Origin of the sequence: Propionivibrio sp. (assembly GCF_016790145.1) — a bacterium.
In the GTDB taxonomy this organism is placed as follows: Bacteria; Pseudomonadota; Gammaproteobacteria; order Burkholderiales; family Rhodocyclaceae; genus Propionivibrio.
The window spans coordinates 1-49723 of sequence record NZ_JAEUOI010000103.1 but is presented as its reverse complement, the minus strand read 5'-3'; the positions used below and the strand labels follow the sequence as shown (position 1 = coordinate 49723).

Genomic DNA, 49723 nt, shown 5'->3' with positions numbered 1-49723 from the left:
CCCCAGCCCCACGTGCCGTCACTCATGCTGAGCTTGCCGTCGGCGCCGAAGATGTTGTTTATTCCTGTCTCGTTCTTCAGGTATCCGTACATCGCATTGACGCTGGCGCCAAGCGAGAGCTTGTCAGTGACGCGCAAGGCGATCGAAGGCAGCAGCGAAGCACCGATCAGGGTCGCTTGCTGAACGTAGTAGCGACCGGCCCAGTTGTCGTTATAGTCGAGCACCGAACCGAAAGTGCTGGTCGCGGCCAGGCCGAGTTTCAAATCGGGCGAGACGCTGTAGCTGAGGAACAGTCCGCCGCCAGGAAACCAGCCGTTGTCGCCGATGACCTTACCGCTGCTGACATTGCCAAGTCTGGGCGAGCTGGCGCCGCTGTTGGAGAACTTCATGTCGCTGTAGAGCAACTGCGTGCCGAGCTGAACCTGGGTGCCGTCAAGTCGCACCATGCCCGCCGGATTGGTCAATACCGTGGTCGCATCCTGCGCGCGCGCGGCGTAGCCGGCGGCGGCGAGGCCGACGTCCTCGGTGCCGACTTCATAAACGATTATGCCACCGGCGATGGCGTTGCCGCTGGCAAGCGCGCCAAAAGAGAGGGCCATGGCGGCAAGCAAGGCATGGTTTGTTCGCGTGCTGGAGGGAAAAAGATTCATTGATACTCCTTTGCTCAACTTTCGTCGCCGGCCAGCAACCGACGAGGGTCGCTGTCCAACAAATTAAACAAATCGAATAACGGCTTCGGGCACGCTTCTCAGAAGCGTCCGATGAAAGTCGCGCCGAAGAGCGGCGCCGGGTCGAAGTCCTCCTCGCGCAGCTTGTTGCCGGACGAGGTTTCAACGCGCATCTTGCCGCCGGCCACGACGCCGCCATAGAGGTGCAGCGCCATCTGGTCGGTGAAGTTACGCGTCACGCGCAGAAACACCGGCACGCCGCTCTCCTGGCCGACGCCGTTACGCACCGGGCCGCTATCGCTCAGGCGAAAACGCAGGACCCGGTAGGAGGCGCCGACACCGGCCGTCCAGCCACCATCGAAGCGGTAGTCAAGTTCGAGGCCGGCCGGGCCGGTCGGGCCGCTGGCGAGGGGGTTGATCAGGCGCCAGCGGTCATTGAGGCGCCAATCGACGATCAGGAAAGGAAAGACGCTGGTCTTCTCGATCTGCGAGAACACGCCGACGCCAAGGCCGAGACGATTGCCATCCTCGAAGCGCCTGGTTCCGGAGACCGTGGCGCCCCACGTAAGCGAATCGCCGGTGTTCGCCCCATTTTCCTTGAACCAGTCTACCGAGGGCGAGACGCCAACGCTCCAGCCGTCTCCCACCGCAAACGAGAGCGGTACCGACACGCCGTAACGCTGAACAACGTCCCACGGCGCTACCCGGCCGAAAGCGCCCGTGTTGGAGAACGAATAGTCGAGGTAGTCGTAGGTGAGTGTGACCCCCGCACGATTGCCTCCGCCAAGGTCTTTGGAAACCCCACCGCGCAGGATCGCGCCGCCAACGCTGAAATCACCCCCATGGTCGAGGTCGGCGCTGCCCTGGTAGACCGGCGTGAGCGATACGAATCCTTGCCAGTTACTCGTTTCGTCACCGTGCACAGAACCCGCGACCAGCAACAGCGTGGCAAGCGCCATCAGGGTCGGAACGCGCCATAAATTTGAATTCATCAGGATCTCCTTCGCTATGTGTCAGACGGCCTGAATGATAACGTTGACCAGCGTGCAAGCGAGTCGAGATTCACGTCGTACCCGCATTGTCCAAATTATGCTGTTGCATCAATGCGACAATCCTGCAGGGCACATCGCCGCCGTCATTCCGGGCTTGACCAGGAATCAGTTCGTTGATCAAACTGTTCTATTTACATCTTTATCAGATAAACGACTCTGGATTCCGGCTTGCGCCGGAATGAGCGCGAAGCCCGGCCTCGGGCCACGGAGGACTGTTAGAACAAATTTACCCTGCAAATCCGGTTTGACTTCCCTCTGGGGAACCGGAACACTCAGCCACTTGAAGTACAATCCGCCGACCCAACCCCTTTCTTCTGCTCATGTACCGCAAACTTTCCAGGCAGCAGTCCAACCGGCTTGAGCAGCGCACGCTGCGATTGTCGCTGTTCACGATCATCGGCCTGGCGATCGCCGGCATTGGCTACGGTCTCTACATCGGCTCCGAGGCGGTCATGCTCGACGGCTTCTATGCGCTGACCAGCCTGGTCGGCTCAGGCCTCTATCTGCTGGCCGCGCGGGTCGTCGAGAAACCGGCCGACCGGCGCTTCCAGTATGGCTATGCGCACATCGAGCCGCTGGTCAACAGCTTCAACAATCTGATCCTGCTGGTCGTCCTGCTCTATGCCCTGTGCAACGGTCTCGAAGGCCTGCGCACCGGCGGCAATGAGGTGGACGCGCTCAGCGTGGTGCTCTACAGCCTGGTCAGCGCCGTCGTCTGCGCCCTCGTATGGATCTACGAGAAGCGCGTGGCGAAACGCACCTGCTCGCAACTGATCCGCAACGACGCGCGCGAGTGGATGATCAGTATGGGTTTCAGCCTCGTCACGCTGCTTGGTTTCGCCATGGTCTGGGTGTTGCCCGAACCCTATCGCGGCTGGTGGGCGCGCTACGCCGACAGCGCGGTACTGGCGCTGATGGCGCTATTGCTGATTCCGCTGCCGCTGAAGATCCTGCACAGCAACCTGCGCGAGGTGCTGCTCATTACCAGTCCCGACAACGAGATCGTGCAGCGCGTTGAAGAAGTGATGCAACAGATCCGGGCCGAACACGATATCGCCGAGTACAGCGCGCACATTGCCAAGACCGGGCGCATCCACTTCATCGAGATCAACTTGGTGGTCGGGCCCGACTTCAAGCCACGCGGCGTTCCCGAACTCGACGAGTTGCGCGCCCGAATCTGGGACGTGATCGGCCTGCCGCTCGAGCAGGCCTGGCTCAGCATCCTGTTTACCGCCGACCCGCGCTGGAGTTGAGGTAACACCGCTCGATACGTAGCAAAAGGTCCAGGGGCCAATGGCACTGGCTTGAACCCATCGACCGACTATTCGCCAAAGCTGGTCACACCGGCGTAGGTCGGTGTCCACAATGGCTTCCCCGCTAATGGATCCCGGCTTGCGCCAGGACGACGCGACTCCTCAGATGTCGAAGGCATAACAGAAATTTAACAACCACCAAAAATCTTCTATACAAATCATGCTATTAACGCGTGCTGGTGTTTCTGCCCCCAGTTTTGCTCGTAATATCATGATCAGCAGATCAGTTTTTTTGTTCCTCCCGGCGTCGGGTTGATGGTCAGCGCCTGATAGATTGCCATCAACGCGGATTCGGCCACCGTACTCTTGCGCACATGTATTGCGCGCCCGTCCTTGCGCCGCAGACTGCTTGTCACCCGAAGCTGAACCGAAAGCGTCTTTCTCAGGGTCGCCCAGGACTCATTGATCCCGGCCTTCTTCAGTTGTGTGCGCAGCACCTGCACGCACTGATACACCAGTACGGTGATAAACAGATGCCCATCCGAGCGACCCTCCTACTGATGAAATACCGGGAGCAAGCACAGTTCGCTCTTCAGGCTACGAAACACGTTCTCCAGATCGGTCAGCATCGTAAAAGTGCGCCACAGCCGCTCCTCATCCCATGTCATTTCCTTGTTACGCAAGCACACAGAGTTTCAGCATGGGGATTCGCTACGGGGCGACTTTTTGTTCACTGCGCCTGGTTAACCAACGGCAGGCAACGCATGATGAACTATTCGACGGGAGGGGGTGCGGAAAGCCGATCACTCGTTTCCAGTACCGGCACCCGGTAGGCTTCGGACGCCCAGGCGCCGAGATCAATCAGTTTGCAGCGCTCCGAACAGAACGGACGAAAGGGGTTGGCTACACTCCATTCCGACTCGCCGCCACATTGCGGGCAGCGCACGATGGTTAAACCCATTGACATCAAAGCGTGCAGAAGAGCATGTCAAATGCTACATCCGTCTCGGCTTGAGGCGATCGATGATCGTAGTCGGGACAGGTAAAACGGATATTCAGCGCATACTTGTTGGCGCTGATTTCCGGAACAAACGCCACCGGCTTGCTGAGTGAAACGCGCACCATCTGAGCATTGATTCCACCCAGCATCAACTGGAAAGAGCCGCCTTCGGCGACCTTATGCTCCATACGTCCGCTGCTGCGCAACAGCCTGAGAACGATAGCCAATCCGCTACGCAATGGCATGAATGGCCGGAGCCATGCGAGTAGCGCCTCGCGACGTGCATCGGGTGTCTGGTGCTGCCAGTAGTGGTAAGAGGGCAAATCGAATTCGCAAACACCGCCCGGGATGGCCGCACGACTCTTGATCCCCATCAGCCAGTCGTTATCACGGAGATACTGCCCAATCTTGCCGGTCATACCGAGCATCGCCGCTGAGGACTGTTCAATTTCGTAGAGTGCACCGGAAAGTGCCTCTTCGGATATCTCCGGATTATTGCGAAAGACCAGCAGGGACTGGCGTTGGCGTTCAAGCTCCTGAATCAGATCCATCTTGAGGTCGGCACGACCGGCGACCTCCAGAATCTCGAACAGTGCCAGCAGAACAACGTGATGTTCGCGCGGCCCCTCCTGCTCTACAAAGTAGATCGCCTTGTCGAACAAATCCTCAAGGCGTAACAGCGTGCGTATGCGCTCATTGAAAGGATATTCGTATGTAATCACGCCGCCGCCAGGTCAGAAAACGAAAAATTGAGATCATTCTGAGGCATTTGCAGCAAAATCTCAACGGTCTGCGTTAAGTATATTTGCATTATGTCGTGCGCCGGCAAGTTCAAGATAGCGCTGATGCAGGGTATCAATCCGTGCGCGCAGATTTTCCCGGCCTTGGGTATTCTCAAGAACGTCATCGGCGGCCGCCAGTCGTTCAGCCCGCGAAGCCTGTGTGGTCATGATCGCACGGACTTCTTCATCCGTGAGGCCGCTACGCGCCATGACGCGTGTAACCTGCACCCCCTCGTCGCAATCGACCACCAGAATCCGGTCAACCCGCTGCCGGTAGCCGCCAGACTCAAGGAGCAAGGGCACCACCAGCAGCACATAAGGCGCCCCGCTTGCAGAAAGGCAACGCGCCTCGCTCTCGCGGCGGATCATCGGATGCAGAATGGCCTGCAACCGTGATCTGGCCGATGGATCGGAAAAAACCAGGCGGCGCATCGCGGCACGATCCAGCCCCCCCTCTGCGCGCAATACGGAATGACCAAACACCTCAGCGATTTCTGGTATCGCTGCGCCCTGCGACCCAGTCAGTTCATGGGCGATGACGTCGGTATCGACGACCCGCGCACCGAGATCTGCAAAAATATCGGCCACCGTACTCTTGCCGCTGCCAATACCACCGGTCAGGCCAACGACGAAACTCATTGCGCCGTCTTCGCCTGATTGTTACAGGCTCCCGGCTTGCTTCCCGGGAGCGCTTCGGCAAGGGCCTGGCGCAGCGCTTCGGTCTGCGCTACCGGACCGTTAATTTCGAGCGAGTCCGACAGCGGTTTGAGATTGCGTTCGGCCACCCGGGCGGACTTGACGCCCTTGGCACGCAGGATTTCGAGATGCGCCGTGGCTGCCTCCCGGCTCGAAAACAAGCCCAGTGAAATGGCCCGGTTGTTCGGCCCGCTCTCCTGCACGACAAAGAACTCGGGAATGCCGAGTCTTTTCAGCTCGGCCGCTTTATTGTCGGTCTCCTGCTTGCTGGCTAATGGAGGAATAAAGACCCAGTAGCTCGCACTGCCCGCGATCTTGGTGCGCTCTGCCTTGAATGCCGGCCATTTTTCAGCCAGCAGACTTTCCAGGCGGACAATTTCCACAATCGGCAAATCGCTCAACAGGATGCAGGTCTGTACGGTCTTGTTTTCAACAGCCTTTGCCACACTGTCAGTCTTGATCTTTTCTGCCGGCGCTTCGTCGCGTGCAACAATGCGGATCTGATCGGCCAGCAGTTGCTGCTGCACACGCAGGGAATCAGGATTGGACGAGGAACCGAGATAGCCGTGCGTCCACGCCAGAAAGAACAGGTTGGCCAGTATCAACAGAAATACAAAGGCGCGCATATGACGGGTTTTCCTTTGCGTCAGCCGAACTTCGGCAAATGCTGCAGTGAGGCCTTGATCGCTTCTTCAGGATAGTCGAAGTCTTCCAGTTCACCCGAGAAATAACGGTCATAGGATGCCATGTCGAAATGGCCGTGGCCGGTCAGGTTGACGAGGATGGTCTTCGCCTCGCCGCTCTCCTTGCAGCGTAGCGCCTCGTCGATGGCGGCACGGATGGCATGGTTCGACTCCGGTGCCGGTATAATGCCTTCGGCATGGGCAAACCTGACGCCGGCTTCGAAGGTCGCCAGTTGCGGAACGGCCATCGCTTCAATCAGCCCTTCCTTGTAAAGCTGCGAGACGAGCGGCGAAGCGCCGTGATAGCGCAGACCGCCGGCATGGATTCCCGGCGGCATGAAGTCATGGCCGAGGGTGAACATCTTCATCAGCGGCGTGAAGCCGGACGCATCGCCAAAGTCGTAGGCATATTGGCCCTTGGTCAGCGACGGGCAGGACGAGGGCTCGACCGCCACCAACCGCACCGGCTTGCCATTGCGCCCGCCGGCCGCATTGTCGGCAATGAACGGAAAGGCGATACCGGCAAACGAGGAACCGCCACCGCAGGGCGCGAAGACGATGTCCGGCCAGTCGCCGGCGAGTTCAAACTGCTTTCTGGCTTCCAGCCCGATGATCGTCTGATGCAGGGCAACGTGATTGAGCACCGAGCCGAGCGCGTAGTTGGTGTCGGCGCGTGAAGCCGCCTCCTCGACCGCCTCGGAAATCGCCAGTCCGAGCGAACCCTTATTGTCCGGGTCCTTTTCCAGTGCAGCGCGTCCGGTCTGCGTCATCGCCGACGGACTGGCGAACACCTCGGCACCCCAGGTCTGCATCATCGAGCGGCGGTAAGGCTTCTGCTGGTAGCTGATCTTGACCATGTAGACGCGCACTTCAAGCCCGAACATCTGCCCGGCCAGCGCCATCGAACACCCCCATTGCCCGGCGCCGGTCTCGGTGGTAATGCGTTTGATCCCCGCCTGCTTGTTGTAATAGGCCTGCGCCACGGCGGTATTGGGCTTGTGCGAACCGGCCGGCGAAACGCCTTCATTCTTGTAATAGATTCGGGCTGGAGTACCGAGCATCTCTTCGAGCCGCGCGGCGCGCACCAGCGGCGAGGGGCGCCACAGGCGATAGATTTCGCGTACCGGCTGCGGAATCTGTATCCAGCGCTCGCTCGACATTTCCTGCTCGAGAATGGCCATCGGGAAGATCGCCCCCATCTGCTCCGGCGTCGCCGGTTTGCCGTCCGGCGCGAGCGGCGGCAAGGGCGGATTCGGCATGTCGGCCACCACGTTGTACCAATGCGTCGGAATTTCGGATTGGGGCAGGACGAAGCGAAGCGACTCCATTGAAGTTCCCTGAAACTTGTTATTGGTTGGAAAGCTGCAAGTATAGCCGGGGCCAGAGCGTCATGCAGCAAGCGTAGCTTGAGCGATTGCATTTGAATTGCACCGGAGCCCTGTAGGTCAGGTTAGAGCGCAAGGCATAACCCGGACACGCTGGCGAAACGTCGGGTTACGCTGTCGCTAACCCGACCTGCCAAGTCTGAAGCGGATAGCGCTGGGGCAGATCAAGTCGCGGGTGTTTTCGAGCACGTTCCGCGCTCGACCTCGCGTCTCTCCACCCGCTTCGGGGCGAAGGCGGCGATCAGTTGCCCGCAGGCGGCACGCGCGGCGATGCTGTTGTCCTGACTGAAGTTGCAGACGTAGAGGTCGAGCGTGACGGCGTTCAGTTCTGGCCAGGTATGCACTGCCAGATGCGATTCGGCGAGAATCACCGCGCCGGTGGCGCCGGCCGGTTCCGCGTCGCTACCGAACTGATGGAAGATCTGCCCGACCGGCGTCAGGCCGGGTGCCATGCACACCGCCAGACACAGTTCGCGCAGCGCGTCGACGCTGCGCAGCAGGCGTGGCTCGCAGCGACAGTCATGGAGTTCGGCGATGAGGTGCAGACCATTCATTTCAGTTGTTCTCAGCTTAGCGAAGTTACAAAGTTTTTGCCCATTCGGCGCAGCGTTCTTTCTGCCGCCAGTACCCCGCGATACTGCGCTTCCTCGAACAGCGAGAAGCCGCTGACGTCGGCGTGGGCAAAGCGCAGGCGCGCGCCATCGGCGGCAAACATCCGGCGTGCGTCACCCCAGATCAGCCCCGGTAGCGGGCGCGCCATGGCGTGCGCGTTGCGGAAGATATCGAGGCGCGTTGTCACCTGCCGGATGTCGGGATGCGGCCGTTCGAGTTCGGCAAGAATCTGCTCGGCCCAGGCCTCGCGTGAGGTGTCCTGCAAGGCCGCCCTGCCCTGTTGCGGTGACATGCCGGCCAGCGCACGGTAGTAGGTGAACACGGTGGCGCCCGGACGCATGCGCATCTGCTGGTGCGTAGCCACAACGTAGCCCAGACCGGGGCTGTCGTAAAGCACATTGTCCCAGGCCATTGCGCTGCCGGCTCTTTCCCCCGGAAAGCGCGAGAGCGTCAGGTTGGCGACCAGCCAGGGGGCGTGGGAATAGCGGCGGGCGGCGGCCTTCAGCGAGTCGTTCCCGACAAGGACATGAGGCACGAGAAAGAGCGGCGCCGCCCAGATCAGTTGCTCTGCGATCACGCGCAGTGTGCGCTGTTCTGCCGGCCGCCAAAGGTCGACGTGCATCTGCCCGTCCACTTCGGCAACGCGGAAAGCCAGCGTCCCGCCCAGCAGGCGATCACCGGCGCGTGCCTTGATGCCTTGCGCCAGGCCTTCCGCCAGCCAGCCATTGCCGCCCGGCGTGGTGAGCACGGTGTCGCTCGCCGCGTCCTGCGCTTCGCCGTTGCGGCAAGCAAAGTAGTGGATGCCGGCCCACGCCGATACTTCGGCGCTGCCCGTTCCGTAATCGTCGCGGCAGGCATAGTCGACGTACCAGTGCAGGTGTGGCGAATCCAGACCTTGCGCCAGCAGCCAGTCGCGTAGGGTGAGCCGGTCGAGCGCCAGCAGGTCGGGAGCGCGGCTGGAGAGTTCCATGGGCAGGGCAAAGGCGCGCTGTTGACCATCGCGTCGCTGCTTGAAGGCATCCATCAGGACATAAAAGCGCCGGTACTGTTCGCGCTCTGCAGCACTCACGCCGTTCTGCGGCAGGACGCCATCCTGCCACCAGCCGTTGCGGTACAAGCGCTCCTGCGGCATGGCGCAGAGGTAGCGTTCGTCATAGATCGGGCGTGCGGCACGCGCATCGCCGTGCAGGACGCCGAGTTCGGCCAGCAACTCGCGCACCGCAGTAGCCTCAAGCGTCGGCAATGGAAGGTAATGCGCGGCGAGCGGGTAAGCACTGACTTCGTTGCGGCCGGCCCGGGAATTTCCTCCCGGCCCGGCTTCCAGTTCGACCATCAGGAAATCATTGAAGCCCGCTTTGGCAAGTTTCCATCCGGCTGACAGTCCGCCGATGCCGGCACCGACAATGAGCACCGGAACGCGCCGGGTTTCAGACGCTGGCGGCAGATTGCTTTGGCGCAGACGGTGACCGGTTTCCAGTGCCGTGCCGAGCAGTTCGCCTGGCGGCAAGGGGATACTGGCCGGCGCGTCGCACCCGGTCAGCGACGCCAGACCGGCGGCGGCCAGCGAAGCGAGGAAATCGCGTCTATCCATTGCGTGGCATACAACTCGGTCGCAGGCCCGCGAAGCAAAATTGGCAGGGTGTGAAAAACCAGGACAAAACGCTCTCAACGCAGAGATCGCAGAGACGCAGAGAAGGGAAAGATTCTGTTACACCAACGATTTTCTCGGCGCGCTCTGCGTCTCTGCGTACTCTGCGTCGAAAGAGGTAGATTTTAAAATTCATAGTCGCCCTGGTTCAGCGGATGACCTGCCGCCACTCGCTTTCGAAGTAGCGCACCAGCACCTGGTTGTTGAGCCGGTTGACTTCGGCATCGACACGCGCCATGTCCTTGGGAAACTGGAACAGCGCCGGGGTGGCTTCAGGCGTCAGGAAGCGTGTTGCAACGGCATAGCTGGCGGGGGGCCGATAGGCACGGCGACCGGCCAGCACGAAGCCCCATTCGCCAAAAGACGGCACCAGCGCATGATAGGGCGTGGTAACGAAACCCACGCTCTCCAGTGTGCTGACGACGCACCAGAACGATTGCCGGGCGTAGAGCGGTGAGGTGGATTGGATGACGGCCAGCGCACCCGCCGTCAGGTGCTTTTCAAGCAGACGATAGAAGGCCGCGCTGTAGAGTTTGCCGATGGCGAAGTTGGAGGGGTCGGGGAAATCCACCACCACGAAGTCGAAAAGTTCCGCGTTGTCTTCCAGCCATTTCAGGGCGTCGGCGTTGATCACTTTGACCTTTGGCGAATGCAGCGCATCCTCGTTAAGCTTGCGTAGCGCAGCGGCCGTCGAGAAAAGCTGTGTCATCGCCGGGTCGAGGTCGACCAGCGTTATTGACTCGACCTGCGGATACTTCAAAATCTCGCGCACGGCCAGGCCGTCGCCACCACCGAGCACCAGCACGCGTCGCGCTACGGGCAGCGTAGACAAACCCGGATGCACCAAAGCCTCGTGGTAGCGGTATTCGTCGCGCGAACTGAATTGCAGGTTGTTGTTCAGAAACAGGCGCAGATCGTCCTTCCAGCGGGTAATCACGATGTGCTGGTAGGGCGAGGTTTCGTTGTACACGATCTCGTCGGCATAGAGGTGCGCCTCGGCCAGCGAGGTGAACTGGCCGGCAGCGGCAAAGCCGATAGCCAGTACGCCAAGCGAGACAAAGGCCTGCGTCTTCAGCCAGAAGGTATTGCGCAGTTGCTCGCGGAAAATCCACAGCGCCCATAGTGCTACCAACACGTTGAGCAGGCCGAAGAGCAGGCCGCTGCGTACCAGCCCGAGCTGTGGCACCAGCAGCAAGGGAAAGAGGATGGAGACGGCGAGCGCGCCAAGATAGTCGAAGGTGAGCACCTGCGAAACGAGATCTTTGAAGCTCAGGTCGCGCTTGAGAATACGCATGATGAGCGGTATTTCCAGCCCGACCAGCACACCGATGCCGAATACCGCGAGATACAGCGCCACCTGGAAAGGCGTCGTGAACCAGACGAAAATGAAGAAAAGCGCCGCCGCAGAAAACCCGCCGAGCACGCCGACCATCAGCTCGATCTGAACAAAACGTGCCACCAGATTGCGCTCGACATAGCGCGACAGCCACGAACCGATGCCCATGGCGAACAGGTAGGTGCCGATGACGGTGGAAAACTGGGTGATCGAATCGCCAAGCAGATAGCTCGACAGCGCACCGGCGATCAGCTCGTAAGCCAGGCCGCAGGAAGCGATGATGAAGACGGAAAAGAGGAGAGCCTGATTCATCCTTAAAACCGCAATATGGCGTGCTGCCAATATCGTAAGCCCTCATCCCCAGCCCTTCTCCCGCAGGGAGAAGGGTGCAAACCCCCTCTCCCTGCGGGAGAGGGATGGGGTGAGGGCCAAAAACTGGCCAACCTTGTTGTTGCGGCCAATTCGTCGCGCTTAACTAAGGTTTTCAGGTTCATTCAGGGATCTTCAATCGTTGTTTTTTATATGCCAATCAGATTTTTCTGGCACACCCACGGCACATAAAATGCTGGACTTACTTGTGATACGCCCGGCTTGAGCTCCCTGAAAGCCGCGAAGTCTGTGCGGCGGCACTTTGCTCGAAGAGGTTCCAGCCCTGATACTGGGCGTGGGTAAAGAAAGCCAGCGCAAGCAGCCCGATGACGAGGTTGGTCTTGATCATCTAATCGTCCCCATCGCTTCCCGAGTCACCAAAATCAATCTCGCTTTCATCACCCCCGCCGAGATCGCTTTCGTTCCAGCGTCGCGCTTCGAAGGCATTGCGCCGCCAGCGTGAATAGAGCGGGAAAACGACAAGAAAGATCATCAGGAGCACATAGTTGGACCAGGTCACCGGATTGCGTACGACTTCAATCGTATCGAACACGGCGGCCCGCCTGTCCTTGCCCAGTTCGTACTCGATGGTCAGGTAGTAGTTTCCGGGCGGGACGTCCCTGAAGGCGATGGCATCGTCCCTGGTTCCTTCCGACCAGCTTTCGCCATCATCGACACCCCGGTAATAGCTGACTTCCTGCGCGCCCTGATAGGCTTCTCCGGTTTTTTTCTCGACCAGTGTGGTGGTGATATCGACCCAGTTGTTATCGACGTCGGTGCTGTGACGCACGCGCAGCGTTCGCGCCCGGCTTTGCAGGGTAAATTCCTGCGTGGTCAGCGTCGCGTCCTCATTGTGCGGCGAAAGAACCACCTGCTGTTTGAGGACAAGATGCGAGGAGAATATGAAAACGAAAGCCAGTTGCACCAGCGTTGCCGCCAGCGCCAGCTTCCAGAACAGCCGGCATACACCGCGATGCCGTTCGCTCAGCGGGTTGGGCTGGTTGGCAAAGACGCCGATCCGTGCCGGCGGCGTAAAGCTGATCTTGAACGCGGCACACAGATCTTCCGGCTCCAGATACTCGCTCAGCGACCAACTGGCTTCCTTGTCAGTCACCTCGCGCGAGAGCATCAGCGGCGGACAGATGTAGTCCTCGACCAGGCACGATTCGCCAACGGCGACACGCCAGTAGAATTCGCCGACGACGTAGACGACTTCCGCCTTGCCAGAATTGAACAGCTTGAACTCACCGTCCTTGCGCTTGAATGAAGCCTGCCCGCGACTGACCGGCGGCGGACTGGACAGGGTACGTGCAAAGTTCCAGTGCCCCTGATATTCCGTCAGCCAGGCAAAGCCCTGTTCGGCGTTGAACAGCAGGTATTCGGACCACGCGAAGTCTATGCCACCCGATTGCGTACTGCGACGCAGGAAACCGATGGCTTCCCACTCGATGTCGTGCAGCTTGCCCTTGCTGCCGAGCGGCAACCACGGCTCGATGCGCATCGACTGCGCGGCGCGCGCCAGCAATTGCACGTTCTCGTTGTCGATGCCGATGATCGAGCCGCAACTGTCACAGGCGACGCTTTCAATGGCGCCGGAGTGCACACTGAGCGGCGACGCGCAATGCGGGCAGTTGAAAGCACGGGCCTTGACACTTGGCGTGCCGCCCGCCGTCGCCGCAGCGGAATCCTTGAGATGGCTGAGCTTGAGTTCGTCGAAGGTCACCGGATAGCCGACAAAAACCAGTGGCGGCGTTTCGCTGTAGTCGATGGTGACAAAGCGGTCGCTGCTTCTCAGGTCGGCGGTGTTGACGTCGTAGCCGGCCTCGACCCTGAACGGCAGTTCGCCCTGCCCGGAGATGCAGCGCGCCGATTCGAGATCGGTGACGGTAAAGGGGCGTCCGGCAACGCTGATCTGCATTTCCGGTGCCAGCGTTTCGAATGCCGGCAGTGTTTCAGTCACCGGCACCAGCGAACTGACCACGTATTCGCCTCCCGCCTCCGATAGCCACGCGCTGCGCGCGTCGTCGAAGAGGATGTGCCACTCGTTCCAGAGGCCCGACTCGTGCCTGAGCTGGATACGCCCGATGACGACAAAGTGCAGCCCGCGGTAGCTTCCCTCACTGCCGATCTGGATCAGCGTCGGGTCGTCCATCAGATCGGCCATGCGCCCGAGGTTTTTCAGATCCTCGCCATCACGCAGCAGAGTGCTGCGACAGAACTCGCACACGGCATAAACCGAGGCCGCCGAGCGGAAGCCGACCGGAGCGCCGCAGGAAGGACAGTTGGCGGTTTTCACGGAAGGCCGGAGTGGGTTGAAAAGCTGTCGTTTCAGCCCAGCTTGCCCAGCAACTCGGCTTTCTTGGTATCGAATTCGGCTTGCGAAAGGATGCCCTTGGCCACCAGTCCGTGCAACTTCTCCAGCGTAGAGACCACCTCATCGGCACTGACGGGTGGCGCAGCCGCAGTGGCCGGTGCAGGAGCAGGTGCGAAGGCCGCTGCGGCGGGTGCCGCGCCCGGCTGCATGGCTTGCGTCATGGCCTGCGCCATGCCTTGCCCGATGCTCAAGCCAGCGCCCAGACCGGCACCGATGCCAGCCAACCCGCCTTCGTTCTGCGCCGCCAGCGGAATGCTGTTAGCCACCTGATACTGGGTAAAGCGCCCCATGTCGCCGATCATGTTCATGCCGATCTTGGTATCGAGGATCTTCTGCAACTCTTCCGGCAACGAGACGTTCTGCACGACGAAACTGTCGAGTTCAAGGCCATAGCGCTCGAACACCGTTTTCATCTTCCATTTCAACGCTTCGCTCAGTGCTTCCTGATTGGCCGCCATGTCGATGAAAGGAACGCCCGAGTCGCCGAACAGGTCGGTCATGGTGCCGATCACCAGACTGCGCAACTGGCCGTCAAGATCGTCAACGCCGTACTGCTCGCGCGTTCCGGAGATTTCCTTGTAGAACCTGCCCGGATCGGTGAGCTTGTACGAATAGATGCCGAAGGCACGCATCCGCACCATGCCGAAGTCCTTGTCGCGGATAGTGATCGGATTCGGCGTTCCCCACTTGCGGTCGAGTTGCAGGCGGGTCGAGAAGAAATAGACGTCGGACTTGAAGGGCGAGGCGAACAGCTTGTCCCAGTTTTTCAGGTTGGTCAGGACCGGAAGCGTCTGGGTCGTCAGCTTGTGCAGTCCGGGGGCGAAGACGTCGGCCACTTGGCCTTCGTTGACGAACACCGCCATCTGCGAATCGCGCACCGTCAATTGGGCGCCGTTCTGGATTTCGAAGTCCTGCATCGGGTAGCGGTAGGCCAGTACGCCATCGCTTTCCTCTGTCCATTGAATGACGTCGATAAACTGTTTCTTGATGAAATCCATGAGTGCCATGTCGATCTCCCTAAAGGAATGCTACCGTATGAATTCTGAATACATCACTTGACACAAGAGAACACCGGGACTGTTTCTAGAACGCCAACTCACGGTGAGCCCCTTTTTCTATGTGTTCTTTGTACTCTCTGTGCTCTCCGTGTTTGAAGCCCTTGCAACAGCATCTGCCGGTCAATAAGTCATGCAGGCCGCATTGGTCAAGCCAACGGTAAGCGAAAGACCGGCAAGAAAGGTTGCCGGCGCCACTTTGCCGGCGGGAATATCCTGGGTCATATGCGGCAGTGCAAAGCGCGCCACCAGGTACGTCAGGATCTGTATGACGCCGGCAATCGCTCCCCAGGCGGCAAGATCGGCCAGCGTATCACTATGGGCAATGACGTTGGCAACCGGCATGGCAAACCCGATCAGGGCGCCGGAGAGGCTCACCGCCGCCGCCGTGTTGCCCTGCCGGATCAAGGCCATTTCGTCATACGGCGTGACGTTGACATAAACCAGATAAAATACGGCAAGCAAGGCCACGGCTACTGCGAAGTAGGACAAAAAAGCAGGCAGCAGGGACAACATTTTAGGCAACATGAGATTTCTCCAAATCGCTGCAACAGGATCCAGCACGCAAACGCCACCGGACTGATCCGGCCACACCATGTGCAAGATTACTGCGAAGTGCCAAAACGCACCAGACCATCGAGAATCAGATTCTCCACCTGTTGGCACGGTATGTTCAAGTGCGGTGCAATGCGCTGTGCGGCACCGCCGGTCAACAGGCAGATCGCCCCCGGCTGGTCAGCCAGAGCGCAGAACATGCGTTCGATGGCACCGATCTGGGCGTACAGACAGCCGCTGACAATGGCATCCATGGTCGTGCGCGGCGCAGAGCGAAACTCGCCTTCCGCCAGCGGTAGTTGCGCCGTGTTGCGCGCCAGCGACGCGCGCATCAGGTCAACCCCGGGCATGATCAGGCCGCCGAGGAAATCGCCGCCGGCATCGAGCCAGTCAACAGTGGTCGCCGTTCCCGCACAAACGACCAGGCAGGCACTGGTGGTCAGACCGTGGGCACCGATCAGTGCCGCCCAGCGGTCGGCTCCAAGTTGTTCGGGCTGCTCATAAGCATTGCGCACACCACAGACCCCGGCGCTGGAGCGCAGCCACAGCGGCTGAGCAAAGCGCGGTGCGAGCGCCGCACCGATCGCTTCTCCAACCGCCTCGCCGGCCACGTTGCAGGCGACAATGCGTGCGGCATCCGGCCACCCGGCGGCCAGCCCGGCTAGGCCTGCAGCTTCAGTGCTCGGCAGGGCGCCTTGCGCGAGCCAGGCCGTCCCGTCGTGGGCACCCCACTTGATGCGCGTGTTGCCGGCATCGATGGCGATGATCATGCCGCACGCAAGGAAAGGTCGCCGGACAGGCAGCGCTCGACGCCTGCTGCCGTCTGCACCAGCAAGGCACCGTCGATATCGGCACCGCGGCAGACGCCCTCCTTCTCCAGGCATCCGTCGCGCAGCACCTGTACCGGCTTGTCCTGCCAGGCATTCCGCGCCTGCCACTGATCACGCAGCACGGCAAAGCCCCCCTGCGTGAAGCGATCAAAAACATGAGCCAGTTCGATCAGGAGTTGTGCGAACAAGACATGGCGTTCCGGCAGCGGCGAGATGATTCCATCCAGTGCGGCAGGAGGGAGCGCAAAACCCTCGCAATCGACGGGGCTGTCGGGCAGGCGCAGATTGAGGCCGACGCCGATGACCGCGAGTGCGCCATCCCGAGCGCTCTGCAACTCGACAAGTATGCCGCCCAGCTTGGCGTTGTCATGCAGGATATCATTCGGCCACTTGAGCAGAATGCCCGCAGCACCACAGAAATCAAGCGCGTGCACCACGGCGACCCCGGCTGCCAGCGAGAGTCCGGCCAGCCGTTCGAGACCACCGTCGAAGCGCCAGAGTACGGAAAAAGTCAGGCTAGCTCCCGGCGCGGCGAGCCAGCGCCGCCCGCGACTGCCGCGTCCGGCGGTTTGCCGGTCGGCAACGATGACGCTGCCGACCGGCGCCCCCTGTGCGGCACGCTTGAGCAACAGGGTACTGGTCGATTCACACTCGGCGAGCGAATCGACATCGAAACGCCCGTTCGCATCCCCGAGCAGGGCGGACAGTCGAAGCGGGTCGATCAGCAGGGATGGAGGAGAGTCAGTCATTGCAACGGCATCTATCGAATGCCGCCATTATGGCCGATTATTCCGGCGCATGCTCCGCATCGTTGCTGCGCCCGGCGCCGAGGCCCAGTTCCTGGATCTTGCGCGTGATGGTGTTGCGGCCAATGCCCAGGGCCAGCGCCGCCTCGATCCGCCGCCCCCCGGTATGGGCCAGCGCACGGGTAATCAGGACACGCTCAAAACTGTTGGTCAGTTTATCGTGAACCTTGCCGTCATCGCCCGCCAGCAAGCGGTCAACCTCTTGTGCCAGCGCGCTCTCCCAGTCGACGCCCAAGGAAACCTGTGTCGAATCACGCAGTTCTGCAGGCAGATCGGCTAGATCAACCTGCTGCCCCGGCGCCATCACGGTAAGCCAGTGGCAGATGTTTTCCAGCTGACGCACGTTGCCCGGAAAATCAAGAGATGCCAGATGACTGAGCGCCGCATCGGAAAACCGCTTGGCCTCGACCCCCAGATCGTGCGCGCTCTTCTGAAGAAAATGACGCGCCAGGATCGGGATATCCTCACCGCGCTCGCGCAAGCTCGGCAAACGCAGGCGAATAACGTTGAGCCGATGAAACAGATCCTCGCGAAACAGGCCTTCCTTGACCCGCGTCTCAAGGTTTTGATGCGTGGCGGCGATGATGCGGACATTGGCCTTGATCGGTGAATGGCCGCCAACGCGATAGTAGTTACCGTCGGAAAGGACGCGCAGCAGGCGTGTCTGCAATTCGGGAGGCATGTCACCGATCTCGTCGAGGAAGAGCGTGCCCCCCTCAGCCTGCTCGAAACGACCGCGCCGCTGCGTAGCGGCGCCGGTAAAGGCACCGCGCTCATGGCCGAAAAGCTCGGATTCAAGCAGATCCCTGGGGATTGCTGCCGTATTGATGGCAATGAACGGCTTGTCGGAACGAAGACTGTGCCGATGCACGGCACGTGCCACCAGTTCCTTGCCCGAACCCGATTCGCCGGTGATCATCACCGTCGCGTTCGACTGACTCAGGCGACCTATGGCACGAAAGACTTCCTGCATGGCCGGTGCCTGACCGAGAATCTCTGGTACCAGACCGATCTCTGCCGACGCACCGACCTGGTGCGAGCTCTCGTCAATGGCGCGGCGAATCAACTCCATCGCCTGATCGACATCGAAGGGCTTGGGCATGTACTCGAAAGCGCCGCCCTGGAAGGCCGCGACCGCGCTGTCCAGATCCGAGTAAGCGGTCATGATGATGACCGGCAGGGAAGGAAAACGCTCCTTCACCTGTTTCAGCAGATCAAGGCCCGACTCGCCCGGCATGCGAATGTCCGATACCAGCACCTGCGGGGGCTCAACGCCCAGATCAAGCTGCGAAAGGGCTTCGCTGGCCGAGGCAAAACTCTTGAAGGGGATCTGCTCGCGGGCCAGGGTCTTTTCCAGTACCCAGCGAATCGACTTGTCGTCGTCGACGATCCAGACCGGTTTCATTGATTTTCCAGACTTCATGAATTGAATGAATACCCTTTAGCAAATAGCTTGCCATTATCAACCTATACAAGAAAGTAAAGTATGGGTAGCTGGCAGGTCGGGTTAGCGAAGCGTAAGCCGACGTTTCGCAATAAGTCGGCTACGCTTCGCAGGCAGTTGCCATCACCCGGCAATCAGCGGCATCCGGATCGTAAAGCAGGTGTACCCCGGGCGACTCTCGCACTCGACGGTTCCCTGATGCTGTTGAACAAAGCTCTGGGCCAGCGTCAGGCCGAGGCCGCTACCTCCCTGGCGACCGGAAACCAGCGGAAAAAACATGCGCTCACGAACATCGTCAGGTATGCCCGGGCCGTTGTCGATCACTTGCAATTCAAGTGCCAGACGGTAACGCCGCTTGGCCAGCGTGACCTGCCGGTCGACCCGGGTGCGCAGCGTGATCTGCCCTGTTGCGGGCACGCTGTCCGACTGCCCCTTGATGGCCTGCGCTGCATTGCGCGCGATATTGAGAACGGCCTGAATCAGTTGCTCGCGATCGCCCACCAACTCGGGCAAACTGGTATCGTAATCGCGGATCACCGTGAGCGTTTGCGGGAATTCAGCGGACAGCAGGCTGCGCACTCGTTCAAGTATTTCGTGAATATTGACCGGACCCGGCTGCATCGGCCGATGTGGCGAAAGCAACCGCTTCATCAATTCCTGCAGGCGGTCGGCTTCCTTGATGATGACCTGCGTATATTCGCGCAAGCCTGGGTTGTTGAGTTCATGTTCGAGCAACTGTGCCGCTCCGCGAATGCCACCCAGCGGGTTCTTTATTTCGTGCGCCAGATTGCGGATCAACTCGCGGCTGGCGAGTTGCTGTTCAAGCAGGCGCTCTTCGCGCGTTGCTTTCAACTGCTGATCGATCGGCCACAGCTCGACCAGTAAACGCGCCTCAAGAGTATCGGTCGGGCTGACCGTACAGTTCAGATGCAGGACCACGCCATCGCTACGTTCAAGTTTGATGCTCTGCCCGGTGTAGCTCCAGCCCAGCGTCAAGGTATTATCGAGCGCTTCCTGGAAGGCAAGGGGGCATTCAACGACACTTTCGAGGCGGCATCCGACAGCGGCTCTGCTGCTGATGGCGAGCAGATTCTCTGCGGCGGAATTCATGTAACGGATGGCAAAACTCTTGTCAAGCAGAATGACCGGCGAGGACAGCAGATCCAGCCCGCCAAAGGGGTTGGGCACAATATCAGGCATGCGCATCGGGCAGAAAAGTTGCTTGAGTCCGGATCAGCGGAGTTTGGAAATTTCTTTCTGGATGGCCTCGATATTGCGTTCGTGCAAGGCCACCTTGTCCCGGTAAGGCTGCAAACGCTCTTCAACCTTGCCGCCGCTGATACCGCCACCGCCTTTGTATTGCATGCGTTCTTCCGGCAACACGATGGCTTCCTGTTCGGCGAGATCCTTCTTCGCCTGTTCGAGATTCCTCTGCTCGGCCGTCAGTTCACTGTCGAGAATACGCCGACGATCGGTATCGCGCGCCTTCTGCGCATTCTCATCAACCTTCGGGAAAGTGGAGGGAGTCGGTGTTTTTGTCGCCCCTCTATTTGCAGGAACCGAAATCGGAGCACCCAGATCCATGGGGGTGCACTTGGCTCCCTTGGGGCCGGACTTCATGTTTGAAAACGATTTGTGTCCGCTTTCATCGACGCACTGATACATGGTATCCGCCTGTACCGGCAGCGCCGCCAGAAAGAGCAATACGACAGGGAAATAAAGCCTTTGGCAATTCATCGCGTTCCTATTCGTTGGTTGTAGCCAGCATTCCGGGGTCAATCACGTGTATCAGTGTATTGGATGCCCCAATGAATTACAAACGCAACACACCTGTTTTCGGTGCACAAAAAAAGGACGGGCAAGCCCGTCCTTTCCTGAATGCAGCACTAACGGAGTATCAGCAACTGTAGTAGAGGTCGAATTCGACCGGGTGAGTTGTCATGCGAACCTTGTTGACTTCGTCCATCTTCAGTTCGATGTAGGCATCGATCCAGTCGCTGGAGAATACACCGCCACGGGTCAGGAACTCGCGATCCTTGTCGAGTGCGGCCAGCGCTTCTTCGAGGCTGGCGCAAACGGTCGGGATCTTTGCATCCTCTTCCGGCGGCAGATCGTAGAGATTTTTGTCGGCAGCATCGCCGGGGTGAATCTTGTTCTGGATACCGTCCAGACCGGCCATCAGCAGCGCCGTGAAACACAGGTACGGGTTGGCGATCGGATCCGGGAAGCGGGTTTCGATACGCCGCGCCTTGTCTGAGGCCACGTGCGGGATGCGGATCGAAGCGGAACGGTTTTTCGCCGAGTACGCCAGCTTGACCGGAGCTTCATAGTGCGGAACCAGGCGCTTGTATGAATTGGTACCGGGGTTGGTGATGGCATTCAGCGCCTTGGCGTGCTTGATGATGCCGCCGATGTAGAAGAGCGCCATTTCGGACAGGCCGGCGTAGCCGTTGCCGGCGAACAGGTTCTTGCCGTCCTTCCAGATCGACTGGTGCACGTGCATTCCCGAACCGTTGTCGCCAACGATGGGCTTCGGCATGAAGGTCGCGGTCTTGCCATACTGGTGCGCAACGTTATGCACCACGTACTTGAGGATCTGCGTCCAGTCGGCGCGCTTGACCAATGTGCTGAACAGGGTACCGATTTCGCACTGACCGGCCGTGGCTACTTCGTGGTGATGAACTTCGACCGGCACTCCAAGCTGTTCGAGCGCCAGGCACATGGCGGAACGGATGTCGTGCAGGCTGTCGACCGGGGGAACCGGGAAGTAGCCGCCCTTGACTGTCGGACGGTGACCCGAGCCACCGCCGCTATCGCTCTTTTCACCGGAAGTCCACGCCGCTTCCTGAGAATAGATTTTCAGGCTGCAGCCGGACATGTCGACGCTCCAGTCGACCGAATCGAAAATGAAGAATTCGGGTTCGGGGCCGAAATAGGCGGTGTCGCCAATTCCGGAAGACTTCAGATAGGCTTCGGCGCGTTTGGCGATCGAGCGCGGGTCGCGGTCATAACCGCGGCCGTCAGCCGGATCGACGACGTCACAGGTCAGAACCAGAGTAGTTTCGTCGAAGAAGGGATCAATGTAGGCCGTCGAAGGGTCGGGCATCAACTGCATGTCGGAGGCTTGAATCCCCTTCCAGCCGGCAATTGAAGAACCGTCGAAAGCGTGGCCGTTCTCAAACTTGTCTTCGCTAAAAGCGCTGACCGGAACGGTGACATGCTGCTCCTTGCCACGGGTATCGGTAAAACGGAAGTCGACGAACTTGACGTCGTTTTCCTTGACCATCTTGATAACATCTTGCGGGCTTGCCATTGCAAAGTCTCCTCAGCGGGTGCCGGTGATTCCGGCGAAGATAGAAAAAAAAGGTGCGATGGCTATTAGCAGAAACCATGCCACTCCATGCACCACGAACCAGCAATTGTGACATAAGGTATTTTGGCTAATCCAGAGATTTTATATGCACTAAATTGGTGCAATTTGTTGGTTGATTGCACCATGTCAGCGCATATTCAAACACATCAAGGAACTGCATACGTGATGCAAGTGTTTTATACTTGAATCTCTTTATCCGGATAGCGCTACCGCCCATGGGAAAACTGACCGATCTCCTGAATCTCGCCCAGACGCGTGCTCGCGAACTCGGGTTACCCTATGCCGGCGCACTGACGCCAAAGGAGGCCTGCGAGATCTGGCAGTTGGCACCCGGCGCCCGGCTCGTCGACGTTCGCACCCGCGCCGAGTGGGACTGGGTTGGCCGCATTCCTGGCGCCGAGGAAATCGAATGGATGAGCTACCCGAGCAATCAGCCCAACAGTCATTTCCTCGCGCAATTGAAGAAGCAGGTTGACCCGGAAGCGCTGGTCATGTTTATCTGCCGCAGCGGCATGCGCTCGCACCAGGCGGCCTGTCTCGCAAGCCAGGCCGGCTACAGCGGGAGCTACAACGTGCTTGAGGGCTTTGAGGGCGACAAGGACGCCAGCGGGCAACGCGGCAAAACCGGCGGCTGGCGCCAGGCAGGCCTTCCGTGGACAAGCTGAAGTCTCTTAGTTGAAACCTATTCCTGCCCTGGCAGTCTTCTAAACCATTTACGGTCACGATTTGAGATCAAGCCATGCAAACCGCAACCATCGCCTTTGACCGATTCAACCAACTGCACGACGACGCCTGCCACGAACGAATTCGCGCTGCCCGCGCCAGGCTGGGCGACAGGGCCGTCCTGCTCGGCCACCACTATCAGCGCGCCGATGTCTATCAGTACGCCGACCTGACAGGCGATTCGCTAAAACTCTCGCGTCTGGCCTCGCAAGCCGACGCCGAATACATCGTCTTCTGCGGCGTGCACTTTATGGCCGAGGTCGCCGACATCATGTCGAAACCCCACCAGAAAGCCATTCTGCCCGACCTGGCGGCCGGGTGTTCGATGGCCGACATGGCCAATCTGGCCAAAGTCGAACGCTGCTGGCGCGAACTGAACGAGGTACTCAACGCCGAGGAAGCATTCACTCCGGTAACCTACATCAACTCGGCCGCCGACCTCAAGGCGTTCTGCGGCGAGCATGGCGGTATTGTCTGCACCTCGTCGAACGCCGGTACGATCGCCCAATGGGCCTTCGCGCAACGCCCGAAGATCCTGTTTTTCCCCGACCAGCATCTTGGCCGCTGGACAGGCTACACGATGGGCATCCCGCTCGACGAGATGATGGTCTGGGACCCTGACCTCGAACTCGGCGGCTTGACTGTGGAACAAATCCACAAAGCCCGGCTGCTGCTCTGGAAAGGCCACTGTGCGGTGCATCAGATGTTCCAGCCGGCGCACATCCTCAAGTTCCGCAACCAGCACCCGGACGGTCTGGTCATCGCGCACCCTGAGTGCAGCTTCGAGGTGTGCAAGCAGTCTGACTACGTCGGATCGACCGAACATATCGTCAAAACGATCAGGGAAGCTGCCCCGAACACGCGCTGGCTGGTCGGCACCGAACTGAACCTGGTCAACCGGCTGGCCGAAGAGGTCAAGCCCGAAGGCAAAATCGTCCAGTTCATGTCGCCAACCGTCTGCATGTGCTCGACGATGCAGCGCATCGACCCGCAGCATCTGGCATGGACACTGGAAAATCTGGCCGCAGGCAAGGTGGTCAACCAGATCAGCGTACCGCAACATGAAGCCGGGCTCGCCAGGCTGGCACTGGAGAGGATGCTCGCGGTATCGTGAGCGCCATGAAACGCACACAGCTCCACGTTGTCACCTACAACATCCACAAGGGATTCTCGCAGTTCAACCAGCACATGATGGTGCATGAACTGCGCGAACAGTTGCGTGCGCTGGGGCCGGACATCGTCTTCCTGCAGGAAGTCCAGGGAATGCATAGCCGCCATGCCAGGAGAATTGACAACTGGCCGGACGAGCCGCAGCAGGACTTTCTCGCCGAAGATGTCTGGCAGTCCACGGCCTATGGCAGCAACGTCATCTACGACCACGGACACCACGGCAATGCGATTCTGGCGCGCTTCCCGATCGAACATGCGCATAATCAGGATGTCACCCACCTGCGCTTCGAGCGGCGCGGCCTGTTGCACTGCGCGATCAAGGTACCGGGGCTGAAAAAGGCACTGCACTGTGTCTGCGTCCATCTCTCGCTGTTTGCCCGCTCGCGACGCCGGCAACTGGATGCGCTTTCTCGCTATCTGGAAGACATAGCCGAACCCGACTCCCCCCTGATCATTGCCGGCGACTTCAACGACTGGCGAAACGAAGCCGACGAATTGCTGGCGCAACGCCTCGGCCTCTCCGAAGCCTTTGGCGGCGCCTGCGGCAGCCTGGGCTCACCGGGACGCAGCTATCCGGCCAAGCGGCCCGTCCTGCGCCTGGATCGCATCTACGTGCGCGGCTTTTCGGTCATGAACGCCGAAATGCATTGCGGCGATCCGTGGTCGAAAATTTCCGATCACGCCGCGCTCTCGGCCCATCTGCGGCACAGTTCCGGTGGCCACGCACGCTAGGTTTCTGCCGGGCAACCGCTTGACGCTACTGAACAGCGGTGCCGAATTTTTTCCGGCGCTGCTCACCGCGATCGACGAAGCACGCCATGAAGTGCATCTTGAAAGCTATATCTTTGAGGATGACCGCACCGGCCGGGACGTTGCCGGCGCATTGATGGCGGCCGCACGGCGCGGCGTCGACGTACGCGTTCTGGTCGACGGTTTTGGCGCTCCGGCATTTTCCACAACGCTGATGCCCGCTCTGACCGACGCCGGCGTCATGGCGCTGGTCTATCGCCCCGAGTACGCTCGCTTCAAGCTGCGCCGCCACCGCCTGCGCCGCCTGCACCGCAAACTGGCGGTCATCGACGGCGAGATCGCCTTCGTCGGCGGAATCAATATCATCGACGACCTCAACACCGCTGACCAGTCGCCGGGGCGCTACGACTATGCGGTACGGGTTGAAGGCCCGGTGCTCCTGCCGATCCGGCAGACCATGCGCCGGCTCTGGGAAGTGCTCGTCTGGGTTAACTTCAAGCGTCGTTACCGCCTGGCGCCTGTCGAAAAAAGCACCACGGCGCCATGCGGAGAACAGCAGGCGGCTTTCCTCGTACGCGACAACATCAGGCATCGTCGGGATATTGAGCAAGCCTATCTGGCAGCGATTGCCGGCGCACGCGACAGCATCCTGATCGCCAACGCCTACTTCCTTCCCGGTCGACGCTTCCGGCGCGCACTGAACAAGGCAGCGCAGCGCGGAGTGCAGGTCAGCATCCTGCTCCAGGGGCGCATCGAGTACCGGCTACTGCATTACGCGACGCAGGCGCTCTATGACAAACTGCTGAAATCCGGGATACGCATTTTCGAATACCGGCACAGCTTCCTGCACGCCAAGGTGGCGGTCATCGACGAACAGTGGGCGACCGTCGGCTCGTCCAACATCGATCCCTTCAGCCTGTTGCTGTCGAGGGAAGCCAACCTCGTCGTCCTCGACGGAAAATTTGCCGAAGAATTACGCCGCAGCCTCGGCCAGGCCATGCAGGCCGGCGCCAGCGAACTGTCGCCACAGCACTGGCAACGATTGCCGTGGTATTCCCGCCTGCTCCGCTCGGCCAGCTACAACCTCCTGCGCATCGCCATCGGCTTCACCGGTTATGGCGGCAAGCACTGAGCGTCTGTGAAAAGATCATCACTGCCCGATTTCCATGCTCGTCACCCCGGCGCACTCAAGCAGTGTTTCCGCCGGGGCAAAAGCCGTGGTCCAGCTCGTTTATCTAATTGTATTTATTGATATCAGAGGAAGGTACTGGATTCCGGCGTTCGCCGGAATGAGCGCGAAGCCTGGCCTCGGGCCACGGATTGTGAGGTGTTTATCGATTGATTCACAGCCACTGAGCCGGAAAGATGCCGCGCACTGCCGGCACGCGCTCCATCGACCAGACTGAAATCGCCCAGCGCCAGAAGTCGGCCACCGGCTCCCTATGCATTTCGACCGGCACGGGATGTCCGAGAAACTCCAGTGCGCAAGCCAGAACCGTGCTGCCGTCCGCCGGGTCGACAGCCGCCGCCTGCGTCTGCTTGGAGAGTTTTTCGCCGACGGAATTGACCACCACCGGCAGATGCGCGTAACTCGGCGTCGGCAGGCCGAGACGCTGTTGCAGCCAGATCTGGCGGGCCGTCGAATCGAGCAGGTCGACGCCGCGCACCACCGCATTGACGCCCTGCGCCGCATCGTCAATGACTACTGCCAGTTGATAGGCATACTGCCCGTCTGCACGCAGCAGGACGAAATCACCAACCTCGCGTTGCAGATTCTGCCAGGCTTGGCCCTGAACGCGATCGACGAAAGATGATTCCCGATCGGGGACGCGCAGTCGCCAGGAGCGCGCGGCTTTGCCGTCGGCAAGACCGGCCCGGCATGTGCCGGGATAGAGCAGCCCGCCGTCGACCGAGGAGAGGCGGCTTGCCGCCGCGATCTCGCTACGCGAACAGGCACAGGGATAGACGTCGCCATCAAGTTGCATACGGACCAGCGCGGCGTGGTAGAGGTCAAGGCGGCGGCTCTGGATAATGACCTCGCCGTCCCACTCAAGGCCAAAACCTTCCAGCGTGCGCAGCATTCCGTCAGCCGCTCCGGGTACCGTGCGCGGCTGGTCGACGTCCTCGATGCGCAACAGCCACTCGCCACCGTGGGCACGTGCGTCGAGATAACTGCCCAGCGCCGCAACGAGCGAACCGAAATGCAGCGGGCCGCTTGGCGAAGGGGCAAAGCGGCCGCGGTAAGGGACCGGCAAAGCTGCGGGGGATGCTTTATCCATTCTGAAAAGCCTGCTGGCAAGCGTTTTCAACGCAGACTATTGCCCGCGATGAGTTCGAGATTTTACAAAGCAGATTCATCGCTGGCTTACGTCATCGGCTTCGAAGTGCAGCGGCACGGGCGACCGTGCGTAGCGCCTGTTGATGGACGGGATCAAGCTGCGCCGTCAGGTCTGGCAAGGCAGCGTTCATGGATCAATCCTGCGGTTTCGATGGCGCGTGGGTCGCCGCTAGCCATGAGGTCCGCATAGACGAGCAGCGGTGGCACGGTGTCTCCTTCGGCCTCAATGGGAGGGAAGTTCCAGAACTTCTCAATTACTGCCACATCCCCGTTCGGGTCCAGCCGCATCCGCTGTGCCTGCAACAGTGCACCAGGTATTCCTTTGGCATAGACGGTAATCTCACCCGGCTTGAGATAGCCCGTCAAGCGGTCGGCAGCCACATCCCCGCCCCAGAGCGCATCGAACTGGCGGAGATCGGCGGTCTTCCACCAATCCGGATTTTCGGCGCGGTAACGGCGCACCTTGCGACGCCGGGTGATTTCGCGTGCATAGGCACCCACCCATTCGTCGATGAGATGTTCTCGTTGTTGCAGGCGTTTGCCGTTCTTGCCCAGATCAAGCAGATAACCGAGTTCCCTCATCTCGCCCACTATGCCCGCAACCGTACCCAAGGCAACATCAGCCGCCTCGGCGATGTCGCGATAAGGACGCTGCACGTACTCGGGCCGTGCAAGCAGCACGAAGAGAATTTTCAGACCGGTTCCCCTGAAAAGTCGTGGCGCTCGAATTGGCTTGGGAATCTCCAGCCCGTCCGGAAGAGGGCAGCCAGCAATGAACAGAAAGAACCCCGGTTCAGCGAGATAGGCATTTCCGGCGGCATCGAGAAACGGGATTTCATTCGCTTTCAATCTGTTGGCAATGTCGATAGTGACATGGGGCGTAATCACTATTTTCCGTGTGTTTCGTTGCCAATCCCGAATCAGGCGGGTAATTGTCGCTGCATCAGGTACGGGAACCGGCACGGCAGCGTAGATGCGCTCAGCCTTTCCACCTTTTGGGCAGAACACCAGCGTCGGCTGCGGGTTTTCATCAGTGGCAGGCAAGGCATGCAGCTTGGCCTGCTTTCCGACCTGCTGTCGGAAAGCATCACAGACACGGTTAGCCAGATCAGGGAAGTCCATCGTATTGCCCATCGTCGTTGTTCAATAAAATTTACCGTTCACAGTTAATGAACGGCAGTTTTATTTGAACACATTAATGGCGCGCCGGCAAATCATCTGTTCAGAAAATATTATCGTTCACGGATCGTGAACAAACAAATCATTCTGAACATCATGGGCAGCATGTGATTCGGAGAGTGACCCGGACTGGCGGACGGGCGCCTTCAGCGTGAGGGGATGCCAGCTTTCCAAGCGAGGTAGAGAGTTCTACTCCAGGTGGAGCCACCCCTCGTTTGGGGGGAAGCTCCACGCCGACTATAGTCGGCGTTAGCAGTATTTTGTCAATATAATCAATTTGTTACGTTTTTACACGTTTGAGGGCAGCACCAAAACGTTGAAGTATCGTGTATTAACGCTACCGCTACTTGTGCGCCGGGACAGGAGTCGTGCGATCTGGGTAACTGGGTTACCTGAACGACCCACGCCTGCATACCTAGGATTGCCAGGATACGGGATTTTTAATATCCGTCGAAGATCGGCAGAATCCGAAGAATTAGACGTTGAACAGGAAATTAAGAACATCCCCGTCCTTGACGACATACTCCTTGCCTTCGGCGCGCATCTTGCCCGCTTCCTTGGCGCCGTGCTCGCCGCCATAGGTGATGAAGTCATCGTAGGCAATGGTCTGTGCGCGGATGAAGCCGTGTTCGAAGTCGGTATGAATGACGCCGGCCGCCTGTGGCGCGGTATCGCCCCGGTGGATCGTCCACGCCCGCACTTCCTTGACGCCGGCCGTGAAGTAGGTCTGCAGGCCGAGCAAATGGTAGCCGGCATGGACCAGCCGGTCGAGACCCGGCTCCTCGAGGCCAAGGTCGGCCAGGAAAAGCTGCTTTTCATCATCGTCGAGATCGGCGATCTCGGCTTCGATCGCCGCACAGACGGCGACGACCTCGGCCTTCTCGGCGCTGGCGTGCTGGCGCACGGCATCGTGGTAAGGATTGTTCTCGAAGCCGTCCTCGGCGACGTTGGCCGCGTAAAGAACGGGTTTGGCGGTAATCAGGCAGAAAGGCTTGAGGTTGGCCCATTCCTCCTTGGCCAGATCGAGTGCGCGCACCGGCCTGGCCTGGTCAAGCTGGGCAAAGCATTTTTCGAGCACCGCCACCAGCAGTTTGGCTTCCTTGTCACCGGCGCTGGCCGGCCGGCGGTAACGTAACAGCGCCTTTTCGACTGTCGCCATGTCGGCCAGAGCCAGTTCGGTGTCGATGATCTCGATATCACGGATCGGATCGACGTTCCCGGAAACGTGAATCACGTTGTCATTGGAAAAACAGCGGACGACATGGAGGACGGCGTCGGTCTCGCGGATGTTGGCGAGAAACTTGTTGCCCAGACCTTCACCCTTCGAGGCACCGGCGACCAGACCGGCGATGTCGACGAACTCGGTCACCGCCGGTACGACGCGCTGCGGCTTGACGATTGCCGACAGCGTGTCGAGGCGTTTATCCGGCACGGCGACGACACCGACTGAAGGCTCGATGGTGCAGAAGGGATAATTCTCAGCCGCCACGCCGGCCTTGGTCAGGGCATTGAAGAGGGTGGACTTGCCGACATTGGGCAGGCCGACGATTCCGCATTTGAGGCTCATGATGGTATTCCGCTTTGTGGCAATCGTTAAACAGCTTTGGTATGCAATTGACGTTGTGCGACCGCGTAATCGCCGGCACCGAGTTTCGGCCAGGCCAGCAGGCAGCGGTCAAGCGCGTGGTCAATCAGTTCCTGCTCTTCACGGCGTGGCGCTTTCAACACGTAATTGATGACTTCGTTGCGCTCGCCCGGGTGCCCGATGCCCAGACGCAGCCGCCAGAAATCCGGCACGGACAGATGCGCCTGGATGTCCTTCAGCCCGTTATGCCCGCCGTTGCCACCGCCCTGCTTAAGGCGGATGCTGCCGGGTTCCAGGTCAAGATCGTCATGCACCACCAGTATTTCTTCCGGTGTAATTTTGTAAAAGTGCGCCAGGGCAGCCACTGCCTGTCCGGATCGGTTCATGTAGGTCATCGGCTGCAACAGCCACTGCTCACCGATGCGGCCACTGACGCCGAAGAACCTGCCCTGCGGCGCGAGCGGCACCTTGAGATCGCGCGCCAGACGCTCGATGAACCAGAAACCGAGGTTGTGCCGATTGTCGGCGTACTCGTTTCCGGGGTTACCGAGGCCGACGATCAGGCGCGGAACGGTCATTGCGTTTTAGCATCCAGAATCCACCGCAAAGCAGCAAAGGAAGCCGTCTGTCTTTGCCGGCCCCATGCCACCATGCGACATTGCGCCAGTTGTCAGGTGTCAGTTTTCTTGAAAAACGGCCGCCGGGGAGTTCAAGCTCCAGACGGCGGCCGGTCAATCAGACAGCGAAGCTCAGGGGGCCGCCGCAGGAGCGGGAGGAGCGGCTTCGCCATCGGCTTCTTCGACAACAACAGCCTTCTTGACCGAGATCGACACCACGACGGCATCGTCATTGCCATGCGTAATCGGCTTGACACCCTTCGGGAAAACCATCTGCGAAACGTGGATCGAATGACCTGCTTCCAGATCCTTCAGATCGACATCGATGAAGGCCGGAAGATCCTGCGGCAGACAGCTCACTTCAATTTCATTCATCGCCGGCGAAACATGGCCGTCATTGAGTTTGACGCCTGGCGAGATGTCGGCGTTGATGAAGTGCAGCGGAATTTTCTGGTGAATGACATGGGTGGCATCGACACGCAGGAAATCGACGTGCTGAACCAGCGGACGGTAGGGATGCATCTGCGAGTCACGCAGCAGCACGGTTTCCATAACGCCGTCGATCTTGAGCGTCAATACGGAGGCATGGAAGGCTTCCTTGCGCAAGGCAAGCAGCAGGGGATTGTGATCGAGTTGAATCAGGGTCGGGGCGGCTGTGCCCCCGTAAATGATTCCCGGGACCTTGTCGGCGCGACGCAGGCGGCGGCTCGCTCCGGACCCCTGCAGTGTGCGCTTTTGTGCATTAAGTTCAAATTTCATGGCTGCTCCTGGTTGATGCAAACCCTGCCCGCGACCAGGCAGGGGGTTAATAAAACTACTCAATAAACAGTGAAGAAACCGAATCCTCGTTGCTGATCCGGCGAATCGTTTCGGCCAGCACGTCGGCCACTGACAATTGACGAATACGTGGCGACTTCCGCGCCTCATCACTGAGCGGAATGGTATCGGTAACGACCAGCTCGTCGAGCACCGAATCGTTGATGCGGCTAACGGCCGCCCCGGAAAGAACCGGGTGCACGCAGTAAGCCAACACCTGTTTCGCACCGTTTTTCTTGAGTGCGGCGGCCGCTTTGCACAATGTGCCGGCGGTGTCGACCATGTCATCCATGATCACGCAGGTACGGCCTTCGACCTCGCCGATGATATTCATGACTTCAGAGACATTGGCTTTCGGACGACGCTTGTCGATGATTGCCAGGTCGCATTCGAGACGCTTGGCCAGTGCGCGGGCGCGCACCACGCCGCCGACGTCGGGAGAAACGACCATCAGGTCTTCGAAATCCTTTTTCCACACATCCGCCAGCATGATCGGCAGCGAATAGATGTTGTCCACCGGGATATTGAAAAAGCCCTGGATCTGCTCGGCGTGCAGATCCATGGTCAGCACCCGGTGTACGCCGGCGGCGGTCAGCAGGTCGGCCACCAGTTTGGCGGCAATCGGCACGCGTGCCGAGCGTACGCGGCGGTCCTGACGGGAATAGCCAAAGTACGGGATGGCGGCGGTAATACGAGTCGCCGAGGCACGCTTCAGCGCATCGACCATCACCAGCAGCTCCATCAGGTTTTCATTGGCCGGCGCGCTGGTCGATTGCAATATGAAAACATCCTTGCCGCGCACATGCTCCTGGATCTCGACCGTAATTTCACCGTCCGAGAAGCGCCCGACATTGGCTCGTCCGAGCGAAATATTCAGGCGCTTGACCACATCGGCTGCCAACTTGGGATTGGCGTTACCGGTAAATACCATCAGGCTGTCGTAGGCCATATCGCGCATCCCGTGACGCTGAAAAAAACGCCGTATGAATACAATGCGGGCCGGCAGGGTGGCTGCTTGCCCGTATCGAAATAAACCGAATGGCTGGGGAAGAAGGATTCGAACCTTCGAATGCCGGAATCAAAATCCGGTGCCTTAACCAACTTGGCGACTCCCCAGCAGTCACCCGCTTGATGAGCCTAGCGAGCGAGGCGCGGATTATACAGGGCTTTTGCCGAAAAAAACAGGGCGTGACAAGGAACAAGCATGCGATCCGGGAGTACTGCCGTCAAGGGATTTCAGACCTGGCCGGCTTTACAGGCGGAGAATTATCCGCATTTTAGTTGACTGCGATAATTGCTCGAGTGCCTATAGCGGCGGCCTGGTTTGCGGAATAAACGAAAAAGCATCCGGGGCTGTACTCCACTGGATGCTCAGGCCATCGACCTGAACGTTCACCGGTATTTCGTGTACCACGCCATTGTGTCTGATGCTGGCAATCCCCTTGTATTGCTTGTCGCCGTCCGCAACAAGCTGAACCCGAACCACCTCGACGCCGGTGCCCTGGAAGCGCCGATCGACACGCAGTACATCCTGGATCGACGTTCTGGCCATCTCGCCAACCGTTTCCGGTGTGGGCGAGCAGCCGATCAAGGCCAGCCCCAGGGCCAATCCGCCGAGCAGTAACTTAAATTTTCCGAATTGCATAAAATTATCCTTGGTAATCGCTGGGTACATTTCAGGATTCCACCCCCATGAAAGAGCATATAGGATACACAGAACGTGACCGTCTGTTTTGAACGCTTGCGCCTGTCCGTTCTTGAGACGGCAGCTTGGGTACAATAGAGTCCGTCCACTCAACTCAAGAGGCCTGCCTTGACCAACCGCGAAAACCTTTCTGCAAACGCCAGTTCCTTGCTGCCTGCCGTCGAAATCGAAACCGGCGCTCACCCGGCCTGCGCTGTGATCTGGCTGCATGGTCTGGGGGCCGATGGACACGATTTCGAGCCGATCGTCGATGAACTCGATCTCTCTGACTTGCCGGCCATCCGCTTCGTTTTCCCGCATGCGCCGATGCGTCCGGTCACGATCAACGGCGGTTATGTGATGCGCGCCTGGTACGACATCGTCTCGCCGGATTTCTCGGACCGGCGTGAAGACCCGCAGGGTGTGCGCGAATCGGCCATGCAGATCGAGGCTCTGATCGCTCACGAAAATACGCGTGGCGTCGCCGACGAGCACATTGTGCTCGCCGGTTTCTCGCAGGGTGGAGCCATTGCATTGCATGCCGGTTTGCGTCACAAACGGCGACTGGCCGGCATCCTGGCCCTGTCGACCTACCTGCCGCTGGCCGATACGCTGCCGGCCGAAGCGCACGCGGCCAACCGTGCAGTACCGATTTTCATGGCACACGGCCGCGGCGATACGGTGATCCCCTGCGCACTGGGGCAGCGCTCGGGCGAACGCTTGCAGGCCATGGGCTACCCGCTGCAGTGGCACACCTACCATGCCGAGCATGGTGTCTGCATGGAAGAGTTGCGCGACATCGAGACCTGGTTCCGTGCGGTGTTCGCTACCCCTGGCCGGGATGTCGCTTGAGGACTGTCGTACAGGCGACCCCGATGCCTCCGTGATCGGCACTGTCTCCCTTTGCCTTCAATGGCGAAGTACGTTGCGCATATCAGCTTGGCATGGGCAGGATCAGGCACTACACTAGCGTAAGACACCCGACGATTTTCAATCACTCTTTCACGAGAAACCATCATGGCCCTGAACAACGTCCCTTCCGGCATCTCCCTCCCCAACGATTTCAATGTCATTATCGAGATTCCGATGCACGCCGACCCGGTGAAATACGAGGTCGACAAGGCCAGCGGGGCGATATTCGTCGATCGCTTTATGTCCACGGCCATGCATTACCCCTGCAACTACGGCTATATTCCGCACACCATCTCTGATGATGGCGACCCGGTTGATGTCCTGGTACTGGCTCAGTTCCCTCTGCCGCCGGGGGTGGTCGTCCGCTGCCGCCCGATCGGCATGCTGGAGATGGAAGATGAGGCCGGAGGCGATCACAAACTGCTCGCTGTCCCGGTGGACAAGCTGACAACAATGTATCGCGACGTCGTAAGCCAGCGCGACCTGCAGCCGATCATCCTCGATCAGATCTCCCATTTCTTCGCGCACTACAAGGATCTGGAGCCCGGCAAGTTCGTCAAGCTCAAGGGCTGGCTCGGTGTCGAAGAAGCAAAGCAGGAGATCATGACCGGCGTCAAGCGCTTCAACGACGCCAAGGAAAAGCCGGCATATTGATTGAATTTTCCCGGTAGCGGTGCCTGTCCGTTACAGGCGCATTCACGCCGCGAGTTTGTGCAGGGGATGGCAATCCAGCCCGGCGGCGATCCAGCCGCGCATTCCGGCAGGCAAATGGCGGATAACCGCCACAGCCGCTTCCTGCGTCCCGAACTCGGCAAAGACACAGGCGCCGGAGCCGCTCATGCGCGCCTCGCCAAAAGCGGATAGCCAGCGAAGATGCTCGCCGACAACAGGGAAACGGGATACCGCCACCGCTTCCAGATCGTTGCCGCCGACGCCGGGTTTCCAGTCGGCCGCACGCATCGGCGCGCTGTCGCGCTTGAGTTCCGCCGCGCCAAATATTGCTGCGGTTGACACCTGGACAGGCGGCTCCAGAACGACATACCAGGCCGCTGGCAGTTCGACCAGCTGCAGGCTTTCACCGACCCCCTCGGCAAACGCATTGCGCCCGAAAATGAAGACCGGCACATCGGCTCCGAGCGTCAGGCCGATTTCCTGCAAGCGCTGGCGCGACACGCCAAGCTGCCAGAGATGATTGAGGGCCAGCAACACGGTGGCGGCATCCGAGCTGCCCCCCCCCAGGCCACCGCCCATCGGCAGGCGCTTGTCGATGCAGATTTCGACTCCGTTGCGACAGCCGGTTTCAGCCTGCAACAAACGCGCTGCGCGCAGCGTCAGATCGTTTTCCACCGGCACGCCCGGCAGCGGATTGGTCAAAATCACTTTGTCATCATCGCGCGCGACAAAGCGCAGACGGTCACCAAAATCGATAAAGCGGAACAGGGTTTGCAGCAGATGGTAACCGTCGGCGCGCCGTCCGGTTACGTGAAGAAACAGATTCAGCTTGGCCGGTGCCAGGTAGATGCTCTGCCAGGTCCACTCCTTCAATGACACTTCGTTGCTCATGGCTCCCGCTTTCCCGGCAGCGTGCTGTTCCACTCGTCGATGCGCAGGCGCAATTCGAAGCCACCCGTGCGTTCGGCGAAGATGCGATCGGGCGGTGCCTGTGGATCATCGCTGGCATAGCCGTAGTCAATGAGCCAGCCCTCATGACGCAGGCGCAAGGGACGTCCAAGGTCATCCCGCTCGGAAATCCCGGCCGCAGCACCCCACCCGCGCACCCAGTCGGTGAGTTGATCCAGAGGCAGCGGGTAACCGAGAACCTGACGGGTCAGCGTTTCGGCATCTGACGCCTCATACACCTTGCCATCGCTGCTCGTCAGCCGTGCTCCGCTTTCGCTGGTAACAATTTCAGCCATTCCCTGACCGAACGGCGAAGATAGCAGCAACTCGTTGTTCATCCCGTCATGCCGCCAACTCAAACGTCCGGAGTAGCTCTTGTCTTCATGACGCAGGGAAAACCGCGCTTCAAGCGTGAAGGCGAGCAGCGCATCACGCGGCGGCGCTGTGTTTGACGACGAAGGAAGATTGGCGCAGCCACCGATAAGCAGTACGCCGAGAAGAACCCCGATGTAGTGGCAAGACCGCATGAAAAGAGGTTTCGACTGCATCCTGTTTAACGCGAATGTTGCGCTCGCGACGCACAACACTTCCCTAGCCCTACAGGACAAGCAGCGACGTGACGGTCTGGGCGAATGGCCGTGCGGCTGCTTGATCGATCATTGGAATACGAGCTAAGCGAAACGGCCAGGCTGACTCTTCTCATGATGCAGGGGTTCGCCAAATCCACGGCCGTCAGGGAGAGAACTTCTTGAGCGCATCCGCCAAGGCCTCATTGCTTGGGAATTTCTGATGCGCCTCGCGCAAGATGCGTCCCGCCTCCTCCTTGCGCCCGAGTTCCCACAGCACTTCGCCCAGATGCGCCGCAATCTCGGGATCGGATCGTTTTGCATAGGCTCGTTCAAGGATGGCCAAAGCGCCGGGCAAATCACCCTGCCGGTAGAGCACCCAGCCCAGGCTATCGAGAATGAAACTATCCTCCGGCGCCAGCTTGAGTGCCTTTTCAATCAACTCACGCGCTTCAAGCAGACGAAGATTACGCTCGGCATAGGAATATCCCAGGGCGTTGTAGGCCTGCGCACTCTCCGGGCGCAATTCGATGAGCTTGCGCAAGCGGCTTTCGAGAAGGTCCAGGCGTCCGAGTTTTTCAGCAAGCAGAGCACTTTCATAGAGCAATTCGGGCTGCTCGGGCTGGACGGCCAGCGCCTGATCGAGCAGATCGAACGCTGCTTGCGTCTGTCTGGCCTCACGCAGCAAGCCGGCTTCGGCGATCAACAGTTGCACTCGCTCTTCGGGCGTTCCAGGCTTTGCTTTAGCGAGCTGTTTGCGTGCAGCGTCAAGCTGCCCCTGACCAGCCAGCAGTTGTGCGCTGCGCAATTGCGCCGGGAGGTAATGTTCGCCGGCACCGACCAGCGCGTAATGGGACAGCGCCTCGGCGCTGCGTTTGTCCTCTTCGGCTATCTGCCCAAGATAATAATAGGCGAGGCTCTTGTCCGGAATATCCAGCGTCACCAGAAGCTTCAAGCGGGCTTCGGCAAGCATTCTGTCGTCCTGTTGCAGCGCCAGTATGGCAGCCGGATAAAGAACTTCCGCTCGCTCAGGATAGGCCGCCAGCAACTGATCGAAATGGATTCTGGCTTCGCCATAACGCTTTTCGCCAATCAGCGCTCGTGCCAGATACAAGCGAACGTCAAACGCTTTCGGGTTGCGCTCGACAAAGCCCTGCATGAAACTGATTGCTTCAGCAGGCGACTCACGCGACAGCAGTTGCGCTTGCAACAAGGCCGCCATTTCCCAATCCGCTCGCAACTCGAGCGCCCGCCGTACCTCAGCCAGCGCACGTTCATTAACCCCGGCCGAAGCCGCCGCCAGGGCCACGGCGTAATGCGCTTCAGCGACACCAAAAAAGGGCCTGGCGACCTTGTCGATCAGTCGGAAAACGGCTTGACGATCCGGATTACGGGCAAACATTCGGTTCAGCCCGAGGAGGTTATCGGCGAGCGATTCCTTGTCGACTTCAAGCATGCGAATCAGGCCGGGGGCCAGATCGTCAAGCTGATTGGAAAGAATCATTACACTGACCATCATTTGCTGTGCGCGTTTCGACGTGGGCTCAACATCAAGCCACAGGCGCGCCGCTTCAAGCGCCAGATCAAAGCGACGGGCATAGCCCGCCACTTCGACTGTCCGCTCCAGGACTTGCGGATCACGAGTACGCAAGGCGAGATCGGCGTAAGCCTGGCTGGCCAGATTGGCATCACCGCGTTGCAGAGCGATTTCGGCCAGCAATACCTGATAGATCACCTGCCCGGGCTGATTTGCGTACTGCGTATCGCCTGGCCGTAGTTCAGGGGACGCCGGGCGTTTGGCCTCACGCACTACCGGCGTACGTTTCCGGGCCGGTGCCGCCCCATCAGCCGCCACTACCGGCAGGCTGAAGACCATGGACAGCGCGGCAAAACAGAGGGTGCTTCGAATGGGTTTCATGGATTCCTTGCTTTTATCAAACAGATCACACGTTAGTTTAGAGTCATTTGCTTCATAATGGTTTTACGCATGGTATGGGCTTTTATCGGTAGCAGCAATGCCAGAACTCCCTGAAGTCGAAGTCAGCCGTTTAGGATTATTGCCTTTTCTGCCCGGGCAACGCATCGTTAACGTCATTTTCCGGACGGCAAAACTGCGCCATGACATCCCGGCCTGGCTTGCCACCCGGCTCACCGGTCTGCGCGTCGACGCGATTTCCCGACGTGGAAAATATCTTCTTTTCGACTGCGAAAACACCGGGGGCGGCGGCTGGCTGATCCTGCACCTTGGCATGTCCGGCAGTCTGCGTCTGGTCAGAACGGGTACGCCGGCACAGAAGCACGACCATGTCGATCTGGTCTTCGCCCGCACGACCTTGCGTTTTCGCGACCCGCGTCGTTTCGGTACGCTGCTCTGGCACGAAGGCGATGACGTTGTCAGCCACCCGCTGATCGCCGTTCTCGGAATCGAACCTCTATCCCCGGTGTTTGACGGAGATTGGCTATACGCTGCCACCCGCCGACGCAGCGCGCCGATCAAACCATTGCTGATGAACAGCCATCTGGTCGTCGGCATAGGCAACATCTATGCCTCGGAAAGCCTGTTCCGCGCCGGCATTTCGCCTTTGCGCGCGGCCCATCGCATCAGCCGCGAACGCTACCGGATTCTCGTCCCGGCCATCCGTTCAACACTCGAAACAGCCATCGCTGCTGGCGGCAGCAGCGTACGAGACTATGTGCATAGCGATGGCGGTGCGGGCTGTTTCCAGCTTTCATGCGCCGTTTACGATCGTCACGGGGAACCCTGCCCGACCTGTGAGCGGCCAGTGCATTGTGTTCGTCAGGCGGGTCGATCCACTTTCTACTGTGCGCGCTGTCAGCGGTGAATCGCTTATATCAACATGGCAAACCCATGTGATTGATTGGGCAAGACTTTGTGATAGAGTGAAGACTCTTTTATCGCGTTGGAACTGATCATGACGCTTGCCCAGCAATTTGCCGCCTACAGCAAATGGCGCACTCAGCTTTCTGCAGGCCTAGAGGCTTTCCGCAGATGCCTGTCTGAAAATGAACTCAGCGACGCCCAGACTGAACTGCGTATCCGGCAGTTGCTGGAAAAATTGCGCGAGGATCGCCTGCATGTTGCGTTTGTTGCCGAGTTCTCGCGCGGCAAATCGGAACTGATCAACGCCATATTCTTCGCCGATTACGGCAACCGCATGCTGCCCTCGACGGCCGGTCGTACCACGATGTGCCCGACCGAGCTGATGTATGACCCGAACAAACCACCCGGCATCGAACTGCTGCCGATCCAGACCCGTGCAACCAATTCCAGCATCAGCGAATACAAATGTTACCCCGACGAATGGAAAGTCGTTCCGCTCGATACCAAATCGGCTGAATCGATGCAGGAGGCGCTCCGTTCGGTCAGTGAAGTAGAGCGCGTTTCTCCGGAAATTGCCGAGAAGCTGGGTTTTGCCAGCGGCAACAGGGAATCCACCGTGGTTCGGGTTGCTGAAGACGGAATGGTCGAAATCCCGCACTGGCGACACGCCATCATCAACTTCCCTCATCCCTTGCTGAAGCAGGGACTTGTCATTCTTGATACGCCGGGTCTCAACGCCATCGGCGCGGAGCCCGAACTGACGCTGTCCCTGCTTCCTAATGCGCATGCCGTTCTCTTCATCCTGGCTGCCGACACCGGAGTTACTCAGTCCGATCTTGCGATCTGGAACGAACACATCGGCGCACCCGGCGGACGAAAAAAAGGACGCATCGTCGTTCTGAACAAGATCGACAGTATGTGGGACGAACTAAAGTCAGAAGAAGAAATCAACGCCGAGATCACCAGGCAGACCAACAATTGCGCGTGGACACTTGATTTGCCAGAGAGCCAGATTTTTCCTGTTTCGGCGCAAAAGGCGCTGGTTGCCAAGATCAACAAGGACGCTTCACTACTCAAACGCAGCCGTCTGCCTGATCTCGAAGCCGCCCTTTCCGGAGAACTGATTCCAGCCAAGCAGGAAATCATTCACGAAAATACCGACGCCGAGTTTTCCGACATCTACCTGCGCATGCACAGCCTTGTCGAATCGCGGCTCACCGGCTTGCGCGAACAGCTCGGTGAACTGACCGAACTACGTGGTAAAAACAAGGGCGTAGTCGAATACATGATGGGCAAAGTACGTATCGAGAAAGAAGAGTTCGAGTCCGGACTGCAACGCTACTACGCCCTGCGTAGCGTCTTTTCGCAACTGACCAACAAACTCTTTGACCATCTTGGACTTGATGCCCTTCGCCTACTGACATCATCGACACGCGAAACCATGCTGGCAGCGACGTTTTCAAAAACGCTGTCGGACTCGATGAAGAACTTCTTCAACATCACGCGCGCCAATCTGATCAAATCAGATGGCGAGATCGGTGAAATCCGCACCATGATGGAAGCGATGTACAAGCGGTTCACGGTTGAACATGGCCTCAATCTTGGCGCCCCAAGCACTTTGTCGCTGCTGCGTTACCAGAAGGATATCGAGCGACTTGAGTTCTGGTGCGACACGCACCTCAACACCATGTTCCAGTTGATGACACAACAGAAGAACACGCTTACCCAGAAGTTCTTCGACGAAGTCGCCACGCAGGTCAGGCGAGCTTTCGAACGCGCCAACCGGGACGCCGAATCCTGGCTGAAAGCGATCATGGCGCCAATGGAAACGCAGGTTCGCGAACATCAGATCCAGCTCAAGCGGCGACTTGAGAGCATCAAACGAATTCATCAGGCGACCGAGACACTGGAAGATCGCATCAACGAACTGGTGCACGTCGAGAACAATTTTGTGTCACAGATCCAGGCGATCGAAAGGGTCGGTCAGGACGTTCAGAGCATTTTGAAAAAAACGCTCAGCCGACGAAACCTGCTGAATGCCGCCTGATCGTTTCAACACCTGAATTCCAATGAATGTACACCATCAGAAATTATGGATTCACAGGGGCCGAAATGGCCTTAGCCATGAACTTGTGGAACAACCCGTTTCGGGATTTTGCCACCCCCGAGGGAAGTGCCTCAGGTTTCTTTTCTTGCCCCCTCGCCAGCAGATCAATTGGATACGTAGTGCGGGGCGTCGGCGACATGATGAATTCAATCCCCGGCCAATTTCCATGACATGTCAACAAGGGTTGCCCGATCGATGAGCACTGTGATCAACCCGATGCCGAGCACCATGACCATCCCGGATCTGCAAACCGGGCTGCAGATGCTTTCTCTCCTGACTTTGGCCAACCCGCAAAAGGCAGAAAACGAGATTAACCACTTTCTCGATAGCCTGCTGCAGTCGCCACTCCAGGCCGACGTCTATCTCAATCTGCTCGAACAATTACGGGAACCCCTCTGTTTTGTCGATGAAGAACTGGCCCGACATTACATCAACAAACCTCTGCCACTGGACGAGAATGAGGAGGGATGTTTCCGTCAGGTCATTGCCACCTGGCTCAAAATGGCCAAGGCCTATGCTCACTACGCCAGACTTGACAGCGCAGCAGTCGACGCCGGGCACCTGTTACGCATAGCGCTGACTTTGCACCGCAGCATTTATTATGCAGGCTTGGCAATTGTCGAACACCAGCGTGCCCGGCGTGAATTGCCACCGGGCCTGTGGCTTGATCTGCATGGTTATTACGCCGCTGCCGAGAAATGGGGGGTAGTCACCCTCCCCGTTCTCGACACCCTCGATCCGCTGGGGCGCAACACGCATTGCACTTCAGCCTTTCTCAGTGTGCTGCTCTCCGAACTGGCCGGTCCTTACAGCCTCTCGATCCGCGAACAGAACCTGGTTCGTCGCTGGGCCAGCAACTGGTCACATCTCGTCAGCCTGCACCCCGCCGTAGCGGGCGAGCCTTTGCCACAGTTTGTTATCGACCTGAGTCAGGACGTCGGCCTGCGTTTGACATCCGACTGTCAGCAGATCGTGCATTTGCGCCGACTCGACACCTCGCGTCTGGCCACGCATATGAGCGAGATTCGCCAGAAGTTGAGGCAGAAAATCCCTCCGGCGCAGATCGGCCTCGGCGAGGATTGCTCGTCAGGCCAATGCCGGCGGCTACTCGAACACCTTGCCCGTCCCTGGACGCAGGCGCGCGTCAAACGAAAATTCCACCGCCGTACCACTTCGGGGATAGCCAAGCTGTGCATTGGTTTTGATGCGATGTATTACTACATTTCCGGCAAGGAGTTGACGCCGGAAAACGTTCGCACCTACTCCCGACTGGAATTCGAGAGTCTGTTCGCCTTCCGTCACATGGTCGACCCGACGCAGGAACTGGCAGTGCGCCAGGAGTTGCTTGGTTTCACGCTTGATCAATGGGAAGTGGTGAATCAATCGCCAAACGGCTTTCGTCTGATGCGCGGCGCCGCAGGCAAGAAAATGGCGCACGGGCAGTTACTGGCCATCTGCCCAAATGAAGGTGAACGTTTTCTGCTGGCACAGACAACCTGGCTGATGCAGGAGCAGAAGGGCGGCCTGATTGCCGGGGTCGCCGCCCTGGCCGGCATCCCGCAGGCCGTTGCCGCCCGCCCGCTCGGCCAGGGCTCTGTGCACAACGAAAGGTATAGCCGTGCTTTCCTGCTGCCCGCCGTTCCCTCGGTCGGTACCGATCAATCGCTGGTCATTCCGCAGGGCTGGTATCGAGCCGGACGCATCCTCGAGATCAATGCGGACAAACCCTGGCGCATGAAACTGATTCACGTACTGGATGAAGGCCCCGATTTTGAACGCGTAAGCTTCGTCGTTGTCGGATAGCGCTCAGCCCGGCCGCTTGTTACCCGTCAGCTTTTCGTACTTCACCCACAACTGCTCGTCATTTTCCTGATGATTGTCGTCCTTCGGGATGCAATCGACCGGGCACACCTCGACACATTGCGGCGTATCGTAATGGCCGACGCATTCGGTGCATTTGTTCGGGTCAATCTCGTAAATTTCTTCACCCTGGTAAATCGCCTCGTTCGGGCATTCCGGCTCGCACACGTCGCAGTTGATGCATTCGTCGGTAATAATCAAAGCCATGACTACGGTTCCTTCAGTTCATTGAAATTTTTCGGATACTCTTTTTGCCAGCCGCTCACTGATTGCCGGATGGACAAATTTGCTGACATCGCCACCGAGCATGGCAATTTCGCGCACCATCGTTGCCGAGATGAACATGTACTGCTCACCCGGCGTCAGGAATATTGTTTCGACATCGGGATAGAGGTTTCTGTTCATTCCGGCCATCTGAAATTCATATTCGAAATCAGAAGCCGCGCGCAGGCCGCGCAAGATGACTTTGGCGCCTTTGACGTGCAGAAAGTCCATCAGCAAACCGTCGAACCCGCAGACTTCGACATTTGGATAGCGCACCAGCAGTTCCCGTGCAATCTCGACCCGTTCAGCAAGCGAAAAGAAGGGTCGCTTCGAGCGGCTCTCGGCAATACCGAGGATGACATGATCAAAGAGGCAGGCGGCACGTCGAACAAGGTCTTCGTGGCCCCGCGTAATCGGATCAAAGGTGCCTGCATAGATCGCCGCCCGTTTATTCAGCGTCATTGGACTCGCCTCGTCGCATCAAGTGATAAAAAACCTGCCCGGCCCGACCGTTACGCACCGTACGCCAGTCTCCGCAAGATTCCAGCACGCGCTCGGCCTCAACGTAGAGTACACCCTCATCGACCAGAAGATCCGCCAGCAGCGGTGACAACCGATCCAGCCAGCCCTGCTTGTAAGGCGGATCGAGAAACAGCACATCAAAACGAAAACCGCCTGCACGCAGGGAGGAGGCGAATTTTACCGCATCTGCACGCACAATCTCCAATCGGCTGTCAGCATCCAGCAAACGGGCGTTCTCTGCAAGCGCCGCCACTACCTTGGGCGAATTCTCGACCATCACCACCCGCGCCGCGCCGCGCGAGGCTGCTTCAAAACCCAGCGCACCGCTACCGGCAAACAGGTCAAGGCAGGTCAATCCCGCAAGATCCTGTCCGAGCCAGTTGAACAAGGTTTCGCGAACCCGGTCAGGTGTCGGACGCAGACCTTCGGAATCGGGAAAATGCAGGATGCGCCGCCGCCACTTTCCGCCGATGATGCGTACCGTGTTCAAAAGAGGACTTCAGCCTTACTCGCCAGCGACCACCACCGTGACCATGTTCTCCGGCCGCACATGGCGCGCAAAGGCCGCCTTGATCTCGGCCGTCGTGACCTTCTCGACATTTTCGGCATAGTGATCAAGGTAGTCGAGCGGCAAACCATAAAAACCGATCACGGCCACATTCTCAAGAATCTTGCGATTGCTGTCCAGACGTAGCGGGAAGCTGCCGACCAGGTTCTGTTTTGCCGCCTGCAACTCGGCTTCGCCCGGACCTTCGGCAAGAAAGCCGGCGAGCACTTCGCGTGTCACCTTCAAGGCATCGTTGGCCTGTGCCTTTTTCGTCTGCAAGCCGATCTGGAAAGGCCCGGGCTGTGCCAGCGGAAGAAAATAACTATGCACGCTGTAGGCATAACCGCGCTTCTCGCGCACTTCCTTCATCAGCCGCGAAACAAAGCCACCGCCACCGAGCGAGTAGTTGCCGACAATCAGCGCAAAGAAGTTGGGATCGCCGCGCTTGAGCGCCGGCAAGCCGAGCAGAACGTGAGCTTGTGCGGCCGGGTGGGCGATGCGTTGTTCGAGCGCCGCCGGCAGTTGCGGCACACCCAGCGCGGCCACCGGGCCGCCCGAAGGCAAGCCTGCCGTGAGCTGCTGTGCCAGCGCTTCCGCCTGCGCCCGCGAGAGGTCGCCGACGATCGACACGCTGCACCGTTGTGCCGTATAGTGCTTGCGGTAGAAGGTCGCCGGGTCGGCGCGCTGCAGGGCATTTACCGACTCCGGCGAGGCCTGCCGCCCATACGGGTGCTGCGGGTACATCGCCGCCCAGAATGCCTTGTTGGCAATCGCCTCGGGGCGCGTCAGCGCTTCCTTCAAGGCCACCACGGTGCGTGCCCGTTCACGCTCGAAAACCTTGGGCGGAAACTGGGGAGTAGTCAGCACCGCACGCAATACATCGAGCGCCGGGTTACGCATGTCGTCCGCCGAAAGCGTACGCAGACTGAGCGAAGCCCGATCCATATCCGCGCTACCGGTCAGTAGCGCACCCAGATCGGCCAGGCGGTTGGAGATTTGCGTTTCATCCATGCCCTGCACACCCATGTCGAGCAGCCCCTGGGTCAGTGCCGCGAGACCGGACTGACCTGGGGGGTCGAATGACGTTCCGGCGGCGAAATCCACCTGCACGTCGAGAATCGGCAGGGTGTGGTTTTCGACAAAGAAAACGCGGGCACCGGAAGGAGCAATCCAGTGTTCGATCTTCGGTCCGGCTTCGGCCATGCGGCCGGCCAGACAAAAGCAAAGCAGAGCAAGCAGTTTGGCTAGTTTCATCGGAATTCTCTCAATGCCGGCCGGCGGGCGCCGAGCGTGGGCGCGGCGTCTGCGGCAGGGCTTGCGGGTCGAGTTCGGCAACCGTCAGTTGCTCGTCACGGAAATATTTCTGCGCCACGGCCCTGACCTGTTCAGCCGTCACCGCTTGCAGTTTTTCAATCATTCTCGTGTTCGACTGATAGGGAATCCCGGCGGCTTCGAGCTGGCCGATTTCCATGGCCTGGGCAAACATCGAATCGAGCTTGTAAATCTGGCTGGCGACCAGTTGCGCCCTGGCGCGCGCCAGTTCGTCGGCGGCTACGCCCTCCCTGGCAATACGCGCAATTTCGGCGCGCAAACCAAGCTCCAGCTGGGCGCGCGTTTTGCCCTCGCTCGGCGAACCGAGCAGATAAAAAAGGCCCGGGCCGCGCGACGTCGAGTCGTAGCCGACACCCGCCGAAGTCGCCAGCCGCTGTTCGCGGATCAGGTTCTTCGAGAAGCGCGCCGCCTCATGGCCGTCAAGAATGGCGGCGAGCATTTCAAGCGCGTAGGGATCGACATCCTTGTCCACATCGCGAATCACCGGCACCTTGTAGGCCATCAGCACCACCGGCAGTTCGGCCGGGGCCTTGACCGTCAGGCGTCGAATACCGGTTTGTTCCGGCTCGACCTGCGGCTTGCGTATGGGCAAGGCGCGTGGCGCCAGCGACCCGTAATACTTCTCGGCCAGCCTGAACACCTCCTGATGATCGACATCGCCGACCACCACCAGGTAGGCGTTGTTTGGCACATACCAGCGCTCATACCAGTCGCGTGCGTCCTGCGCCGTCATGCTTTCCAGATCGTTCATCCAGCCGATGACCGGCACCCGGTAGGGGTGCGCCTGCAGTGCCACGGCGCTCATCTGTTCCATCAGCAGCGCCTGCGGCTGATCGTCGGTTCGCAGCCGGCGCTCTTCCATGACCACCTTGATTTCCTGCGCGAACTCATTGGGGTCGAGGGTCAGATGCCGCATGCGATCCGCTTCGAGCTGCATCATCTGCTCCAGCTTCTGCTTCGGCACCTGCTGGAAGTAGGCGGTGTAATCCTTGCTGGTGAATGCGTTGTCGCGCCCGCCGGCAGCGGCGACCAGACGGCTGAACTCGCCCGGCCCGGTGCTCGGCGTACCCTTGAACATCATGTGCTCGAGCAGATGCGCGACGCCGGTCGTACCACTGGTTTCGTCCATGCTGCCGGCACGATACCAGACCATGCTGGCCACTGTCGGCGCCCGCCGGTCTTCCTTGACGATGACGCGCAGGCCATTCGCCAGTTGCTGTTCGAAGGGGTTGGCCCGTGCCGCCGCCGGTACAGCCAGCGCCAGAAACAGGGCCGTCAGTGCGGTGATTCGTCGTGAGTAATGTTTGGTCATGAAGGGCTTCTGTTAAAATTTGGCAAGCAGGTCAATTAGCGAGGGCATCTTACCATCGCCTCATTCCCCGTAACACCTAGAGACAAGAAAGTACCATGTTTGGTTTCCTCAAGAAGTCCGCCGACGCTAAAGGCGTTGCCACGGACAGTGCATCGCTCCCTGAACCGGCCTCCGCCCCACCACAACCCTCCTGGCGCGAACGCCTGAAGGCGGGCCTGGCGCGCACGCGGGCGCAATTCGGCGGAAAACTCAAATCGATTTTCTCGCGCGGCAAGGTCGATGACGAACTGCTTGAAGAGCTGGAAACCCTGCTACTGACCAGCGATGTCGGCATGGAGGCTACGCAGCACCTGCTGGACGAACTCAAAACCCGTGCCAGGCGCGACAAGCTCGACACCCCGGAAGGCATCCAGCAGGCGCTCTCGGCCGCCTTGATACAACTTCTGCTGCCGCTCGAACAGCCGCTTGAAATCACCTCGCATCGCCCCTTCATCATCATGATCGCCGGCGTCAATGGCGCCGGCAAAACGACGTCGATCGGCAAGCTGGCCAAATACTTTCATGGCCAGGGCCTGTCCGTATTGCTGGCCGCCGGAGACACCTTCCGCGCAGCCGCTCGCGAGCAGTTGCAAGCCTGGGGCGAACGCAACGAGGTGACGGTTATTTCCCAGCAGTCCGGCGATCCGGCGGCCGTCATCTTCGACGCCATCGCCGCCGCCAGGGCACGCGGAATCGACATCGTTCTGGCCGATACCGCCGGTCGCCTGCCGACCCAGTTGCATCTGATGGAAGAAATCGCCAAGGTGCGCCGCGTCATCCAGAAGGCCGATCCCAGCGGCCCGCACGAGACTTTGCTAGTACTCGACGCCAATTTTGGGCAGAACGCGCTGCAGCAGGTCAAAGCCTTCGACAAGTCGATTAGCGTTACCGGCCTCGTCGTCACCAAACTTGACGGATCGGCCAAGGGCGGCGTCATTGCCGCCATCGCCCGCCAGTGCCCGAAGCCGATCCGCTTTATCGGCATCGGTGAAGGCATCGACGACCTGCGACCCTTTGTTGCTCGTGACTTTGTCGATGCGCTGTTCGAGGGATGACGAACTAAAACCCACAGCAAAGGCGCGAAGGGCACAAAGATGACGCAGGGTAAATCAGAGCCCAATCCCGGCCAACCGGCCACCTTCAATCCTTTGCGAAACTTTGCCGCTTTGCGTCTTTGCGGTGGATGTTCAAGCCGATACCCATGATTGCCTGTTCCACCGTAAGCAAACGCTACCCCGAAGGTCTTGAAGCGCTCAAGGACGTCAGTTTCGAAATCGACGCTGGTGAAATGGTCTTCATCAGCGGCCACTCGGGGGCCGGAAAATCGACCTTGTTCCGCCTGCTGGCCGCCATCGAGCGGCCAACGTCGGGCAGCATCGTGATCAACGGGCAGAATCTCGCCGCACTGCGCAAGAGCGCCATTCCGTACCTGCGCCGCAACTTCGGTCTGATCTTTCAGGACCAGAAGCTGCTCTTCGATCGCAGCGTGCTGGACAACGTCCTCCTGCCGCTGGCGATCGTCGGCCTGCCAGCCAGGGAAGCCGCCAGCCGGGCGCGTGCCGCACTCGACAAGGTCGGGCTGCTCGAGCGCGAAAAGGCTCACCCGATTGCCCTTTCGGGCGGCGAACAGCAACGCCTGGCGATTGCCCGCGCGGTCGTCAACCGCCCCGCCATCCTGCTCGCCGACGAGCCGACGGCCAATCTCGACGCCGAATCGGCGGCTGCCATCCTTGAAATCTTTCGCGCCTTCCATCAGGTTGGCGTCACCCTCGTCATCGCCACGCACGACCCGCAGTGGATGGCGAGTTGTGCGCCGCGAGTGCTTCGACTTGAGCGCGGTCGCCTGCTCGAAGGTGCCGCATGAAGCGCTTCTTTGCCCAGCACCTCGCCGCCCTGCGCGACGCCCTGCGCCGGCTGCTTGCCTCACCGCTCAACACCCTCCTGTCGCTTCTGGTCATCGGCATCGCGCTGGCGTTGCCGAGTGCCGGCTGGGTCGTGCTCGACAATCTGCGCGGCATCACCGGCAGCGCCTCCGGTGTTCAGCAGATCAGCATTTTCATGGCGCTTGATGCCGGCAAAAAGGAAGTCGAGGAAATCGAATCGCGACTGCGCGAAGCCCGACCGGGCCACTGGCGCTTTGTTCCCAGGGATGACGCACTGAAGCGACTGCAAGCGTCCGAAGGAATGGCCGAAGTCATCGCCAGCCTGCCGAAAAACCCGCTGCCGGACGCCTTCATCGTCGAACCGGAAGATACGCAGCCGGACTCGCTGGAGCGGCTGGCCGTCACCTTCTCGGGCTGGCCGAAAGTCGCCCATGTCCAGCTTGATTCCGACTGGGTCAAACGATTCGATGCCTTCCTGCGCATCGGCAAGCTCTCGATCACCCTGCTCGCCGGTCTGCTCGCCGCTGCGCTGGTTGCCGTCACCTTCAACACCATCCGCCTGCAGATCCTGGCGCAGGCCACCGAGATCGAGGTCGCCCGACTGATCGGCGCCACCGATGCCTTCATCCGCCGGCCATTCCATTATTTCGGCGCCCTGCAGGGCGCGCTCGGCGGACTCTTTGCCGCACTGCTGGTCAGCTCCGCCGGCCTGCTGCTGGCGGCGCCGGTCGGCGAACTCGTCGCCCTGTATGGCGGCAACTTCGTTCTGCGCGGCCTGTCACCCGGCAACATCGCGGCAATGGCGGCGATTGGCGCCGCTCTCGGCTGGCTCGGCGCGCAACTGTCGGTGTCCCTTCATTTACACCGTATCGGCTGAGCGCCAGCACATTTCAAAAGCGGCAGCGAGACCGCCGCCCCACCAAGTTTGACGAGTGTCTGGCCCTCACCCCATCCCTCCCCCGCAGGAGAGGGGGTTTGCACCCTTCGCCCTGCGGGCTAATCTATGCACACATCTTTTGTAGCCAATTTCCAGCCTTGGCAGATCGCTAAGAGGCGCTGCAATCCATGAAGCATGGTGATGGGGCCGGGCTTGGCTTCAGAAGCATAGCCCTTCCACCCACCCAGACGCGCAAT

At 59.5% G+C, this 49723-nt stretch carries 49 protein-coding genes and 1 tRNA gene; 13 read left to right on the top strand and 37 right to left on the bottom strand.

Features of this window, described 5'->3' with window-relative positions:
* Both JNM42_RS09270 and JNM42_RS09265 read right to left on the bottom strand, forming a co-directional pair.
* Nucleotides 1-650, bottom strand: a 650-nt coding sequence (locus tag JNM42_RS09270; RefSeq protein WP_294268584.1) for an outer membrane protein transport protein, incomplete at its 3' end; no start/stop codon positions are given.
* Nucleotides 651-748: 98 nt separating this feature from the next.
* Nucleotides 749-1660 carry a hypothetical protein gene (locus JNM42_RS09265; protein WP_294268583.1) on the bottom strand — a complete coding sequence of 304 codons (912 nt, stop codon included), beginning with the start codon at nucleotides 1658-1660 and terminating at the stop codon, nucleotides 749-751.
* Nucleotides 1661-2040: 380 nt separating this feature from the next.
* Between JNM42_RS09265 and JNM42_RS09260 the strand changes: the two genes are divergently transcribed.
* Nucleotides 2041-2973: a cation diffusion facilitator family transporter gene (locus JNM42_RS09260; RefSeq protein WP_294268581.1), complete on the top strand. Its 933-nt coding sequence runs from the start codon at nucleotides 2041-2043 to the stop codon at nucleotides 2971-2973.
* A 275-nt stretch (nucleotides 2974-3248) separates the two neighbouring features.
* Here JNM42_RS09260 and JNM42_RS09255 read toward each other — a convergent pair whose 3' ends face one another.
* From JNM42_RS09255 to glnA, 19 genes are all read right to left on the bottom strand, one after another.
* Nucleotides 3249-3470 carry a hypothetical protein gene (locus JNM42_RS09255; RefSeq protein ID WP_294268579.1) on the bottom strand — a complete coding sequence of 74 codons (222 nt, stop codon included), beginning with the start codon at nucleotides 3468-3470 and terminating at the stop codon, nucleotides 3249-3251.
* Nucleotides 3471-3745: 275 nt separating this feature from the next.
* Nucleotides 3746-3940, bottom strand: coding sequence for a DNA gyrase inhibitor YacG (locus JNM42_RS09250; RefSeq protein ID WP_294268577.1), 195 nt, complete (start codon nucleotides 3938-3940; stop codon nucleotides 3746-3748).
* The gene (gene zapD / locus JNM42_RS09245; protein ID WP_294268576.1) at nucleotides 3940-4695 is read right to left on the bottom strand and encodes a cell division protein ZapD; all 756 of its coding nucleotides are present in this window, start codon (nucleotides 4693-4695) and stop codon (nucleotides 3940-3942) included. The genes JNM42_RS09250 and zapD overlap by 1 nt, the downstream gene beginning before the upstream one ends.
* A gap of 60 nt (nucleotides 4696-4755) precedes the next feature.
* The gene (gene coaE, locus JNM42_RS09240) at nucleotides 4756-5394 is read right to left on the bottom strand and encodes a dephospho-CoA kinase (RefSeq protein WP_294268573.1); all 639 of its coding nucleotides are present in this window, start codon (nucleotides 5392-5394) and stop codon (nucleotides 4756-4758) included.
* Nucleotides 5391-6077 (bottom strand): SPOR domain-containing protein, encoded by a 687-nt coding sequence (locus tag JNM42_RS09235; RefSeq protein ID WP_294268571.1) that lies wholly within the window; start codon nucleotides 6075-6077, stop codon nucleotides 5391-5393. The genes coaE and JNM42_RS09235 overlap by 4 nt, the downstream gene beginning before the upstream one ends.
* Nucleotides 6078-6097: 20 nt before the next feature.
* Nucleotides 6098-7462, bottom strand: coding sequence for a TrpB-like pyridoxal phosphate-dependent enzyme (locus JNM42_RS09230; RefSeq protein WP_294268569.1), 1365 nt, complete (start codon nucleotides 7460-7462; stop codon nucleotides 6098-6100).
* Between the two features lie 221 nt (nucleotides 7463-7683).
* The gene (speD, locus tag JNM42_RS09225) at nucleotides 7684-8073 is read right to left on the bottom strand and encodes an adenosylmethionine decarboxylase (protein WP_294268567.1); all 390 of its coding nucleotides are present in this window, start codon (nucleotides 8071-8073) and stop codon (nucleotides 7684-7686) included.
* An 11-nt stretch (nucleotides 8074-8084) separates the two neighbouring features.
* Nucleotides 8085-9722 (bottom strand): NAD(P)-binding protein, encoded by a 1638-nt coding sequence (locus tag JNM42_RS09220; protein ID WP_294268565.1) that lies wholly within the window; start codon nucleotides 9720-9722, stop codon nucleotides 8085-8087.
* Nucleotides 9723-9927: 205 nt separating this feature from the next.
* Nucleotides 9928-11427, bottom strand: a complete 1500-nt coding sequence (locus JNM42_RS09215) for a polyamine aminopropyltransferase (protein ID WP_294268563.1) — start codon at nucleotides 11425-11427, stop codon at nucleotides 9928-9930.
* 259 nt (nucleotides 11428-11686) lie between these two features.
* Nucleotides 11687-11833 (bottom strand): hypothetical protein, encoded by a 147-nt coding sequence (locus tag JNM42_RS09210; RefSeq protein WP_294268561.1) that lies wholly within the window; start codon nucleotides 11831-11833, stop codon nucleotides 11687-11689.
* A complete protein-coding gene (locus JNM42_RS09205) occupies nucleotides 11834-13780 on the bottom strand; it encodes a DUF4178 domain-containing protein (RefSeq protein ID WP_294268559.1) in 1947 nt (648 codons plus the stop codon). It abuts the gene before it with no gap.
* Between the two features lie 32 nt (nucleotides 13781-13812).
* Nucleotides 13813-14865, bottom strand: a complete 1053-nt coding sequence (locus JNM42_RS09200; protein WP_294268557.1) for an SPFH domain-containing protein — start codon at nucleotides 14863-14865, stop codon at nucleotides 13813-13815.
* 171 nt (nucleotides 14866-15036) lie between these two features.
* Entirely contained in the window at nucleotides 15037-15441 is a 405-nt protein-coding gene (locus JNM42_RS09195) for a DUF350 domain-containing protein (protein ID WP_294268555.1), read from the bottom strand.
* A gap of 77 nt (nucleotides 15442-15518) precedes the next feature.
* Nucleotides 15519-16238, bottom strand: coding sequence for a type III pantothenate kinase (locus JNM42_RS09190; protein ID WP_294268553.1), 720 nt, complete (start codon nucleotides 16236-16238; stop codon nucleotides 15519-15521).
* Entirely contained in the window at nucleotides 16235-17047 is an 813-nt protein-coding gene (locus tag JNM42_RS09185; protein ID WP_294268551.1) for a biotin--[acetyl-CoA-carboxylase] ligase, read from the bottom strand. The genes JNM42_RS09190 and JNM42_RS09185 overlap by 4 nt, the downstream gene beginning before the upstream one ends.
* Before the next feature lie 37 nt (nucleotides 17048-17084).
* The gene (ntrC, locus tag JNM42_RS09180; protein WP_294268549.1) at nucleotides 17085-18509 is read right to left on the bottom strand and encodes a nitrogen regulation protein NR(I); all 1425 of its coding nucleotides are present in this window, start codon (nucleotides 18507-18509) and stop codon (nucleotides 17085-17087) included.
* Nucleotides 18510-18671: 162 nt separating this feature from the next.
* On the bottom strand, nucleotides 18672-19748 hold the full coding sequence (gene glnL / locus JNM42_RS09175) for a nitrogen regulation protein NR(II) (RefSeq protein ID WP_294268547.1): 1077 nt from the start codon (nucleotides 19746-19748) through the stop codon (nucleotides 18672-18674).
* A 33-nt stretch (nucleotides 19749-19781) separates the two neighbouring features.
* Nucleotides 19782-20285 carry a DUF4124 domain-containing protein gene (locus JNM42_RS09170; RefSeq protein ID WP_294268545.1) on the bottom strand — a complete coding sequence of 168 codons (504 nt, stop codon included), beginning with the start codon at nucleotides 20283-20285 and terminating at the stop codon, nucleotides 19782-19784.
* Between the two features lie 160 nt (nucleotides 20286-20445).
* On the bottom strand, nucleotides 20446-21861 hold the full coding sequence (glnA, locus tag JNM42_RS09165) for a type I glutamate--ammonia ligase (protein ID WP_294268543.1): 1416 nt from the start codon (nucleotides 21859-21861) through the stop codon (nucleotides 20446-20448).
* A 275-nt stretch (nucleotides 21862-22136) separates the two neighbouring features.
* On the opposite strand from glnA, the gene JNM42_RS09160 reads away from it, so the two are divergent.
* The 4 genes from JNM42_RS09160 (at nucleotide 22137) to clsB (ending at nucleotide 25696) form a co-directional block, all read left to right on the top strand.
* Nucleotides 22137-22586 carry a rhodanese-like domain-containing protein gene (locus JNM42_RS09160; protein ID WP_294268539.1) on the top strand — a complete coding sequence of 150 codons (450 nt, stop codon included), beginning with the start codon at nucleotides 22137-22139 and terminating at the stop codon, nucleotides 22584-22586.
* A 74-nt stretch (nucleotides 22587-22660) separates the two neighbouring features.
* Nucleotides 22661-23758, top strand: a complete 1098-nt coding sequence (gene nadA / locus JNM42_RS09155; protein ID WP_294268537.1) for a quinolinate synthase NadA — start codon at nucleotides 22661-22663, stop codon at nucleotides 23756-23758.
* A 5-nt stretch (nucleotides 23759-23763) separates the two neighbouring features.
* Nucleotides 23764-24546, top strand: a complete 783-nt coding sequence (locus JNM42_RS09150) for an endonuclease/exonuclease/phosphatase family protein (protein WP_294268535.1) — start codon at nucleotides 23764-23766, stop codon at nucleotides 24544-24546.
* A gap of 19 nt (nucleotides 24547-24565) precedes the next feature.
* Entirely contained in the window at nucleotides 24566-25696 is a 1131-nt protein-coding gene (gene clsB, locus JNM42_RS09145; protein ID WP_294268533.1) for a cardiolipin synthase ClsB, read from the top strand.
* Nucleotides 25697-25907: 211 nt separating this feature from the next.
* On the opposite strand, the gene gluQRS is transcribed toward clsB, so the two are convergent.
* From gluQRS to JNM42_RS09105, 8 genes are all read right to left on the bottom strand, one after another.
* Complete coding sequence (gene gluQRS, locus JNM42_RS09140) at nucleotides 25908-26843, bottom strand: tRNA glutamyl-Q(34) synthetase GluQRS (RefSeq protein ID WP_294268531.1); 936 nt, start codon at nucleotides 26841-26843, stop codon at nucleotides 25908-25910.
* Between the two features lie 152 nt (nucleotides 26844-26995).
* Complete coding sequence (locus JNM42_RS09135; protein ID WP_294268529.1) at nucleotides 26996-28036, bottom strand: type IV toxin-antitoxin system AbiEi family antitoxin; 1041 nt, start codon at nucleotides 28034-28036, stop codon at nucleotides 26996-26998.
* A 520-nt stretch (nucleotides 28037-28556) separates the two neighbouring features.
* Nucleotides 28557-29648 (bottom strand): redox-regulated ATPase YchF, encoded by a 1092-nt coding sequence (gene ychF, locus JNM42_RS09130; protein WP_294268527.1) that lies wholly within the window; start codon nucleotides 29646-29648, stop codon nucleotides 28557-28559.
* A gap of 26 nt (nucleotides 29649-29674) precedes the next feature.
* Nucleotides 29675-30244, bottom strand: coding sequence for an aminoacyl-tRNA hydrolase (pth, locus tag JNM42_RS09125; RefSeq protein WP_294268525.1), 570 nt, complete (start codon nucleotides 30242-30244; stop codon nucleotides 29675-29677).
* Between the two features lie 171 nt (nucleotides 30245-30415).
* Complete coding sequence (locus JNM42_RS09120) at nucleotides 30416-31042, bottom strand: 50S ribosomal protein L25/general stress protein Ctc (RefSeq protein WP_294268524.1); 627 nt, start codon at nucleotides 31040-31042, stop codon at nucleotides 30416-30418.
* A gap of 55 nt (nucleotides 31043-31097) precedes the next feature.
* Nucleotides 31098-32048, bottom strand: a complete 951-nt coding sequence (locus JNM42_RS09115; protein WP_294268522.1) for a ribose-phosphate pyrophosphokinase — start codon at nucleotides 32046-32048, stop codon at nucleotides 31098-31100.
* A 90-nt stretch (nucleotides 32049-32138) separates the two neighbouring features.
* Nucleotides 32139-32215, bottom strand: a tRNA-Gln gene (locus JNM42_RS09110).
* Between the two features lie 190 nt (nucleotides 32216-32405).
* Nucleotides 32406-32744 (bottom strand): hypothetical protein, encoded by a 339-nt coding sequence (locus JNM42_RS09105; RefSeq protein ID WP_294268519.1) that lies wholly within the window; start codon nucleotides 32742-32744, stop codon nucleotides 32406-32408.
* Nucleotides 32745-32912: 168 nt separating this feature from the next.
* On the opposite strand from JNM42_RS09105, the gene JNM42_RS09100 reads away from it, so the two are divergent.
* Complete coding sequence (locus JNM42_RS09100) at nucleotides 32913-33635, top strand: dienelactone hydrolase family protein (protein WP_294268516.1); 723 nt, start codon at nucleotides 32913-32915, stop codon at nucleotides 33633-33635.
* Between the two features lie 165 nt (nucleotides 33636-33800).
* Nucleotides 33801-34349 carry an inorganic diphosphatase gene (gene ppa / locus JNM42_RS09095; RefSeq protein ID WP_294268514.1) on the top strand — a complete coding sequence of 183 codons (549 nt, stop codon included), beginning with the start codon at nucleotides 33801-33803 and terminating at the stop codon, nucleotides 34347-34349.
* 42 nt (nucleotides 34350-34391) lie between these two features.
* Here ppa and ispE read toward each other — a convergent pair whose 3' ends face one another.
* The 3 genes from ispE to JNM42_RS09080 form a co-directional block, all read right to left on the bottom strand.
* Nucleotides 34392-35258, bottom strand: a complete 867-nt coding sequence (gene ispE / locus JNM42_RS09090) for a 4-(cytidine 5'-diphospho)-2-C-methyl-D-erythritol kinase (RefSeq protein ID WP_294268512.1) — start codon at nucleotides 35256-35258, stop codon at nucleotides 34392-34394.
* A complete protein-coding gene (gene lolB / locus JNM42_RS09085; RefSeq protein ID WP_294268511.1) occupies nucleotides 35255-35842 on the bottom strand; it encodes a lipoprotein insertase outer membrane protein LolB in 588 nt (195 codons plus the stop codon). The genes ispE and lolB overlap by 4 nt, the downstream gene beginning before the upstream one ends.
* 205 nt (nucleotides 35843-36047) lie before the next feature.
* On the bottom strand, nucleotides 36048-37799 hold the full coding sequence (locus JNM42_RS09080) for a tetratricopeptide repeat protein (protein WP_294268508.1): 1752 nt from the start codon (nucleotides 37797-37799) through the stop codon (nucleotides 36048-36050).
* A gap of 97 nt (nucleotides 37800-37896) precedes the next feature.
* On the opposite strand from JNM42_RS09080, the gene mutM reads away from it, so the two are divergent.
* From mutM to JNM42_RS09065, 3 genes are all read left to right on the top strand, one after another.
* Nucleotides 37897-38724 carry a bifunctional DNA-formamidopyrimidine glycosylase/DNA-(apurinic or apyrimidinic site) lyase gene (mutM, locus tag JNM42_RS09075; RefSeq protein WP_294268506.1) on the top strand — a complete coding sequence of 276 codons (828 nt, stop codon included), beginning with the start codon at nucleotides 37897-37899 and terminating at the stop codon, nucleotides 38722-38724.
* 90 nt (nucleotides 38725-38814) lie between these two features.
* Nucleotides 38815-40770, top strand: coding sequence for a dynamin family protein (locus tag JNM42_RS09070; protein WP_294268505.1), 1956 nt, complete (start codon nucleotides 38815-38817; stop codon nucleotides 40768-40770).
* Between the two features lie 255 nt (nucleotides 40771-41025).
* The gene (locus JNM42_RS09065; RefSeq protein ID WP_294268502.1) at nucleotides 41026-42633 is read left to right on the top strand and encodes a hypothetical protein; all 1608 of its coding nucleotides are present in this window, start codon (nucleotides 41026-41028) and stop codon (nucleotides 42631-42633) included.
* 3 nt (nucleotides 42634-42636) lie between these two features.
* Here the strand turns inward: JNM42_RS09065 and JNM42_RS09060 are convergent, their stop codons facing one another.
* From JNM42_RS09060 to JNM42_RS09040, 5 genes are read right to left on the bottom strand one after another with little or no spacing between them, the layout of a single operon-like run.
* Nucleotides 42637-42897, bottom strand: coding sequence for a YfhL family 4Fe-4S dicluster ferredoxin (locus JNM42_RS09060; RefSeq protein ID WP_294268500.1), 261 nt, complete (start codon nucleotides 42895-42897; stop codon nucleotides 42637-42639).
* An 18-nt stretch (nucleotides 42898-42915) separates the two neighbouring features.
* On the bottom strand, nucleotides 42916-43410 hold the full coding sequence (coaD, locus tag JNM42_RS09055) for a pantetheine-phosphate adenylyltransferase (RefSeq protein ID WP_294268585.1): 495 nt from the start codon (nucleotides 43408-43410) through the stop codon (nucleotides 42916-42918).
* Nucleotides 43403-43966 carry a 16S rRNA (guanine(966)-N(2))-methyltransferase RsmD gene (gene rsmD, locus JNM42_RS09050; RefSeq protein WP_294268498.1) on the bottom strand — a complete coding sequence of 188 codons (564 nt, stop codon included), beginning with the start codon at nucleotides 43964-43966 and terminating at the stop codon, nucleotides 43403-43405. The genes coaD and rsmD overlap by 8 nt, the downstream gene beginning before the upstream one ends.
* Before the next feature lie 15 nt (nucleotides 43967-43981).
* Entirely contained in the window at nucleotides 43982-45277 is a 1296-nt protein-coding gene (locus JNM42_RS09045; RefSeq protein WP_294268497.1) for a pitrilysin family protein, read from the bottom strand.
* 10 nt (nucleotides 45278-45287) lie between these two features.
* A complete protein-coding gene (locus JNM42_RS09040; RefSeq protein WP_294268495.1) occupies nucleotides 45288-46667 on the bottom strand; it encodes a pitrilysin family protein in 1380 nt (459 codons plus the stop codon).
* A 95-nt stretch (nucleotides 46668-46762) separates the two neighbouring features.
* On the opposite strand from JNM42_RS09040, the gene ftsY reads away from it, so the two are divergent.
* The 3 genes from ftsY (at nucleotide 46763) to ftsX (ending at nucleotide 49466) form a co-directional block, all read left to right on the top strand.
* The gene (ftsY, locus tag JNM42_RS09035) at nucleotides 46763-47761 is read left to right on the top strand and encodes a signal recognition particle-docking protein FtsY (RefSeq protein WP_294268493.1); all 999 of its coding nucleotides are present in this window, start codon (nucleotides 46763-46765) and stop codon (nucleotides 47759-47761) included.
* Between the two features lie 146 nt (nucleotides 47762-47907).
* Complete coding sequence (locus JNM42_RS09030; protein WP_294268491.1) at nucleotides 47908-48570, top strand: ATP-binding cassette domain-containing protein; 663 nt, start codon at nucleotides 47908-47910, stop codon at nucleotides 48568-48570.
* Nucleotides 48567-49466 (top strand): permease-like cell division protein FtsX, encoded by a 900-nt coding sequence (gene ftsX / locus JNM42_RS09025; protein WP_294268489.1) that lies wholly within the window; start codon nucleotides 48567-48569, stop codon nucleotides 49464-49466. Before JNM42_RS09030 ends, ftsX begins: the two co-directional genes overlap by 4 nt.
* Nucleotides 49467-49723: the final 257 nt, after the last annotated feature.

Bases quoted from the DNA above. Each gene is read 5' to 3' on its own strand.
- JNM42_RS09265 (WP_294268583.1), bottom strand. From the start codon at position 1,660: ATGAATTCAAATTTATGGCGCGTTCCGACCCTGATGGCGCTTGCCACG.
- JNM42_RS09260 (WP_294268581.1), top strand. From the start codon at position 2,041: ATGTACCGCAAACTTTCCAGGCAGCAGTCCAACCGGCTTGAGCAGCGC.
- JNM42_RS09250 (WP_294268577.1), bottom strand. From the start codon at position 3,940: ATGTCAATGGGTTTAACCATCGTGCGCTGCCCGCAATGTGGCGGCGAG.
- coaE (WP_294268573.1), bottom strand. From the start codon at position 5,394: ATGAGTTTCGTCGTTGGCCTGACCGGTGGTATTGGCAGCGGCAAGAGT.
- JNM42_RS09235 (WP_294268571.1), bottom strand. From the start codon at position 6,077: ATGCGCGCCTTTGTATTTCTGTTGATACTGGCCAACCTGTTCTTTCTG.
- JNM42_RS09230 (WP_294268569.1), bottom strand. From the start codon at position 7,462: ATGGAGTCGCTTCGCTTCGTCCTGCCCCAATCCGAAATTCCGACGCAT.
- speD (WP_294268567.1), bottom strand. From the start codon at position 8,073: ATGAATGGTCTGCACCTCATCGCCGAACTCCATGACTGTCGCTGCGAG.
- JNM42_RS09220 (WP_294268565.1), bottom strand. From the start codon at position 9,722: ATGGATAGACGCGATTTCCTCGCTTCGCTGGCCGCCGCCGGTCTGGCG.
- JNM42_RS09215 (WP_294268563.1), bottom strand. From the start codon at position 11,427: ATGAATCAGGCTCTCCTCTTTTCCGTCTTCATCATCGCTTCCTGCGGC.
- JNM42_RS09210 (WP_294268561.1), bottom strand. From the start codon at position 11,833: ATGATCAAGACCAACCTCGTCATCGGGCTGCTTGCGCTGGCTTTCTTT.
- JNM42_RS09200 (WP_294268557.1), bottom strand. From the start codon at position 14,865: ATGGCACTCATGGATTTCATCAAGAAACAGTTTATCGACGTCATTCAA.
- JNM42_RS09195 (WP_294268555.1), bottom strand. From the start codon at position 15,441: ATGTTGCCTAAAATGTTGTCCCTGCTGCCTGCTTTTTTGTCCTACTTC.
- JNM42_RS09190 (WP_294268553.1), bottom strand. From the start codon at position 16,238: ATGATCATCGCCATCGATGCCGGCAACACGCGCATCAAGTGGGGTGCC.
- JNM42_RS09185 (WP_294268551.1), bottom strand. From the start codon at position 17,047: ATGACTGACTCTCCTCCATCCCTGCTGATCGACCCGCTTCGACTGTCC.
- ntrC (WP_294268549.1), bottom strand. From the start codon at position 18,509: ATGAAACCGGTCTGGATCGTCGACGACGACAAGTCGATTCGCTGGGTA.
- glnL (WP_294268547.1), bottom strand. From the start codon at position 19,748: ATGCCTGATATTGTGCCCAACCCCTTTGGCGGGCTGGATCTGCTGTCC.
- JNM42_RS09170 (WP_294268545.1), bottom strand. From the start codon at position 20,285: ATGAATTGCCAAAGGCTTTATTTCCCTGTCGTATTGCTCTTTCTGGCG.
- glnA (WP_294268543.1), bottom strand. From the start codon at position 21,861: ATGGCAAGCCCGCAAGATGTTATCAAGATGGTCAAGGAAAACGACGTC.
- JNM42_RS09160 (WP_294268539.1), top strand. From the start codon at position 22,137: ATGGGAAAACTGACCGATCTCCTGAATCTCGCCCAGACGCGTGCTCGC.
- nadA (WP_294268537.1), top strand. From the start codon at position 22,661: ATGCAAACCGCAACCATCGCCTTTGACCGATTCAACCAACTGCACGAC.
- JNM42_RS09150 (WP_294268535.1), top strand. From the start codon at position 23,764: ATGAAACGCACACAGCTCCACGTTGTCACCTACAACATCCACAAGGGA.
- gluQRS (WP_294268531.1), bottom strand. From the start codon at position 26,843: ATGGATAAAGCATCCCCCGCAGCTTTGCCGGTCCCTTACCGCGGCCGC.
- JNM42_RS09135 (WP_294268529.1), bottom strand. From the start codon at position 28,036: ATGGGCAATACGATGGACTTCCCTGATCTGGCTAACCGTGTCTGTGAT.
- ychF (WP_294268527.1), bottom strand. From the start codon at position 29,648: ATGAGCCTCAAATGCGGAATCGTCGGCCTGCCCAATGTCGGCAAGTCC.
- pth (WP_294268525.1), bottom strand. From the start codon at position 30,244: ATGACCGTTCCGCGCCTGATCGTCGGCCTCGGTAACCCCGGAAACGAG.
- JNM42_RS09120 (WP_294268524.1), bottom strand. From the start codon at position 31,042: ATGAAATTTGAACTTAATGCACAAAAGCGCACACTGCAGGGGTCCGGA.
- JNM42_RS09115 (WP_294268522.1), bottom strand. From the start codon at position 32,048: ATGGCCTACGACAGCCTGATGGTATTTACCGGTAACGCCAATCCCAAG.
- JNM42_RS09105 (WP_294268519.1), bottom strand. From the start codon at position 32,744: ATGCAATTCGGAAAATTTAAGTTACTGCTCGGCGGATTGGCCCTGGGG.
- ppa (WP_294268514.1), top strand. From the start codon at position 33,801: ATGGCCCTGAACAACGTCCCTTCCGGCATCTCCCTCCCCAACGATTTC.
- ispE (WP_294268512.1), bottom strand. From the start codon at position 35,258: ATGAGCAACGAAGTGTCATTGAAGGAGTGGACCTGGCAGAGCATCTAC.
- lolB (WP_294268511.1), bottom strand. From the start codon at position 35,842: ATGCGGTCTTGCCACTACATCGGGGTTCTTCTCGGCGTACTGCTTATC.
- JNM42_RS09080 (WP_294268508.1), bottom strand. From the start codon at position 37,799: ATGAAACCCATTCGAAGCACCCTCTGTTTTGCCGCGCTGTCCATGGTC.
- mutM (WP_294268506.1), top strand. From the start codon at position 37,897: ATGCCAGAACTCCCTGAAGTCGAAGTCAGCCGTTTAGGATTATTGCCT.
- JNM42_RS09070 (WP_294268505.1), top strand. From the start codon at position 38,815: ATGACGCTTGCCCAGCAATTTGCCGCCTACAGCAAATGGCGCACTCAG.
- JNM42_RS09065 (WP_294268502.1), top strand. From the start codon at position 41,026: ATGAGCACTGTGATCAACCCGATGCCGAGCACCATGACCATCCCGGAT.
- JNM42_RS09060 (WP_294268500.1), bottom strand. From the start codon at position 42,897: ATGGCTTTGATTATTACCGACGAATGCATCAACTGCGACGTGTGCGAG.
- JNM42_RS09045 (WP_294268497.1), bottom strand. From the start codon at position 45,277: ATGAAACTAGCCAAACTGCTTGCTCTGCTTTGCTTTTGTCTGGCCGGC.
- JNM42_RS09040 (WP_294268495.1), bottom strand. From the start codon at position 46,667: ATGACCAAACATTACTCACGACGAATCACCGCACTGACGGCCCTGTTT.
- ftsY (WP_294268493.1), top strand. From the start codon at position 46,763: ATGTTTGGTTTCCTCAAGAAGTCCGCCGACGCTAAAGGCGTTGCCACG.
- JNM42_RS09030 (WP_294268491.1), top strand. From the start codon at position 47,908: ATGATTGCCTGTTCCACCGTAAGCAAACGCTACCCCGAAGGTCTTGAA.
- ftsX (WP_294268489.1), top strand. From the start codon at position 48,567: ATGAAGCGCTTCTTTGCCCAGCACCTCGCCGCCCTGCGCGACGCCCTG.